This is a genomic window from Chryseobacterium sp. W4I1 (assembly GCF_030816115.1).
In the GTDB taxonomy this organism is placed as follows: Bacteria; Bacteroidota; Bacteroidia; order Flavobacteriales; family Weeksellaceae; genus Chryseobacterium.
The window spans coordinates 115,344-173,014 of the sequence record NZ_JAUSXQ010000001.1 but is presented as its reverse complement, the minus strand read 5'-3'; the positions used below and the strand labels follow the sequence as shown (position 1 = coordinate 173,014).

Genomic DNA, 57,671 nt, shown 5'->3' with positions numbered 1-57,671 from the left:
AATATCGCCAGCCATCAACGACTTGTTCAGGCGAACCTCTACTAATTCCCAATTGTAACCTACCTTCGGAAATCAAATCTGCAGCGCCAGCATTTTCTACCATATATAATGGGTTTTCATACCGCATATCAATTACACCTGTTCCGATTTCAATTTTTTTGGTTTTGGCACCAATAGCCGCCAACAAAGGAAACGGTGAAGCTAACTGACTAGCGAAATGATGCACTCGAAAGTATGCTCCGTCAATCCCTATTTCTTCTGCAGCCACCGCCAAATCTATGGATTGTAATAGAGTATCACTTGCTGTTTTGGTGTCATACGAAGGCTGGTTCCCCCAATGTCCAAACGATAAAAATCCTATCTTTTTCATTTACCTAAGTTACAAAATGGAATCTTTTGGAATATTATCATATGGTAAGTTTGAAATGAAACTAATTCTTGCTAATTGCAAATAAGTATCAAATATAACGCAGACAATGCTTTCATTTTATGAATACATAAATTGTTTGAATATCTGAACTAAAAATCAACAAAGCTGTATTTTTTTAAAGATATCCAATAAAAAACATCAGCAAATTTGCTGATGTTTATATTCTAGTTTACAATTTTCAAGTCGTTTTAGTTCAATTTCGCTGTCAGTTTTTTAAACTGTTTTTCTGCATTCTTGCCTTCGTAAAGAATAGCATAAATTGTATCAATGATCGGCAGTTTAAGGTTTTTCTGCTTCGCTGTTTTATAGATAGAATCGGCAGCATAATATCCTTCTGCTACCATGTTCATCGATTGGATTGCAGATTTTACGGTATAGCCTTTTCCGATAAGGTTTCCTAAGCTTCGGTTCCTTGAGAAAAGAGAATATGCAGTTACCAGAAGGTCACCCAGGTAAGCACTTTCATTCACATCTCTTGGTGCTTCATATACGGCTTCCAGGAAGATTTCCATTTCACGGATTGCATTGGACACAAAAACGGCAGTGAAGTTATCTCCGTAGCCCAATCCGCTTGCTATTCCCGCTCCTATTGCAAAAATATTTTTAAGGATCGCGCTGTATTCATTACCTAAGATATCTTTACTGGAATGTACTTTAATAAAGTCTGAACTGAATATTCCTTCCAGCTTCTCGGCGGTTTCATCTTCTACTGCAGCTACCGTAAGGTAAGAAAGTCTTTCCATCGCTACTTCCTCCGCATGACACGGTCCTGCAATAACAGCCTGATTTCTGAAACCAATTTTAAATTCATCCCTTAAATAATGGGCTACCACATCATTTACTTTAGGAATAATCCCTTTGATAGCGGAAACAAAGATCTTGTCACCGTATTCACAAGTCATTTTATCCATTGTATCGGAAAGATAAATGGAAGGGGTCGCCAGTACGATCACATCGCAGGCACTCACCAGTTCGTTAATATCAGTTGTTAGCTTTAGACTTTTAAGATTAAAATTCACTGCTGTCAGGTAAGACGGATTGTGTCCGCGGAGCTCAATGGCTCCTTTTACGAACTCACTTCTTACACACCAGTGCACAGATTTGCAGTTTTCAACAAGCATTTTTACAATAGCGGTTGCAAAACTTCCGCTTCCTACTACTCCTACAGAAATCTCTTTTTTATTTTTTTTCGGATGAGAAGATTCTGAAATTATTTTCTTTTTCGCCATAATTGAAATGTGAACTGCAAATATATTAAAACAAAGACGGACAGCAGTCTTCATCCCTATGATAAAAGCCATTTTCTGAAAAAATTAACACTCAAACACAATTAAATATCTAATTACACGTTAAATACAGAAAAAACTAAGTTTTATTTAAAAATATCCGTTAAAGTTTATTTTTAATTAAATTTGCACGCTTAAAACCGTTTTGTAAATACTAAGAGAAGAAACATGAAAAAATTTCTAATGAGCAAGAAGAACGTGAATTTTCTCCTCGGGGGACTTTTACTAGTAGTTTTTGTACAGGCTATCCTGATTGCCAAATTATTTTCTGAAAAGGATGACAAAAATTATGAAGTGAATCTTGTGAAAATAAACACTGAAAAAGACAGTGTAGACTATTTAAAAATGAAAACGGATCTTACTTTGGTAGATCAAACCGTATCAGAACTTAACTCATTCCTGAGATCTAAAGACATCGCCAACGAAAAAGTGATGATCCTGAGTAAAGACAGTATTTCAAATTCTGTATATCTTGCCAAGCAGGCCAACCGATACAGCCAGTATTTAATGAATCTCCAGCAAAAACTAATGCAGGTTCCGTTGGGAATGCCAACCGACGGCTATATATCTTCTAATTTTGGCATCCGAAAAAATCCAATTCCTTTTAAAACTGTATTTGCTTCTGTAAAAGCAGGCGCAGCAACAGAATCGAAACCGGTGGTGGCTGCTGCTCCAAAACCGGAAGTAAAGGTAGAACCTGTTGAGAAAATCATTGAATTAACGGACAGCTACGGTAATAAAAGGGAAGTAAAGGTTATGGTAACACCAAAAGCGGCTCCTTCTGCTCCGGCAGCTTCACCTGCTGCTGCATCTACGAAAGCGGTTGCCGGTACTACCACTGCTAAAGTTCCTATGGAAAAGAATAATCCGCCTGCTGAAGCTGACCAGATGCAGTTTCACAAAGGCTTGGACATTGCTGTTGCATTCGGTTCAGATGTGAGAGCTGCCGCCGCGGGAACCGTTATATTCTCCGGCCAGAAAGGAGGTTATGGAAACTGTGTCATTGTTTCTCACGGAAACGGACTGGCTACTCTTTACGGCCACTTATCACAGCTTGTTTCAAAAGTAAATGATAAAGTAAAGGTAGGACAGGTTATCGCCAAATCCGGAAACTCGGGACGTTCTACGGGACCACATCTTCACTACGAAGTACACAAAAACAATACGCCGGTCAATCCGAAATTGTTTATGAATTTATAATAAAAATGGCTGTCTATTTGACAGCCATTTTTATGCTTACTTTGAAAAGAATATCTAATGTTCTAAACCATTAAACTTATTAAATTTTTAAGAATATCAAGGTGATGCTATAAGCTGTCATTGCTTAAAAAGCACATGATTTTCTTAATGGTTCAAATAAAGATCTGTGTCATCAGCTCAATCAGCGAGAGATTTTTTAAGGCAAAGTTTTATTTCTACACTGTAGATTTTAAGGAGGCAAAGATGAAATCAACAAATTGATTTTGATAAAGCAGATGATTCATTCCGTTATACTTTTCATTAAAACTGCCGTCTTGTGACAGCAGTTTTCTATTTATTATTTCAGAATTTTTAAAGTTCCTTTCAGATGGGTGAATGATCCGTTGGTTTCTGCAATATTGGTATAGATTATATTTTTGTTATAATCCTGGATATGGGTAACATTGGAACCCAGTTTAGGTTCATGCCAGTAGACCATAAAGACATTCTTTGCTACTTCTACAGCAGTATATTGTACGGTATCCGTATTGCCTTTTACATTTTCGGAAACCCCTGTGAAGGACATTTCTTTATTGTCTTTGAAATCCAGAATAAATTTCAACGTTCCAAAATCAACTTCTACTTTGTGTCCTATGGCAGGATAAGGTGATTTCAGATCCCACGCCATTTCTCCGAAGAAAACTTTTGCTCCCATTCCCAGCTCATCTTTTCCGTGAAGATCAGGGTATTTTTTAATCATAAAATCTACAACGACAGAAGATGTTTTGTTTTCATTGACTGCTTTTTTATAGTTTTCGAGATAGTTTTTAACGAAATCCAGAGATTGAGGAGACAGGGAAAGCTTTGCAAAGTGTGAAGGAACTACCTGTTCAGGTTTCAATGCTTTCATTGCATCAATTTGTCCTATCCACTGATCAATTGCTTGAATATTCTGGGTATCTGCCATCCAGATATGTGAGTCTACGGAGACAGAAATACCTCCAGCTACTGTCTTTAAAGATGGAATCCAGACAAAACTGTGAGCCGGATCTTCCGGGTTTTGCTTTATTTCGATCTTATTTCCTTCCAGGTCAGGAATAATGTTGGCTGCTTCGGGAACAACGATCTCTGAGGGAGCATCTTCTTTAAGCTGTGGTTTCCATACCGACATTTTATCATCTTTAGAAGCCGATATCAGGTAAGCGGTTTGAGCGGTTGAAATAATTTTTGCATTTGGGAATGCCTTTTTAATCACATCAAGGCCAAAATAAAAATCAGGATCGCTGTGGGAAATAAAAACTGTTTTCAGATTTTTCCCTGTTGCTTTAATTTCCTTTACCAGCTGTTCTGCATATTGCTTTTGAAACTGGGCATCAATCAACACAGCATCTTTATCGCCGTAAATAATGGTGGAGGTAATAGGAAAGATGGCTTTTGAACCTGGATTGTAGACTTTAATCTTTAAGTTTCCCGCCAGCATAATGCTTGTAAAACCAAGCAATATAACGAGTGATAATAATTTCTTTCTTAACATTGTATATTTTTTTAATGGAATTAATAAGCTGCTGTAAAACGTTCACGGATGTGGTTATTCTGCTCCAGTTCGTCTACCAAAAACTGCGGCTACATCTTCTACCGAAAGACGGCTTCTTCCGTTTTCATCAAAAACCGGAGTTTCCAAAGATGTTCTGTATTTTCCTGTTCTTTCTCCTACATTCGCCTGGTTCATTTCAATGGCAGGGCTGAAAAATGTCCAGTCCAGTGTATTGTTTTCTTTGATCTTGTTTAGATAATCTCTGGCTGCTGTTGCTCCCGGTTTGTAAGCTTCAGGGAAATCAGGTGTATCTACAATCTGTACATTATCCGGTGTATAAAGACTTCCGGCTCCCCCCACTACTATCAGTCTTTTTACGCCTGATTTTTCTACTCCTTTTTCAATATTAATGGAACCGTTCAGAAAATCATTATAAAGATTTGGGTTCGTCCATCCTGCGTTGAAAGCACTGATTACGGCATCACTTCCTTTCAGAGCTTCTGCCAGCTCGTCCGTATTGTTTACATCAACACTTCTGGCAGTTACATTTTCTTTTGATTCCACTTTAGACGCATCTCTTACTAAAGCTTCCACAGCGTATCCTCTTCCTGCTAATTCATTTACGATTTGGGTTCCTACAAAACCTGTTGCGCCAATTACTGCTACTTTTTTCATAATATTTTATTTTAAAATTAAATTGTAATAAATATTGTTACATTTAAGGGTAAAAAATTTTACCCGAACTGTTCAGAAAATTCTTTCAGAGATTTATTCCCTAAAAAACTGATAACCAATTCATTTGTTTCTTCAAACAATGTATTTAAATGAACATTGATCTCTTTGCCCACACTACAGGCCGGATTAGGATTTTGATTTTTCTTCCCTAACACTTCTGTATTTTTCACGGCTCTGTAAATTTCGGAGATCGTGATTTGGTCAGCATTTTTTGCAAGCTGGCTTCCACCCTCTTTTCCCTGTCTGCTGGCAATGAGACCTGCTTCTCTTAATACACTCAATTCCTTCCTTACAATCACCGCATTTACATTGATGCTGCCGGCCATCCATTCAGAAGTGAGCCACTCCTGAGGACTTTTTGCCAATAAGGTCATAATATGTATTGCCGTAGCAAATCTTGTATTGTTCATTTTAATTACAGGGCAAAGATATACAAATTTTTAATTGTAACAAATATTATTACAGTTAAATTTTTCTTAAAGGATTAATTTATCCAAATCCAACAACAGGTAATTGATGTTCTGATTGATCGTTCTCGTTGCTGATTGCATCTGATTGAGCATGGCGGCACGGTTATGAAGATCATCCGCCCTGTAAAAGCCTCCATCACTGAAAATAACGGACTGGTCGGCGGCGGCTTTAACATCATCGAACTGGTAATGAAGCCACCTTTCTTTCATACTGCTGATAATGGAATGTTTTTCTTTATTGGAAAACTTTTTCTCTGTATACATATACCAGATGAATGGCGGAAAATTCGGAGATTCCAGCTTTTCTCTCCAGATGTCTCTCAACAGGTTTCTCTGATGAATAAATTCTACTTTTTTTCCTTTTGGATTAAGGGTTGCAAGCCCGAAGCCTGCTCCCAGGACTCCCCCACTGATGTCAACGGCATTGCTCCAGCCTCCGTCACTGATGATTCCTCCGGCCACAGATGCAGCTGCTCCAGTTACAATGGAAAGCAGAATCAGTTTGTTATTTTTTGAATCATTGAGGTTATCCACATAATTGCCGATCTGCGCTACCCTTTCACCCTCACAGTCGAATTCCGCAGCAACGGCATCCAGTTCGGTAAGGGCGATAGTAATCTTACTGTTGATTTTTGTTTTAAGCTGTAATACTTTGACCTGTGCAGCAATGGAAGAATCTTTTTTAAGATCAATAATCTGATGAACCTCATCCAGATTATCCAAAGCATTCAAAATAAGGATGCTCTGATCAGAAAACATTCCCTGCAGTTCTTTATTGGCCGCCAAAATAGAATCAGAATTATAGGATGGGATCCTGTTGCTGTAGTTATATTTAAAAGGTGCTTTACAATAACTGTCTTTCAGGGTCAGGATATTCTGCTTTATGACCTGATTCTTTTTGGAAACACACGAAGCCATCAGGCTGAATACTGCCAAAAGGTAAAAGAGTTTTTTCATTCAGTTTATATTTTCTTTGTGTGATGGGGTTGGTTAATCACAAAGGCGCAAGGATTTTATTTCCGATAAAATTTAACACTGTAAAACTGCGGGCTGTATATTCTTTAAAAACCTTAAACGAAAAACAATATATTTTAAGCTATTTCTTCTGTAATTAATCCATACGAATATAGTACAAATAAAAAAATTTACCCGAATCCAGGTAAATTTTTAAGCTATTTTTAAGCTTGCTTATTTTATATCCAGCAATTCCACTTCAAAAACAAGGGTAGAATTAGGTCCTATTTCTTTGCTGATCTGCTCATTTCCATACGCCAAGTGCGGAGGGATGATCAGTCTCCATTTACTTCCAACAGACATGAGCTGAAGAGCTTCCGTCCATCCTTTAATGACTTTGTTTAAGGGGAATGATGCCGGTGTTCCTCTTTTTACAGAGCTGTCAAAAATTTTTCCTGAAATGGTAGTTCCGTGGTAATGGCATTTCACTGTGGATTTAGGTCCCGGCTGTGCACCATCGCCTTCGGTAATGATCTCATATTGCAAGCCGCTTGGCAGCTGTACAACACTTTCTCTTTTACCATATTCCTCCATGTATTCCTTACCGTCGTTAAGGTTCTTTTCTGCAAGTTCCTTTTTCTTTTTAAATAACATATCTGCTACTCCCATTGTTGATATTTTTTACAAAGATAGGGGTTTTTGAGAAGATGAAGGATGAGACCCGGAGGATGGAAGTTATAGAGGTGGTATCAGTTACGGGATACAAGGTTTTAGTTGCGGGTTTAATGTAAAATTAAGAAAAATATATTTACAGGCCTTTTGGTTAATGGATAAACCAGAAGTTCCTCTATCTTCCAACCAACCTCCTCCATTCTTTCTGCTAATGTACAGACTGACAACAACTTCCTTCTTCCTCTATCACACTATTTTTTCAAACTGCTTTCTCTTTCTCAAAATTCAAATAATTTTAATATTATGTTAACACAGATTCAAAAACTTGGCGTTATAATTGAATTTAAAAACTAAATGCCACAACCACTAAAATATAATAAGAAATTTGATGAGCTTAATGAGGAGGAAAAAGCACTTCTGGAAATCAATAAAAAAACGATTGCAGATTTCGTTGAACAATCATCTTCGATAAGTGATGTCAATTATGCGACCAGAAATGCCCACGCAAAAACCTATGCTGCAGCTACCGGTACATTTTTAATCGACAAAAATATTCCTGAGGAACTTCTGCCGTTTTTTGACAGGGACAAATTTGATCTGACCATCAGACTTTCCAATGCGAACCTGAAAATTAAGAACACAGGAAAAGATATTCCTGCTTACGGATTTGCAGTAAAAGTAAAAGGTGAGAACGGCGGACTGATCGCCAATTTTCCACTGGTGAACTTCCCTTTATTCCCCATGAATTCGGTTTCTCATTTTTTGAAACTATTTACTGCTGTCAATAGATTTTACATTAAAAAATGGAGCAGCTTCTTTTCTCTGGCAGCCCAAGCTGTAAAAACAATTCCGTCTGTTTGCACCTTATCTTTTGCCCGGAATATACTTAAGCTATTGGGTAAAAGGAATGATTTTATTCTGTCATTTGACTATCATTCTGTAGGCGCTTACCGCTTGGGGGATAACATGATTAAGATAAAGTTGACACCGAAATCTGTAGATAAAAATTTCGGCATAAAATCAAAAATGAAAGACAGTGTAAAAAACTATTTTCAGGGGCATGATTATACTGCTGATGTACTTATTCAGTTTTGTTATAATCTCAAAGATCAGCCTATTAATAAGCTTAATGTGGAGTGGAAAGATTCCCCTTACCTAAAGATTGGGGAAGTGAAAATAAATAAAGGCCAACTTCTGGATTCCCGGGACTGCAATATTGAGCTATTGTCATTTAATCCATTTGAAAGCAACGTTTTTTTCCAGCCTGTTGGAAAGATACAGAGGCTGCGAGATGAAGCGTATAAGGTTTCTATGCAGACGAGAAAGAAGATTAATAAACTGCTGCACGGTAAAAATTATGAATGATCAATAATCTGACATTAAGTTAAAAATTAATATTACGAAGCTGGAGTCTGGAAAGGATATAAGTGGACTTAGATAAAAAAGCTCCTGAAGAATAGACTTCAGGAGCTTGTATTTCAATAAAAAATATTTACTATTTTTCTAATGTTTCTTTTTCGTCATCTTCTTTTTCAGGGAAGATAATAGAAGCAAGAACGGAGATTACCAATACCCCTCCTACAATTCCTAATGAAACCGGAGATGAAATATGAATCCACGGTGCGATCAGCATTTTAACCCCAATAAATGACAGGATAATCGCCAGTCCATAAGGAAGTTTGCTGAACATGTGAATGAAATTCGCCAATAGGAAATATAATGATCTTAATCCTAAGATGGCGAAAATGTTCGATGTATAAAGGATGAACGGATCATTAGAGATCGCAAAGATCGCCGGAATTGAGTCTACTGCGAAAAGAACGTCAGTAAATTCAATAACTCCCACTACAACTAAAAGTGGTGTTGCCATCTTGATCCCGTTTTGGATCGTGAAGAATTTATCACCATCATAATTATCGGAAACTTTCCAGAAACTTTTGATTAGTCTTGCTCCTGCCGTATCACTATAGTCTTCGTCATCATCACCATCGCCATCACCCCAGGATTTAATCCCGGCATACACAAGGAAAAGACCAAATAGAGCCATTACTACGTTGATCTGAACTGCTTTTCCAAAGATATTCATTTCAGGAAGGTAGGTCAGGTTAATCAATCCTACTCCGGCAAAGATAAATATTGCTCTGAAGATCAGGGCTCCGATAATTCCCCAGAAGAGAACTTTGTGATGAAGGTATTTCGGAACTTTAAAGAACCCGAAAACAAGGATAAATACGAATAAGTTATCCACAGAAAGGGCCTTTTCAATCCAGTAGGCGGCCTGATACTGCGTAAATTTCTCTACGGCCACGGCATGGCTTTCAGGACTTCCGTCTGTATTGAAAACCCAATACACTACTCCTGAAAATATCATGGATAATGAAATCCATACGATAGACCAGATGGTAGCTTCTTTGGATGATACTTCATGGCTTTTTTTGTTGAATACTCCTAAATCCAGGAGCAGCATGATAACGACCGTTACCGCAAATCCCCACACCAAGCCAGGGTGCAATTCTAAAATACTGTGATGTTCCACTTCAGTTTATGTTATTATATGATAAAAGCAATAGATGTACGATATGCACAAATATTGCTAATTTTTAATGATTTTATTCTGATATCAATTTTATAAATAAGTTTTCGCTCAGTCCTGTAAAACTATTCATTTTTTCTGAATGAACCAAAGCTCATTCTTATTGATTATCTATTGATTATAAATAATTGGCCTGAACGGTCTGAATCGTTTGCTCCAATTTTCTGTCTGAAGTAGGATCTCCAATCGCATTGAACTTCCATTCACCGTTTCTTTTGTAGAAAACACCCATTACCATGGCAACGTGTCCTTTGAAAGAAGCATCGTTGGCAATATCATATTTAGCGAAAACCTCTCTTACATTCGTAGGCGTTCCTTCATAGATACGGATAGAAGCAAAAGGAATGGTTCCGAAATCCTGTCCCTGGTAGCTGTTCAGTACCAATGCAACGTGCTCTACATTCGGTTCCAGCTGACTGAAATCTACTGTGATCACTTCATTGTCTAATCCATCATCTCCATTCACATCTCCGGTAAGGTCATCACCGCTGTGTTTTACAGAACCGTTTCTTGATTTCAGGTTTCCGAAATAGATTACTTCTGTAAGCGTTTTGTTTGAATCAAATAAAATACAGCTTCCATCTAAGTCTACTGCTTCTTTTTTGGTTCCGAAAAGTCCTTTTTTCTCGATTGCTCCCCAATTGATTCCTATACAAGCTTGGGTAAGCTCAGCACCGTTTTCCTTTTTCAGGTTGATTCTTTGACCTTTTTGTAAGTTAATAGCCATCTTTGTATGTTTAGTTTGTTATTTATTTTAGATAAATGTGCTTATCAGCCTATTTACCCATCAAATTCCGTATTAGTTATTATTCAGATTTAAATTAAGCATTGCGCGCAGGATATTTGTTTCTTCGTCAAAATCGAATATCTTACTCATAATATCTATATTTTCAAGGTTTTTAAGATAATCTTTCAGCACGTTTTCTACTTCTGCCGGAATCGTTCTTTTCTTTTCATTCATAGAATTTTCCAGCAGTTCATTTTTATTTTTCAACTGATTGATAATCGAACTCTGGTTAGACTGATTCTCGGAAACATCAAGTTTTTCAAGATCGCCATTAAACAGGTAGAGTTTTTTTTCATCAATGCTGAAAACAAAATGATCATCCAACTGAAATACTTTAAAAAGTTCATACTCATTTGTCCCGATCAGATAACCACAGACAAACCGTACTTTAAAGCTCTGGATATTCAGTCTGCCCAACAGCTTCCTTTCTATCGCATAATCTCTATACTGATAGGCGGGAAAGGGCTGGGATTTCAGCTGTTCCTCATCCACATTGGTTCTATAGAATTCCTGGCCGTATTTTTTATGGAAATACAGCACATTGTTCCAGTCTGCCGTAAAAATATCTTCGGTAAGGTCTTTGTAAAGCATTTTCAGATGCTGGGAAAATATACCGCTGTACATCTTCCGGTCGGTCTGAAAACTGTCTACGCGTCTTTCTTCAAAACCTTCAATATATTTGCTGTTGACCTCAATTTCGTTAATGACAGCCAGCATATCATTTTCCTTCTGCCGCTTTATTTTGGTGAGAAGTTCAATGAGGCTGTCGGTATACTGCAGGTGGAAAAGTTCCAGCTTATTGTAGTCCAGAGTTTTATTTTCCTGAAATAAATTGTGAATAATATCTGTTTTAATGTAAATAGATATAATTGCAATATGTTCAAAGAAATTAGCAAGAAGTTTAAGCTTTGTTAATCTTCTTCTGCTCTGAGACATTATGGTTGCTGCATCATCTCCCACCGTGGAATACTCTTATTTAACCTCTGACGTTTGCTTTTAATTCATGTTCCAGTGTCTGAAGATCCTGATCCAGTTTTCTTCTTCCTTCAGCACCCTGCTTTTGGATCTGTTTCACTTCATTCAAGGTGTTGATCAACATAGAAGTTGTTTCTCTCAATGTTTCTACAGAGACGATGGTCTGTTCGTTCGCTCTGGCTACATTCACAGAATTCTGACCCAAACGTTCTGCATTTTTCTTCAGAATTGCTTCTGTAGTGGAAGATACCTTCTGCTGGATTTCAATATTCTGCTGCTGTCTGTACATCGCAACAGCTAGTGAAAGTTGATTTTTCCAAACCGGAAGTGTTGTGGTAAGGATGGTCTGTGCTTTTTCAGCAATAGAAACGTTATTGTTCTGTACCAGCCTGATCTGTGGAAGCGACTGCATCATGATGATACGTACCACTTTAAGATCAGCCATTCTTCTGTCTAATCTTGCGATGAAATCTCTTTTGTCAGCGATCTGATAATCCTGATAATTCTGCGGATCGGCTTCCATTTGGGCCAATTCTCCGGCAGCTCTTTCCATTCTTACATTTCCTGCAATCACGAGTTCTTCAATTGCTTTGATGGAATTCACATTGCTTTCAAAAATAGTTTGCAGAACCGCATTATCTTTGGTAGAAGTGATGATCCCTGCATTTACTTTATGAGCGATCTGCTCGATATTGTTGATGATCTTATCATATTTTGCGAACAGATTTTCCACCTGCGTCATGACCTTTTTCATGAACGGGATCTTACTCAGAAAGCTTTTGACTTTGTTCTGCTGAAGTTCATCAACATCTACATAGTTCAATTCTACTAAAAGATCATTAATAAGTACTCCCACTTCTCCTGAGTTGGATCTTCTTACATTTCCTAAGAAACTGTCACTCTGGTTGGATAAAGTTTTCTGAAGCTCTGCTCCATAATTCACGATAGAACCAGGATTGGTCTCATCGATAGAATTGGCAAGAGTCTCGTATTTTTTACGTTCTTCTACCTGTAGCTGAGTCAGATTTACATTTCCTTCTTTGTCCACAAGAACTGCCGGTGCTGTATTTTGTACAGGCTGACTTGGTGGCGCCATCGGAGCAGGCTCAAATGTTTTAAGAGGTTCAATGGATCCCATTGGATCTATTGGTTGGTTTTCCTGATTGTCCATAATTACTTTTGATAAATTGATACGAATTTGTCAAGGCCATCTCTCTGTCCTGCCCCAACAGCTTCAAATTTCCATTCTCCATTTCTGTTGTAGATTCTTCCGAATTCCACAGCAGTTTCAATAGAGAAATCCTCGTCTAATTCATATTTCAGGATTTCTTCGTTGGTATCCGTATTGAAAATTCTGATGAAAGAATTTCTTACCTGTCCGAAGTTCTGCTTTCTTGCATCAGCATCGTGGATGGTTACCACTACTGTAATTTCCTGAATTGCTGAATCTATTTTTGTAAGATCAATCTTGATCTGCTCATCATCCCCTGAACCTTCACCCGTAAGATTGTCTCCTGTGTGGATCACAGATTTGTCCGGAGATTCTAAATTATTATAGAAAATAAAGTGATTGTCTGAAACTAATTTTTTGTCATCGCCCAGCAAAAATAAAGATGCATCAAGGTCAAATGCCGTACCTGTAGAAGTATTATTGATATCCCATCCTAAACCTACAGTGAATTTAGGTGCGTTAATGTTTTCTCTCTGTCCTTTTTGTAAGTTAATAGCCATAATATAGTTCCGTTTGCGTTAAAGTATTGATGTTATTTTCGTATTCTTTTATTAAATGATAATTGTTGCTGATTGCCAGCTCCAGAAGCAGGTCCATCTGCTCCTTTTTTACTTTAGACGTAAGATAGTCAAAATTACTTGAATCCAGGCCTAAAATATATTTCACGATCCTTGTATTAAATTCAAAACTGGACTTTCCCATTACCTCTGCGACGTGTTTTACATTTTTCACGGCATAATAATTGAAATGGTTTTCAATCTTCGGATCAATGTCAAAGTTCATCAGTTCCGCATAATAGAGGAACATAAAATCTGCCTCTACTTTATATTCGTTCAAAATTCTGTTCACCGTATATTCATGGCTTCCCGTAATTTTTATATCATCTATAAAAATACAAAGTTTCCCCCGTAAAAAATCCTTATCGATATAATACGTATCATTGGCAATCAGATTTTTACGGTCTTCAAAATTAAGGTTTCCATAATCCGTAATATAAGTATGTTTACGGTTGATCTTTGATAAAATACTGGATCTCATTCCTTTCTGAAAGAGGTACAAATCCAGATGCTTTTTAAAGAAAAAACATAAAAAATTAGAAGCCGTAGGAATGGCCATATACGGGCTTGGAAGAACCACGATCTCTTTTTCAGTGTTTAAAAGATCTGCATGTTCTGCGATAAATCCGCTGAATAATTCTTTAGCAAACTTTTCGGCATACGACTTATCGCCATACTTAAAATAGCTGTATTCTGCAGGTGAGAAACTGAACTCATCTGCAGAATGAATGTGGTGTAAGCTGTATCTTTTATTCATATAAATATTAGTGTTTAAGTAGGTGTGCACTGAAGCCAAAGTCTTTTGCCCCTTTATAATCTGCTACCGGATTATCTCCAACATGCAGGATCCGGTGCATCGGAAGATCCTGGTCTTTAAGGTTGTTTTTTACTTCCTGAAAAATAAGAGGATTTGGTTTGGAAATATTGATTTCATCAGAATAAATGTGGAAATCTATGTATTGATCCAGCTCTTCCTGAATCAGAAATTTCCGCATCGTTCTTCCTTTGATAAATCCTGTATTGCTTAAAACATTCACCGTTTTTCCCTGATTTTTGATATGATCAAAAAACTCTTTTATATTTTCAAAAATGACAACTGGCTTATATTCTAAAAAAAGTTCTTCACTTTTCAAATAAAACCCCTCAAGCTTCTCATTATTTATCTGTCTTATATCAACATCCAATGATCCTAAGATCATTAAATAAATTTCAAAAGTATCAATATTTCCTCCTGTCACTTCATTGATCGTATTGCAGAGATCATCGTAGTATTTTACGGTTTTCGCAATCTTATCAATAGGTTTATCTACATCAAAAAACGAGGTGAACAGCTCAACTCTTTTTTGCTTGAATTCAGGGTGAGATTTTATTAAGGTGAGCCACAAGTCAAAGGAAAAATGACAGTGGTTGTGAATGTCAATATCTGTTTTCAATAGTTTTAAGTTAAAAGTTTTATTTAGCTTCTTGAAAAAGATTTAATTATTAATCATCAACAAGTGTTTAATTTGGCTATTCTTCCCAAAGATAAAATTTTTCTCATAAATGCCTAATGTACTTCTCTGTTTTAAGAAATTTTTATGAATTTTTACTTATTTTTCTACATTTATGTTTGGGCTTAATGCTTTGTTTAAATTCAATTAACCAAAAATAATTTTGATAATTCAAAAATTTATTTAATTTTGCAACCGATTAAAAATCAATAATGTCAACAACAATGATAAATATAATAACTTTAAGTAACCCTGTGAGAGCTGTGTACTCTGGCAGCAATCAATATTTATCTGAATAGTTCCTAGATCTTTTATTACTAAAAATATATTGAAGACCTATCTGTTCAGATGGGTCTTTTTTGCTGCCTTATTTCAGACCTCAAAACGAGGAGAATACCAAACCCGTATTCTCAAAAATCAACAATTTAAATTCAGCAAAATGAAATATAACACAAGAAATATAGGAATCATAGCGCATGTAGATGCAGGAAAAACCACTTTAACGGAAAGGCTTCTTTATTACACAGGCCTCATTCATAAGATCGGAAATGTAGACGATGGAAATACCACAATGGATAAAGATATCCAGGAGAAAAGCAGGGGAATTACCATTTCATCTGCAGCAGTTTCCACACAATGGAAGAAAGAGGAAACGGTTTATAACATTAATATCATTGATACTCCCGGACACATCGATTTCGCAGTGGAAGTCGAGCGGTCTTTAAGGGTTCTGGATAGCGTTGTGGCTGTGTTTTGTGCCTCTTCAGGGGTTCAGCCGCAAACCGAAAATGTTTGGTTCCAGGCTGAAAAACATAGAATTTCAAAGATTTGCTTCATCAATAAAATGGACAGAATTGGAGCCGATTTCTTCGCCGTTCTTAAGGAGATTGAAACGAAGCTTAATGCAGTTCCTATGGCACTTCAAATCCCGATCGGAGCTGAAGACCAGTTTGAAGGAGTGATTGATTTAATCAGACAGAAAGCTTTGTACTGGATGGATGAAAACGGAGAAACCATTATTGAAAAGGAAATTCCTGAGGATCACAAAGCGGATGCCGATGAATACAGGATGAAATTAATGGAAACCCTCGCGGAATACGATGAAACGTTCTTTGAGGTTTACATGAATCCTGAAAACAGCATTCCCGAGGAAATGATCACTGAAGCTTTGCAGAAAGTCTGCAGATCCGGAGCCGCGGTTCCTGTTCTTTGTGGTTCTGCCTTTAAAAACAAAGGGGTACAGCCTCTTTTGGATGCAATAGTTACCTATTTTCCGGCACCGGATCAACTTCCTGCTATCCAGGGTAAAGATCCCGAGACAGAAGAAGCTGTAGAATTGGCAAGAAATGAAACAGAATCTTTTTCAGGTCTTGTTTTTAAAGTCCTAATCGATAAACATGTGGGAAGACTGGCCATGCTCCGTCTGTATTACGGTACGATAAAATCCGGCGATACGGTTCTGAATGTAAGAACAGGAGAAAGTTTCAGAATATCGAGAATTCTGAAGATGCAGTCTGACAAAACGTTATCGATAGAGGAAGGAAAAGCGGGTGATATTGTGGCTTTAACAGGAATTAAGGATGCCAAAACCGGAGATTCTTTATCCGCAGTTGAGAAACCTGTCCTTCTGGAAGCGATTACCATTCCGGCTCCTGTGATCAGAGTTTCGATTGAGCCTAAAACGAATAGTGATGAGAAATCTTTCGGTTTGGTGCTGGCTAAAATTCAGGAAGAGGATCCTTCTTTAGTCGTGGAAAGAGACCGGCAGACCGGAGAAACTTTGTTGAGCGGTCTGGGCGAGCTTCACCTTGAGGTCACTCTGGAAAAGATCCGCCTGAATCATGGTATAGAAGTCAATCAGGGGAAACCTAAAGTGTCTTACCGTGAGATTTTAACGGAAACCAGGACTCACAGGGAAAAACTTTCGAAGCAGAATGGCGGAAGCGGACAGTTTGCCGATATCACTTTTGAAATCGGGCCAAGAGAAAATAATGAACCCGGATTGGAATTCATCAACCTGATCAAAGGAGGCGTGATTCCGGGTGAATTTATTCCTTCCGTAGAAAAAGGTTTTAGAGAAGCTATGGAAAACGGGCCCTTAAAAGGTTATCCTTTGGAAAGTATGAAGATCAGACTTCTGGACGGTTCTTTCCATCCTCAGGATTCTGGCGCATTTGATTTTGAAAATGCTGCGAGAGACGGATTCAGAGCGGCTGCTTTATCATGCAGTCCTAAGCTTTTGGAACCCATCATGCAGGTTGAGATCCAGAGTATTGAAGAATACACAGGTGCTGTAACTGCTGATATTAACCGGAGAAGGGGAATTATTTCATCCATTGATGAAAGATCAGGAAGAAAAATTTTCACGGCTGAAGTTCCTTTGTCCTCAACGTTCGGGTATATTTCCGATCTGAGAACGCTGACGAGTGGAAGAGCTTCAATCAGCATGAAATTATCGCACTATGCTTTGGTGCCTGATTTCATTTTCAATACATTAATAACCTAAAAAACGAGGGCTGTAAATTGATTTACAGTCCTTGTTTGGTTATTATTGGTGAAATATGAATGGTTAATTGTGAATTTTTTGCTGTAGATTTCTTTTTGCGACCGCTTTCTTTTTCTAATATATGAATGCTTTTTTATTTCTCGCTGATTGAGCAGATAACGCTGATTTCTTTCGTGGTGGCTTTCTTCTTGCTTTCTTTGACAAATTAATGTTATTCTTATCTCTCACAGATTTCTCAGATGACAGACTGTAAATCTTTTAATATTTAAATTTTTTAAATCTTTCAATCTTAAATCCCCTACTTCTCCGGCATTACTTTATAGGTAGGATCTTCCTGAATATTGACTTCAATAACTGCTTCTGCGTTTTTGAGCATTTTCCGGCAGTCTTCACTGAGGTGGCGCAGGTATAATTTTTTATTTTGCTGGCTGTATTTCTTAGACAATTTATCTAGGGCATCAATAGCACTCATATCAACGATCCTGCTTTCCCTGAAATCCACAACCACTTCATCAGGATCATTGATGGGGTCAAACTTATCTGTAAAAGCAGTTGCTGAACCAAAAAATAATGGCCCATATATTTCGTAATATTTTATGCCGTTTTCATCGATAGATTTTTTTGCGCGGATTCTTTTGGCATTATCCCATGCAAATACAAGAGCTGCGATAATAACACCCACCACCACCGCAAGCGCAAGATTATGAAGGATAACGGTAATCAGCGCTACTGTAATTCCAACAAAAATATCGGATTTGGGCATTTTGTTAACAATACGGATGGAAACCCACTGAAATGTACTTATAGCGACCATCATCATAACGCCAACTAATGCAGCCATCGGTATTCTTTCAATAAAAGGAGCACCAAACAGGATGATAAGAAGAATCATAAGGGAAGCAATAATTCCTGACAGTCTTGCTCTTGAGCCTGCATTGAGATTAACGAGGGTTTGTGCTACCATAGCGCATCCACCCATTCCTCCGAAAAACCCATTGGTGATATTGGCAATTCCCTGAGCTACAGATTCTTTGTTCGCATTTCCTTTTGAATTAGTGATCTCATCTACCATGGAAAGTGTCAAAAGAGATTCTATAAGACCCACTCCTGCCATTACAATTGCATAAGGAAAAATAATCTGCAATGTTTCTAATGTAAAAGGAATCTGAGGAATATGGAAACTTGGAAGACTTCCGCTGATATGGGCAATGTCAGCCACTGTTTTAGTAGGAATATTAAAACCTAAAACCACAGCAAACACGATAATAATTGCGACTAAAGATGCAGGAACGGCTTTAGTGATTTTTGGAAAAAAGTAAACGATAGCAATGGTAAGTGCCGTGAGCCCAACCATAATATATAAAGGAACTCCTTGGAGCCAGCTGGAAATTCCAGAACTGTCTGTTATTTTAAACTGCTCTACCTGGGCCATGAAAATAATGATCGCGAGACCATTTAAAAAACCATACATGACGGGTTGTGGAATAAGCCTTACAAATTTCCCCAGCTTAAAAATGCCTACCAGCATCTGGAAAATTCCGCCCAAGGCAACAGCCGCAAAAAGATATTCTATCCCGTGAGATTTTATCAGGGCAATCAATACGACAATGGTAGCTCCTGCTCCACCGGAAACCATCCCCGGACGCCCACCTAAAACTGCTGTAACAAGTCCCATCATAAAGGCTGCATACAGCCCGGTGAGTGGGGAAAGACCCGCCAAAATTGCAAAGGAAAGAGATTCGGGAATCATGGTCATGGCAACTGTAAAACCAGCCAGAAGTTCGTTTTTATAATTTATTTTTTTCGAAAAATCGAATAAGCTTATGGTATTTTTCATTGAACTGCAAAGGTATATACTTGAAGAATGCTATACAATTAGTATTTTATGTGTTTTTACGAACCTTAACAAAAAAAATAATTCACACTTTCGAGCATTTAATATGTTAATTTTCATTAAAATTTATTTATATAGATATTTTTTATATGTTTTTTGGGGTAAGATTCCAATTTTTATTTAAATTTGAAAAAAACAAATAGATATTAATTAAAATTCACAGAATATCATGATCTGTGAAAAAAATTAATAATAAGTATCACGAATAAAACTGCATGAAGGAGCTTAAATAGGTTATATTATTTGTACTGGAGAGCAGAAAAGAAGTATGAGACATGAAAGAGGTGCAATTAAGTAGTTGAATAAGAATACTGTGGAATGGTAAATAAGTATCTGCATATTCTTAGAATATCCATAGCCAGAAACCAATTCATTGGTGGACCATCCATAATCCCCGCCGTACAGATACTGAGTATGGCATTCATCTTATCATTCCCTCTCTTACTTTCGCTGGAATCTTCTTAGCGTCTATATTTTCAAACGACTCGTTGCTGACTGTAAGGATGTTTATTGCCTATTTATACAATTCATGATTTAACAAGAAATAGTACCCAATTAATAATGTTATATAAAGAAATTCATATAGGAAAGTTTATCAAGGAGATGGTAGATGAGAATGAGATACCAATGGATAGGATTTGTAATTTTCTAAATAAGGACGAAGGGTTTATTGACAATGTCTACAATAGTAAATCTATAGATACGGAACTGCTTTTGAGATGGAGCAAACTCCTGGAATATGATTTTTTCAGACTTTACAGCTCACATCTTATCCTGTATGCTCCACCTTCTGCAGTCAACAAGAATCAGAAGAAATCAGATAAGATCCCCTATTTCAGAAAGAATATTTATACCCAGGAGATCAAAGATTTTATTATGAAGAGGATTCTGTCGGGTGAAATGACGTATGGCGAAGTTATTAAGGAATATTCCATTCCAAAAAGCACGCTCCACCGATGGATTCAGAAAAATAATGATAATACTAACGGATAACAGAACCTATTATGCGTCCCAATTACAAGAAGATATATTATGATATGCTGAAGCTTGAACATCCGGAAAAACTGAAGGATCCAAAGATCAAAGAACTCCTGGGAAAGCTAAATACGACTGAAGATATCTTGAATTTTAATGAAAAGATTTTTGAGCAATCCAAGGAAAGCCAGATCAATAATCAGAAACTCAAAACTTACGATAAGAAAACAATGCTGAAGCTTTTGCAGTATCAGCAAAAACATGGTTTTTCTACGAGTTATATGTCCAGAAAATATAAGATCAGCAGAACAACGATTATGAACTGGAAGAAGACTTTCGAAGAGGAAATAGAACAAGCAAGCAATGCCGGCGAATAATTCGCCGGCATTTTGTAAAAGGTAATGATCAAAAAAAGTAAGGGGCTGTCGTTTCCGGATTCGAACCGGATAGCCTTGCCGGAATGACCGACTTCACTATTCTTCCCAAAATGTGTGACGATGTAACTTTCCTTTACGACACTTTTATATTAAAACAAGGCAACAGCTGAAAGTGTGTAGTCGTGCTCTAACCAACTGAGCTACTCTTCCTATGACAGACTGTGTTTTTTTAGTGGAAGAGGCAGGACTCGAACCTGCGACCCTGTCGTGATGAACGAAGTAACACTATTCTACGGCACTTGCTTATTTTTTTAATTAAAAAGAGGCAAAAGGCGAAAAGACAGACATGCACCTTTCTCCTTACTGTTATTCAGGTATATTGCATTTTTCTTAGATTTTCAGGTCTAATTTTCCGACTCGAAGTAAGCCTTTTCTACAGCACTCTTTTATTGTAGCCAAGGTTATAATGAAAGAATCTTTTCTGCGTTTTGCTCTACCTGCTGAGCTACAATCCCGTTTACAACAGGGAAGGCAGGGATCGAACCTGCGACCTAAACGTTTAACAATAGAAGTAGGATTCCAAACCGACACTTGGCTTTTTATTTTTAAATCAAGGTAATATTGAAAGGATCTTCCGTGCATTTGCTCTACCAGCTGAGCTACCTCTCCTTTTCGAGGGAAAAGGCAGGATTCGAACCTGCGACCCAATGTTTCTAAATCCCGAAGTATGATCCTAAAACGACACTTGATTATTTGTAATCAGGGCATTTGGCCAAACAGAAACTTACGACAGAGCGATACCCTTACGCCATCTGTTTCCAGAACAGGATTCGAACCTGTATTGCTGTCACCCAACGAAGCAATTCTGTTTTACGGCACCTGCTTTGTATTTTTCCAACGGGTTTTTCTGTATTTTTTCCAGTTTCTCTGGTAATTTTCCTGATATGAATTCACCGTTTCAATACCATGCGGAAAGCAATACGAACAGCCCATTTTATTTCCATACTTTAATCTTGAGATCTGTATTCCGGAAATTTTCTTTGGAAAATCAATGAGTTCGTATTCATTGATCCCGAAAGATTGTTTTAATGTTTTGAATTTTTTCATGTCTATTGAGAATTAACCTCAATACACAGTTCCTTTAAGACAAGGTTTATACATTTTCATGGTTACTTATTTTAAATATTTTATCTTTTCACTTGTACAGCATTGTTCTGTTTTTACCAGGCATCTGGCGAAAAGACGATGTTCAATGAAAAGTCGAAGAAAGTTTTTTCTTTACGGCACTGGATAAATAACAATGCAAAGTTATTTTAGAAGTGCGCATTCTTTTTACGCAGTTTATTTTTATTTGAATTTTTAAATACTAATATATAGTTTTGTTTTTTTCTCATGGCCTCTTCTGCAAATTTTTTAACGAATTAATTTTCTTCAAATCAGATATTTCCAATCTTGTCTTTTCTATTATATCTTCAGTATGTTTTTTCAACTGTTCTTGCAATAAAATTGTTGTTAGAAAATTTTGAAGATTCAAAGTTATTTCTAAGAAACTAACAATCATTAAAGCTGTTTCATTAGCATCAAACTTAATAATCGTATTATAATATAATTCAACATTATCACTGACATGTCCACTTATATTGTTTCTAATAACACTCATTTCACTTTCATATTTATACTTATTTTTGAATTTCTTTATCAGATTATTTACTTCCCTTAATTCCTCTTTTAAAAACGGATAAGTGATTGTAGAAACATCATTAAGAAATTTTCTGTGTTTATCATACGTTTTAAATGTTTCAAAAATCGTTAAATAAGCATTTTTAATCAGAAATATTTTTTCCCAGTTATTTGAAGCACCATATAACATCTTACTTATAACTGTTAAATCAAGATTAGCGATATTAACTAATGAGCTAATATCATTTAATTTTTTTACTAAATCAAACACATCAAAATCAAGGTCATCTTCAATAACTTTAAGATGTGTTTTAATGTATTCAATTAAACTATTCGTCTTTTGAAAAACATCTAATTGATTTGTAAAACTCGTAATTGACTTATTTGCAGACTCATTAAAACTTGTATTCATAATCCTGATATTAATTTAGTTATTTACAAATGACGGTTTATTTTAAAAAAGCAGTGCCTTTTACAGCACCACTTTTTTAATTAATTGTACAGCAGACTTTCTGTCTTCCACGGCATTCAACACATCGAAAACCTTATCTGACCAACCTGCAATAAGATATACGTCATTTTTTCTCACATCCAATGGCTGGTTTCCGTAACCCGCTAAATCAAATATATATAATTTCGCTTCGGGAGCTATTTTTTTATACCGATTCCAGGAATCTTCATATGAATACTTGGCATTTTTGCTGTTCCACAACTGTGTGTCGGTAAACAACATGATCTTATCTATCTTTTCTCGCTTTCCGATCAAATCTTGAATCACCAGATAACCGTTGGTAGAATACCCTACTTCACCTTCACGTTTGTAAAATGCATTGACGTTTCTCAAAATACCGCTTTTAGGCATAGAAACTCTTAGCCAGTGATCGCCGAAGATACCCGTGATCACATTTTTACATTGTGACTGCAAAATCATAGACATCAATAATCCGATATCGTAACGCAATACTTTACTTTTAGGAGAAACAGGCTGTTGCATAGAACCTGAAACATCTGCGGCGATCACCACCGAAGTGTCAAAACCAAAACCTTTGATATTTTTCGCACTCACCATCACCGCATCTTCCAATGCTTCTAAAACAGATGACAGATAAGGTGATTTCATAGCCTTCAATTCTCTGTAAGCCGCTAAAAATCTGAACGGAAGCTGCTTTGAATTGATGACCGCTTTTTCATTAGATAAATAGCTGCAGACTTTAGCCATCACACCAGAGGAAACTTCTGAGTCCAAAATATTTCGCAGGTTTCTCAGCGTCGCCATATACCCCAGCTTATTGCTCAGGATCAATTCTTCCCACTTATTTTTAAAAGCCAGCTTTTTTTCAGCTTCATCTGCAAACTTGGTCTGACCTAATACAGAAAGTTCAACTTCCCACGTGTAGGGAGTTTCCAAAGTATCACCCACAATTTTATTAAAAACAGCCTGTTGATTTCTATCTTTTGCTTTTGGGTGAACCAGAAACAATGCATCCCTAAGTGTTACTTCTGCCTTTCTGTTGTATTTTGCAAACTGATATTCATCAAATTTATTGAAAGACTTCGCAAGACCTTTCTGGATTTGCTTTGAAAGTCTGTTCAGTTTTTTCATTTCTGTTCTTTCATTCGTCGTTTGATAGTACGCCAAAAGTTCAGTGATCTCATCCGCTCTATGGATAACACCATCAACCGTTCTGCTGATTAAGTCTGTACCGGAGGTTTGTTTTGCCAATTCGGCAGTCAATACCAATGGAATGGAACGCAAGTACATATCTTTCCTTGCATACACCGCCAGCTTTGCTACGAATTCCGGATCGTTTTTTTTAATCAGAGACTGAATTCTTACCAACCTATCGCTCCCTTTTTCATAAGAAGTTCTGGATAATCCTGTTGTAACAACAGCACTGTATAATTCTTCAGCAGGTGTCATGGTAAATGCCTTTGCACCTTCGTAGTTCATTACGGTATTCTTTTCTTTGTTTAAAAAATTAAATTTCATGAGTTACTGTTTTTGTTAAACATTTCTTGAGTCGTCTTTCCTCTCTTATTTCTGATGCAAAGTAAAAACAGTATTACGCATTCTTTTTGCGTAGATAATTTTTATCGGATTTTTTATTTTTTTATGTTGAAGAAATATTTATTTTTTTATTTTATCCGTATTGGAAGACTTTGAAGGGTATTTTTTAACCATAGATTTCACAGATGTACACGGATAATTGTGTTATTTTTAGAAAATATTGTGTTGTTTGTGTTTAAGTGTATAGTTTTGGCTAAAGCCTGATCAATGCCATACATCTTGTAAGCGGGCTAAAGCCCGCTCCTATTGATCTTTAACGGTAAGACTTTTATCTTATCTTTTACATAAAAACTTTCTATCATTCATTTCTGTTAAAGGAATCAGTAAATCCACATGATGCAGATGATGTTGCTTAGTTTTGTAACAATTAAGAAATAAATTATGATCAAAGGATTATATGAAACCCATGTTCAGGTAAGCAGTTTAGAAAATTCCATCCGGTTTTATACAGAAGTATTGGGATTGAAACTGGCTCATATGGATGAGAAACGTCCCATTGCATTTTTGTGGATCGGTGAAGGCAAAGATTTTATGCTGGGATTGTGGGAACAAAAAGAAAATCTGCAGCCAAGACATTTTGCTTTCTCCAGCAGCAAAGAAGATATTTTAAATTATTCCGTAGATTTTTTGAAAAACAAAGATCTGAAGCCTTATAACTTCCTGAAAGACGGCATAGATGAGCCTATGGTTTTTGCATGGATGCCTGCTCTGGCTATTTATTTCAATGATCCGGACGGCAATCAACTTGAGTTTATTTCTATCCTTGAAGGTGAAGGAAAACCCGAACTGGGTGTTATTTCTTACGAAGAATGGATGAAACATCAATAAATAAAAAGGACAGACTTATTTTCAAGCTGTCCTTTTTTATTAAGTATGTACTAATTTCTTTACGGCAAGAACATGTTTGCAAGGTCCTCTTTCGCCCTGGTATTTACTGAACCATTCACAGGTACAGCGCTCTTTACCATTATCGATAATTACAGTATGATGTACTCCGGTTCCTTCTACTCTGGCTTCTGTTCTGGCTAAACTTTTATTTAAGATCTCCACCTTTCGTTCTGCAATAAGCTTTTCTGCATTTTTCATCCTTGGATTCAATCCGATAATCCGGTTAAGTTTAAAAGGCAATCTTCGGTAGAAAAATCCATGATCATCAAGATCGTAGCCTAAAAGTCCCATGGCAGCCAGTCTTCCTGTAAGGTTATCTGTTGTTTTAAGACTTATATTTTCCTCCACAGCAAAAGTGAAAGGATTAAAAGACTGATTCGCATAAGCATATTTATCCAGTGCATCAATCCATTCATCGGAAATATCATCGATCAGGCTGTCTAAAACAGCTCCCTCTCCGGAAAAGCCTCTCCAACTTTCCCTTGACAATGAAAAGCTGAATCTTATGTTTCCCATATACAACTGCCACGTGGTAGACTGCATATCAACATGCGAAAATACCTGCATCTGATCAATATAAGGTAAAAGAGATTCCAGAAGTCTCAGTCTGTGAAGCCCTCCAATACATACGGCATCTGCCGATTTTACGGGTGAAAACATCGGTTTATTTCCTCTGATAATCAAATAATAATCTGATTTCACAATGCCTTTCGGTATTCCCCTGAACAGCTGCTGAGTCTGAATTTTATTGAAGCAGAGCCTTTTTTCTGATTCAGAAAGATAAATCTGAACGGTACTAAGTCCTTTGATCCATTTTACAGGCAGCGGAACTTTTCTTTCCACGATTTTTTCTTCTTCTTTGTAAAGTCCTACTTCTTTTTCTCCCACAGAAAGCATTATTTTCTCATTGGACCGAATGCTTCCCAACGCAGTAATCATCGGCTGATTAAAATCTACATTCGTAGTTCCATTTTCCAGGAACTCACCATGAAGTCCGTCAGGTAACACATCTACTCTTGCGTACACTCCTGCACAATGGGAAAACCCCTCAAAACGAAGCCTGTTGTTTCCTGCAGTAGCAATAGGATCTTTAAGCAATGCCAACTGAAACGGAGACATATTGAAACTGGATTTCACAATATTTGAAAGTGTGATGAGGCACCGTGCCAATATAAACGGCTGCCTCACATCGCCCCAGAAAAAACAGGGAGCATCAGCATTCTTCTGAATTTCACTGTACCTGGACAGAAATAATTCTTCAGATGCATCTTTTTTTATCAAAGACGATGGTCTCTGATAATTGTAAATTAGCATATCTTCCATAATTTATTTTTTTAGAAGAAGATTGCAGATTTTTTTCAGACTGGAATTTTCCTTCCAGATGTTCAGTTTTTCTTTTAAGTTTTTATCAGCTTCTGACTGGTTTAGGGCCAAAACTTCATGATAAATATCTAATATCTTTTTAAGATTGGTAACAGGATTTTCCATCTGGAGCAGCATGTGGGTAAGAAGCTGCTCCAGCGCTAAATTATGATCCTTACTGACATTGAGCATCTGATGCTGTACAAGATCTGTAAATCTTTTGACAGGTGCCCACTCCAGCTTCTCATGCAGGCCTATTACCTGTCCCAGACGTGCATTATCCATTACTTTATAAGAAACATGCTCCAGCCATATTTCAGCTGCTGTTCCACGAATAACTTTGTCCCCATCAAGAAGGATGGTTCCCCCAGAAAGAGATATCCCATAGCATCCAGGGGCTTTTTCATCTGATGCAGAGCCTGAGCTGTATTCAGGACAAGGTTTCTTTCATAAACCTCTGCTATTCCGGAGTAGAAGAGACAGTTTTTAACAATCTTTGCCAATATATTTCCCAGGGTATTGGGAAAACTCCAGATGAAGCACGGAATTTCGGAAAAATGTTTTTGTTCTGCTATAAAATATTCTAAAAAGAGGTGATCTTTTCTCTTTTCAAAATGATATACAGGGATGAAAATATTGAGCTCAACAGGATAATAGGAGTTCTTTTTACTGTCAATCGTTTTCCAATCATAAATACCGGTCAAAAATTCTTTTGGAATGGTATTGTAGCCGAAGCTTTTAAATTCTTCAAAGACTCTTTCCGGGGATCGGGTAATTCCAGCTGTCATCCACCATGACGGATGTTCAAATATTCCTTTTGGAGCTGCATTTTTATCAAAAAAGAAAAGAAGAAGATCTTTATATTCGCCTTTTAATTTTTTTTCGGCCAGCTTAAGAATATCTGAAGTTCTTTCCAGGGAACAGCGTTGTAAAGCAAGCTGCACATCAAGATCATCAGGTATTCTGTTTTCGTTCTGGTATATTTCAAATCGTTCAATCAAAACTTCAGGGTTTATCCAGCATGGCTCATGGGTTACTGTAGACAGCAACGGGATTTTATCTCCTGAAATTATTTTATTAAAAACAAGTACAGCAATATGCTTGAACGGCTCCATAGCCAAGCCTCCGGCATAGATATCTTCAGTAGCTTCCAGTTTTTTATGATAATTGAAATAAGATTCCTTTGTAGCTTCATCCTCTCTGGTCTTTTTATATATCTTCTCCACATTCTTAAGCTGAACAGGAAATTTTTCTAACAGTGAAAGCCCATAATTAATGATAAGATTGCACAATAACATATTGAATTGATGCGCTTCCCATTTCATTATGGTTTTACAGGCTTTTTGAAATACAGGTTCAAAAAGTTTAACAGATTCATCATCGGCTTTATCAGCAAAACGGACAAGCCCCGCTAATGCCAGATCGTAATAGTAAGTTCCTGGATTTTCTATGGCCTGTGGAAGGAAAAACATCAGGTCTTCAAAGCTTTCCGGCCCATGCAAGAGACTTTCTTCACTAATAAGCTCTAGTTTTTCAGGCTTAACAATATCAAGTTCCGATTGTTTATCTTCAATATAAGAAGACAGCATAGGTCTGATATTAGTCAGAATATTATCTGAGTAATCAGACAGTGCTTCCTTCATTTCTTCTGAAACAGGAATATACTTCTGAATGATTTTCGCCGCCTTGTTCTGTATACTTTCGTCTTTGCTTACAAATGCCGCACTCAAAGCCATTCCGAGATTTTCTGTGTCTTTTTTCTTTTTCTGAAAGATCTTTTCCGTTACGGCCAGGCTGGCTGCCACAACTGTTTTTACCTCTGAACTCAAGAGATTAGGAAGGAAATGTGAATATTCACTGGTTTTAAAATTGAGGATCAGGAACTATTTTCTTCAGGTGAGCTAGTATTGTATTGACCGCTTTTGACTGTACAGACGCAAGCCCTGCCATCAAGTGATCCTGAAGCATGATAAGTTCTTCATCAGAAGGTTTAAGAACATTGAATGCATCCATAAACCATCCTGTCACATTTTTATTAAAATTTCTATTCGCTGCCAAAAGACATTCTTTCAGGAATCTTTTTCTCTCAATTTTATCATCTGCAATCAGCTTTTGAACCAAAGGCATCCATTCTCTGGTAAAAGGAAGTGATTTTGAAGGAAATTCACACAAGTACCAAAAGTGTGTTTCCAGTGTTTCCGGATATTTTTCGAGATCGGATGGCTGATGGCTTAGGTGATATCCAAGAAGCTCAGGTCTGGGCTGTACATACCCTTTCGCTGTCCAGTCTAAAATGTCGTGATAATCAAAAGCTGTAAATTCCGCATCAATGGAGTCATTGATAAAATCTGAGAACCAGTATGGACATCCCCATTCCAGGATGGTGCTTGCCTGTTCCTTGTCTCTGAAAAGGCTCCAGTAATTTTTACCGTAATGCTTCTGATCCATACAGACAAATGATGCGATATCAATAATAGAATGCTGGTCTGCAGAACCGGCAGTATGATATGAATTTTTAGTCATTACGACCTTACTGATCTCTCTGTCCAGCTTTTTTATGGTAGGAATCAGGGTTTTCTTTTCTTCTGCTGTAAGCTGCTTCAGAAAAGGAATAATTTCATGTTTTCTTTCCTCATTAAGGATCTCATAAAGTCTTTCTTTCATTTGTTTTTAATTTGATACTAATTTTTCAGGTTATTATTGTTTTTCCATTCATTTAACCTCCTGGCTACAGCATGATCAGTTTAGGACTGATTAAGAGCAAGCAGCTCAACATAGATCTTTAGCCTTTTTTAAAATTAAAAACAGGCTGACCTATTGTTAAAAGGATGGATAGTACTAGTTTTTTTAAAGCCCGGTTGTAACTGGTATTCAGACCTATATTGCTTAGCCTTCTTTTGAGTCTTTTGACCGGAAGAATTCCGAAACTGATTTTTTGACGGATCATTATTCCTACTGCCTTAGTGTCAAAATTATCCGGAATTATCTTATGAATTAGCGCTTCAAAAGCTGTACCAGAGATGGTTTTAGGGTCAGTCATACCACTAAACATGGAAATGTAGCCATGGCCACAGTCTTTCTTTAAATATCTCTTTAAAATGACTGCAGACTCTGTCTTTTTTTGGGCCGGCTTTATAGGAAAAGGTATAATTTCCTTGATCTTGTAGTCTAAATAAATCCTCTTCAATTTATCCTCAATAAACATAATTCCAATATTGGGGACTAAAATAATAAAAATCGATTGACTTTCAATTAATTATCCCCCATAAAGCAAATTTTTTAACAAAAAATTATGCTTTCAGGAGCAGTTCTGCAGGTATTTCAGAATAAAAGTTAAAATGCCTTTTCCTCTAAATTATTCTGGAAAAATGATTATTAATATGATCATGAAAATCCTTACTCTCAGACTGTTCTAAATCAGGATTTATTCTGTTTTTATATTCTGCTAATCTTACTCTGATTAATATCTAAATAAATATGGCAGACCTTAATGCCTGCCATGTTATGATCCTTATTCTTTTTTATTTTGTGAAAATCTCTTTCAGCTGGGAAACGATGTTGCTGTTTCCGGAAACGGTAATATCACCAATCTTTTCTGCGATTTTTTCCATATATTCCATTTCTTTCAGCTTCCATAAAACTTCATTTTCTTCCATCAGTTTTGCGGTATTCAGCAAACTTCTTGTGGAAGCCGTTTCTTCACGACGCGTAATGCTGTTGGCCTGAGCTTTTTTCTCAGCGATCAAAACCTGATTCATAATTTCCTTCATTTCACCGGTTAAAATCACATCACGGATACCCGCATCAAAAGCTCTGATTCCTAAATCACCGGCTTTTTCACCCAGATTCTCAAGAATTTCTTTTCCTACGGAATCTTTTTTAAGCAACAGTTCATCCAATGTCAAAGCTCCTACAAACTCACGCAATGCCAGTTGCATCAGAATATATAATTGCTTATCATATTCTTTATTTTCCATCAGTGCTTTTTCGATACTCTGTACCTGAAAACTCACATAAAAATTGATTCTTAGCATCGCTTTATCCTTAGTCAAAAGCTCCTGTCCTGCAATTTCCATTTGCTGCATTCGCATATCAACCGTGTTGACATCGATGGAAATTTCATTATTCCAAAAACTGTAGGTTCCCGCTTCCAGAGTGTTCAACAATCTACCGCCAATGATCAATAGTCCTTTATACTGATTCGGTACGACAAATTTTCTTACATAATGTCTCAGCCTTGCATTTTCCAGGATGGTATTCGGGATATCCTCAGTGATTTCAACTTTCGTTAAATCCACTTTCTGGAAAGCTCTTTCTGTAATATCCATCCAGAATGCATATTGCCCAACGTTCAGAACATCTTTTAAAGTACTGTTTTCATACATCAAAAGGATTTCACCATCTTTTACCTCCACGATTTTCAAAAGGTTTTTCAGGGTTTCATTTTTTAGTAAAGCAGCTACATTTTCATGCGTTCCAAATTGGGATTTTATTTCAAAGTTGGGATCGATTAATTTAACCTCAACTGAAATATCATTGTTCCAGAAGGAATAAATACCACTTTCCAATATATGAGTTAATTTTCCGTCAATTAACAATAAACCTTTATAGTGATGAGGCACAAGAAACTTTCTTACAAAGCTTTTCACCTTTATATTTTCCAGGATTGTTTTAGAAATTTCTTCCGGGATTTCAATCTTTGTTAAGTCGACTTTCTGAAATTTTCTGTTGACCATTCCTTTCCAGAACGCATATTGTCCAACTGTTAAAACATCTTTAAAAGTTCCGTTTTCATGAACTAAAATAATTTCTCCGTCTTTCACTTCTACCGTTTCCAAAAGGTTTTTCAGGATTTCATTTTTCAACAGAATCGGTAAATCTTCACCGGTTTCAAACCTTGATTTCATCTCATAGATCGTGACCGATTTATTTCCGAAGAGATAATGATTACCTTCTTTGAGAACTTCAATTAAGTTTCGGTTTTTGAAGACCAAACCCATTTGGTAGGCTTTAATATGTACATTTTTTATCATTTTATTATATTTTAAGGATTATTATTTCCAATTAAAAAGAGAAACCGAGTTTCTTTCTTCCAAAAAATGGCGGAAGCAAAGGAGTTTCAAAAAGCTCCAATCATTTCAAAATACTGTTTCTTAAACTTCTTTTCCAATCCGTAAGATCTTGGGCGTGTCCCAGGCCACCGCTGAAAGCAACAACCCGGGTCGCTACGTTCACTGCTATCTTTTTTGCGTACAAAAAAGGATATCCGTTACCATCGCTCACGCGGAAAACCGTCCTTACCAGAAAATTCCGTTCAATTGGGGTATTCTTCAACTGAATTTCACTTTCAGAAAAAATCTTTCTTACTGGCTTTTTCAAAAATGTTGATTCAACAACTGAAAAAACTCAGGTTTTCTCTATAGGAATGTTTTTAAAGAAAAACATTAAAAACTCTGTAAAAAATAGATTTTCAGTCTATCTTCAACTACATGGGAAGTGTAGTGCTCTAACCGCCTGAGCTATCTCAATCTAATTGAGAGAAGGAGTCGAACCTTCGCAAAAAAACTATTTACTCTAACCTGACTGAGTTATATTTCCCTGAAGGAAACAGAAGGATTCGAACCTCCGTACAATAGCTAATGGTAGAAGTTTTTTGGTTAACTCCTCAAACCTTCGGACCAAGCTGAACAGAACGAAAACAATGTTTTTCAACAAATTCTTCTGCAATGGTGTTATACAGAAACACACAATCTGCCTTGCCTGATATTTTAACTGAAATCTGTTTTCCAAATTTCAGTGCTGTTTCATTTTGATAATGCAAAGTAAAAGGTATATTACGCAATCATTCTGCGTAGAAAATAAAATTTGATAAAAAATAAAAAAGACAGTTTCAAAATATGAAACCGCCTTGCGTTGTCTGATAAAGTTTATAATAAAACTTCCTTAAGAAAGAGATCCCTCTTATATGTCCTCCTGTAAAATATCCAAAATTCCGGAAACTTGAGAATCTTTATCCGCAAAATATAATTTCAATTCCTGATAAACAAATTCTTTAATTTCAGTTTGAACTTCTGGAGTTCCTAACTTCCATCTTGTTGCGCCTAAATAGGTTAACTCACCTGTTACTGAAGCATAAAGAAAAAGATGTTTTTGAAGTTTTACAGTTTTAATACTTAATTTCAGGCTTCTTTTTGAAGATTCTTCATTTAAAAATTTCTTAAGACCTTGAAAAATTCCATCCAGTAATGAGCCTCCTAAAACTGTTTCTTTATAGTTCGCATATATTTTTAATTTAGGTTTTACCCAATAACTACTTACAAATGCCAGGGCAAGTGAATAGGAAAACTCCGTCTTTTTCTCAAAGTTCAGTTTAAAAACTGATGAATAATAAAAAAAAATTTTCTCCAATTCGTAATCAATTATTTCGGACAAGCCTTTTGGGTAATGGAAAATATTAATTTGTTTTTCATTTTTGGACTGATCGATACTTTTAATTTTTAATTGACTGTTTAAAAATGAAAATCGTCTCAATAAATTATTGAGTAAATCATAATTTAAAATTACATCTTGAAAAATTTCTTTATCTGGTATAAATTCAATTTTTATTCTATTAAAGTCGGCATCCTGAACATCTTCTAAAACTTCGGGATTTCCTTTTTCAGATCTAAAAGCAAGTACACCATTAATCTCAATCCTTGTGTATTTAGATAAAGCAACAATTCCTGCCAGTGATAAATAAAAATTTTCGTTTTTATAATCATGAAGATGTTTCAAAGCATCTAAAAAAGGAAGAAAAGTTTTGATACCAGAAACTTCTATTGTTAATTGATTCTTCTTTTTGAGTAAAAAAGTTATCTCATAGATACCAAAATTTTATAAAATCTTCAATTAAATAACTTAGCAATTCCTGATAACCGTAGTGATTTAAAGCACCGATATACATTCCGGGACGTTTTCTGATGTGCTCTAAAATATTAAGTTTTTCAATCATAATTTAAATTCGAAATAAACTTAAATATACGATTTTAGAGCCGAATTATTCACTTCTAATTATGCTTTTTGAAGGCACCAATGCAAGATCTTCGCAATATTCTTCGCATCATCCACTCCTCTATGATGTGTACCTTCCAGCTTAAGATTTAACTCACCTAAAGCTCTGCTCATGCCTACACTTTTTCTTACCGTAGGATGCAGCTGCCCGAACAATGTTTTCACATTGATATGGTCATCACTCAAAGGATAATCCACATTGAATCTTCTGGCTTGGTTTTGCAACATATTCAGATCATAGTTGCCATAGCTTGCCCATGTCAGGTCCTCAGAATCGTATTCTGCCCTAAGGATATCTAGAGCATCTTCCAGCATGATGCCTTCATCATCCAACATATTTTGTGTAATGGAAGTCAGTTCCGAACAGAAAGGACTCACCTTTGAATACTGTGGTTTCACTAAAATGCCTTCATTTTTGGAGATCTTGCCGGTTGCTGCATTCATGATGCACACACCAATTTCGATGATCTCGCTTTCCTGGCCTCTGGGCGGTCTGTCGTTCCAGCAGGTGGCTTCGAGGTCTATAATTAATATATTTTCTGTTGTTTTCATTTTTTTAATAATTTGTTTGTTTAATTTTTACTACATTTTTTTAACCACGGATTACACGGATTTGCACAGATGATTATGCTTATTTGTGAAGATTATTATTGGTATTTGTGTTTAAGAAAATCAATTCTTTTGTAGTTTAAATTTTTAATTAATTTTCGTGAAGTGCTTTATAAAAAGCAGTTTCAATTTCAATAACATCAGTTTCCGTATATCGTCTTGAAAAATGAATGGGAATAGCTTTCTTCACCTGACATTCTTTCATGATCTGTCCTGATGCAGAAGCAAAGCTGTGATAATTAAGCTTCGCAAACTCCTGATCAGAATCTTTATAAAAACTTTCGATATATACGAGATCTGCCTCACTGAACACCGCTTTCATCTTTTCATAATTTTCCTGATCTGCCGCATGATCCATGATTACCCCAAGCCTGTAACCTTGATTTCTGGTCAGTAAATAAAACAGATCAGATGCTTTGTAAGCGGTTCCCTCAATATCAATTTCCTTATCCTCATCATTATTTTCAAAAGCCATTTTCAGTTCGCTGATCCATTTTCCTTTTCCGAAGCCGGAAGCCTCTTCATGAAAGGTGACTGAATCCTTTTCTTTAAACAGATACGCAATGGAATCTGTTTTATGATCAAGAATGGCAAACTCTACTTTTACCTGATCATCTTCAAAAAGAAAATTCTGCGTCTTGATCAGTTCCAGGTTCCAGTGCGGTGGACGGAGGATATAAACATTAATTTCTTCAGGGGAAACGATTTCGCGGATTTCATATTCAATGGCTTTTTCATCGATCAGGTTCCATGTGTAAGATTTTAATCTCGCTTCAATCTGATGATGGATATTTTTCGGGCCGCAGATGACAACTCTTTCTCCGCCACCAATCTGATGTCTGAAAATTCCGTCAAAATTTGAAAAATGGTCAATGTGTGTATGACTGATGAACACCGCTGAAACGGACTGTATTTCTTTTACGGTAAGCAAGCTTGCCTCACCGCAGTCACACAAATAATGTTTTCCTGTATTTGCAATTTTTATTAATATGCTGATGTCTTCTCTCAAAAGACTTTTTATTTCTGCCTGTATCATTGTATTAGTTTTTAAACATAAAAAAGTTCCGGTAAAAATATACCGAAACTAAACTTTAAGAGTCATCAACTCTTCTTTTATAAAATCAATCACTAAAGTATTCAACTTTTTGTTGATTCTTTTTTGTTCGTCTTTTTCCACTGAAGTGAAAGCATCCGGAAAATCTTTTCCAAAGTCTTCCAAAATATCCTGAGCAAAAAGACCTATGATCTTGCCTATCATTTTGGGTTCAAATTCTCCCACCTTGCTCACCACATTATGCAACCTGTTGACTGTAGCATACCTTTGAATTTCTTCCCAGATATTCTGAGCATTTTCTAAAAAATCTGCCGGTTTTTGGACGTCTTTACGGTCTTTTTTAACCATTTTAGATCTTTCGACCCACTTATCATTCTTGTTTTTAAGAATGACTCTGGCGCCGTTTCCAAAATATCTGGTTTTCAAAGTTTTGACAATCGTTCCTTCGCACATATTGTTCTCCATTTCGGGTAAGCCAAGCCAAGCCGGAATTTTAGAGTCAAATACATTCGGGAATCTCAAAGCATCTTCCAAACTACCCTGGAATAAAACCTTTGCGTAGAAAAATCCGGTTTCCTCAAAAATATGATTCACCACATCAGTGTCCAAATAAGTAGTACCGTTCAACTTAATATCGAATCCATAGAATTCGTTATGAGGCGCGTATTCAATACCTTTTTGTACTTTGATAGCATCTTTTACAGGTTCTACTTCTGTATGTTTGTAGCCACCTCCGAATAGTTCACCGTAGATCACTACTGTTTCTAATTCCGGGTGAATGGTTTTCACTTTTTGGAACAAATCAATTACATTTTTTCTGTAACGTTCTAAAATAAGGTGTGCGTTGTAAAATTTTTCATCCTTTTCAATAAATGCGGTTCTCTTCGCAATTTTAATTTCCTTTCCATCGGTAAAGAAAGAGATTGGCACCGTGAACCTTTTCCTGCACAATGAAAATCTCATCCCCAAAACCCTGCAACCTGATCTGATCGATCACGCAGGTTTGGTAAGCGTTTTCTATAGAGTTATATGTTTTGAAAATCATTTTTTTAGTTTTTAATAGTTTCTGATTTATTTTTTTTCATTTGAGTAAGGTGTCGCTGAGCGTGAAGTGAAAGGAAATAAATGTATTCATACCCATTGATTTTTCCCAGTCCATTCACTGTCATTGTTGTTTCACAGAGGAGACCTTCGCCATTTTTCATCAGGTCTAAATAACTTAAACACTGATCATACTGCTGACTCATTAAATTCCTTATTTCATTCAGACTTAATTCTCCTTTCTGCTCCATATGTTCAGGTCTAATCCATTCAAAAACACCGTGCTCCCCTACTTTTTCAAATATTTCATTATCGAAACTGTAATTTTTTATTTTGGAATTCAGATCAAGCTCAAGATAATTCCGCATTGCTTTTTTTGATCCTTTTTCAATGAGAATGAGCAAATAAAAGTTGGCAAGATAAATATGTTCCAAAATCTGTTGAACCGTCCAGCCCCCATTGGCGGGCAGAGCATTCAATGTTTTTTCATCTTTTTCAAACCACTTGTCCACCTCATCAAAACTGAGTTTCAAATGCGTTTTTATATCCTGAATTAATCTAAAAATATCCATTACAATTTTTATCGTTTTCCAAAAGGCCTGGAATATTTCCCTCCCTTTCAATCAATCATCTTCAGCTTCTTTCTTTCAGTAATCTTTGATATTATGATTATACAAAGTAAAAAAAGTAAGAACACAATCTTTTTGCGCTGATCTAAAAATGTTGATTACAGTTGTTTAAAATTTTCCAAAAGGCTTAGAATATTCTTCTTGCCCACCGGATTCATAGAATGACAATAGAATTTTGGGAGATCCAAATAATTATCCATACAATATTCTATCAGCCATTTGGCACAGTCATAGCCTGTTTTTTCAGTGTAGTCCTCTGAATTAGGTTTCAGATAATGTACATCTGCCAGATCATGGTCAAAAGAAATGAGTTCCGGAAGTCCTTTTTCCATAATCCGGTTGACAAACTGCTCGTAATTGCGAACAATATGCCAGTCTTTTCTGAGGAAAATATCCTGTTTGGTATAATGATACGCCTCAATCGGGTATCTTATATCATCCAGAAATAATAATCTTTTGGTGATTTCCATCCTGTTATTTTTTAAGCCCCGAAAGCCTGTGAATACAATCTTTATTTATTAAACCATCATATCAGCACAATTGGTGCTTGCGAATGCGTAAGGCTTTGCTTTAAATACATAGCCCATTCCCAGAATATAGCCCATCGCATCTTTCAATGCTGTATTTGATTTGAAATCAGGGTCGGTATTAATGTCTGCGTGTACCTCCATTTCCACACCATAGGCATCCAGAATAGCACAGATAGCGTACGCGATTTCTACGGATCTGTTGACTTCATTCAGCATTCGTTCTTTGATACTGATCTTCTGTATTTGTCTTTCTTTTCTGATAAAGGTAAACGCTCCTTTTCCCTCCCGAACAAATACTACTGCTGTTGCATAATTGATAGCGTCGCCATACACGTGAGAGTCTGAGCCTACACATACTTTCAGGCGGTGACCGTTAGCCTGTTCGCGGATGATGGCTTCTTCTACCAGCTGTGTGATAGGTTTCCGGAAAAAAATTCCTTTCATATTCTGCCATACTTCTTGTTGCGTTTCCATTTTTTTACATGTTTTAAAATTCTGTTTAAATATTATTTGTGAATAGTGAATTGTCAATTCGTTTTACTGCCAATTTAATTTACTTACTAAGTAAAATTCACATTGACGATTCACTTTTTTGCACTCTGAACTGGACTCGAACCAATACCATCAGTTTTGGAGACTGAGCTGCTACCATTACACTATCAGAGTAGTTTTGTTGATTCATCAGGACTCGAACCTGAACAACAAGAGTCAAAGTCTTGTGTGCTGACCAATTACACTATGAATCATTTTTTGTGGATCAAAACCGAATTGAACGGTTCCCTTTTGCTTTTCAGACAAATGTGCAGACCTTCTACACCACTGATCCCTTGTTTATGAGTAATTCGTAATGAATAATCCCAAAATAGCCTTATTATCATTTATGTTCTGTACGGGAAAAGGGATTCGAACCCCCAATATCTTGAGCCTAAATCAAGTGCGTCTGCCAGTTCCGCCACTCCCGCAATTTTATTAGTGATGATTAATTGGTAATTAGTAATTTTAAAAACTGACTTACTGACCATTCACCATTGATCTCTCATCATTCCCCACAATTACTCATTACTGATTATTAAAGGTCGGAGAAGGTTTGTACCTATAAAACTATGCCTGTAGTTTGTGTTTTTAAGATCTTCTGCGCTCGACAAACTTTTCTCTTCCCTGTTTTTCCGTGAATGATCAGTGGATCAATTTTACTTCTCAATCTGAACTTTCATGGTATTATAATTCACAATTGACTTTTGACCATTCACGTCTGTACTCTATAAGGGAATCGAACCCTTATCATCTGCTCGAAAGGCAGACGTCCTCACCATTAGACGAATAGAGCATTATAAAACAACTGACCAGGAATCGAACCTGAACAACAAGAGTACTTTTCCTGCATGCTGCCATTACATTACCAGCGGTTTTTGTGGAAGCGGTAGGATTCGAACCTACTCAGCAATAAAGCAACAGATTTACAGTCTGCCCCGGCTCTCCAACTCCGGCGAGCTTCTAAATATGATGAGTAATAATCGATTAGTAATAAGTAATTTCTAATCTCTAATTTCTATTTGAAGAAAAACAAAGCCTGTCTTAATTTTTTGTTTGATATAAGAACTTCTGCGCTCGACAAACTTTTACTTTTTCTCCGGAACTAATCTCATTTTAGTTATTTGAGATGGCTATGGGATTCAAACCCACTCAGTTTTCACAGCGGTTTTGCAGACCGCCCCGACTCTTCCACTTCGGCGAACCATCAGATGTGATATAAATGATAATTGATGATTGATGATTGATAGAGAGTTTACACCTCTAATATCTAGCTTCTAATAAAAAAGAAAAAGGCTGTCGGTATTTTCCATATTTGGCGTAAAGATCTTCTGCTCTTGACACACCTTATTTCTTCTCTTTTGAAACAATTAACATTTTAGTTATCTGCGATTCCGGAAAGACTCGAACTTTCAACTTCCGGTTTAACAGACCGGTGCTCTACCATTGAGCTACGAAATCATTTTTTTATGTGAATGGTGAATGGTCAATCCGTTTTACTGTCAATTTTTAAATTCACCTGCTAAACAGAATTCAGCATTGACTATTCACTTTTTCATCTTTTGTAATTCCGGAAGGACTCGAACCTTCAATCTCCGGCGTATCAGACCGATGCTCTAACCACTTGAGCTACGAAATTGTTTTCTGTTTGTGAATGGTCAATCCGTTGTACTGTCAATTTTTCTTTTAATTCACTTGCGAAGCAAAATTCACTATTCACCATTCACTTTTGCCCTTGGCAAAACTTGTCTGGAAAGCAAGATTCGAACTTGCGACCTCCCGCGTCCAAGACGGGTAAACAACCACCGTTATCTTTCCAGTTTTCAGGTTCAGTTTCCAATTTCTTTCCGGGAGACAGCCGGAACTTAATTTTTCCTGTGAACCTTTGCGGTCTATGCGGGAATCGAACCCGCAGTACCCAAGAGACAGTCGGGCAGGTTAGCCTTTACCTCAATAGACCTTTTTGTAATTCTGAGAGGAATCGAACCTCTAACCTTCGGTTTAGAAAACCAACGCTCTATCCAGTTGAGCTACAGAACTATTTTGTAATCCCAGAAGGAATTGAACCTTCAGCCCACGGTTTAAAAGACCGGTGCTCTGACCAATTGAGCTATGAGATTGTTTTTTTTATGTGAATGGTCAATTGTCAATAGTGAATTTAAAATTGACAAGCAAAGCAAATTGACAATTGACCATTCACAGTAAACACGATTCACCATTCCTATTTACTTTGGGTATCTTCGGGAATCGAACCCTGTTCTCCGGTGCCACAGACCGACGCTTTACCAAATAAGCTAAAGAAACCATAAAAAAAGCACCTCTTTTCGGGAGGTGCTGTATATATTTTGACGTATCAGATCACTGAGACCTACGTATATAAGCACCTTTTATCAATAAATTCACTATCCAGAATACATGCATATCCTTTCGGCCCCTGTCCGTCTAGTCTTGAATACTGATCAGATATGTTATGTAATTGTTTCATTATATTCTTGTTATTTAAAAGTTTTTGAATCCTGAAAACCTGTTGCTTTCAATTTTCGGTTGCAAAGTAAGTATGAAATTTTTTAATCTGCAAATTTATTTTTGAATTAAATATTTGATAATCAACATGTTATATCACATTTTTAGCATAAAGAATAACCATCCGCAATATCCTGCGGATCTCTTAAATACCTAAATGACTGTCTCTCATCGGGTTACTTATCACTCTTATTTATCGTATTAAATGGTCATTGTTAATTAAAAAATTTTTGTTTTTACGGTTATTTTTTTTCATTCTAAATAATTTATGGACTAAAACACAAGAAACGCCTCGAGCTATCGAGGCGTTTCTGCGGTATTTTGTTTAAATTCTTACGGGTTTATTGTAAATAATTTTCAAAGCAAGCACATTTCGCCTCATTCCATATCATCCATTCGTATCCGAATAATCCTTTTATTGAAGGGCTATCGCATAGATTTACATTGATATGTGCTCTTTGTAGTGTCATAATTTTCTGGCGCAAAGATATAAAAAATTGTTTTTTAATGATAGAACTAAGACATTTCTTCACTGAACAGGGGAATAAAAACAGAGCCCACGGTTTTAAGAGAGGTGGCTTCGAATGCCTCAAATCGACACTTTCCCGGATAAGATATTTTGGTACTTTTAATTTCTGAGCATCTTATTTCTTCCCGTTCTATATCTTGAAATATCTTTCAGAATTACACTGTCTTCAGGATTGAAATATTTCAGATCATTAATGATATCGGAACGTGTTGCTACTTTTTCTGCGATAATTTCGTAAGCAATATTGCGGACCACAGGCTGTAGTTTAGGATCTTTTTTAAACTCATGCTTCATAGCTTCCAGGTAGATTGCTTTTTTATAGGAAGGTGTTTTGGCATACAACTTTTGAATTTCTGTCTCCAGTTTTTTAACATCAAAAACGTTGGCAAAATAATTATTCAGACAGTTGAAAGCGTCTTTATCTTCATCCCAGCCTTTCAGCAGGACTCTTTGCGCTTCTTCAGGTTTTTCCATCTTTTTGCTGTAAACCAATGAGGCTTTTACCATTTGATTATTTGCCGTGTAATCATCTGCGACCATCTGATAGTATTCGTGGGCATTATTAAGGTCATTGAGTTCCTTGTAAAGATCTCCTACTTTCTCTTTCTGCTGCATTTCTTTGTACAGATCGATGGCTTTTTTGTACTGTTTTGCTTTTTCGTAGCAGGACGCCGCTTCTGTCTTATTGTTTAATTTTTTAAGATAAATGGCTGCTGCCTCATTGTAAAACCCTCCAGCTTCAAGTGTTCTTGCGCCCCGGAAATTATCCTGAAGAAGGTTCATATACACTTTTGCTGCCCTTTTATAATCTTTTTCGGCAATGTATTTTTCGGCAAGCTCTTCATATTTGCTTCGGATCCTGTCGAATAAAGAAGTTTCGAGATAAAAATTTCCACCGCCAGAGCCTCTTTTTCCGGAATTGTTCCTGTTCTGTTCTTTATCTTTTAAAGCAGTAATGACGATCATGATAATAAAGGCAACAACAAGGAAAATTGCTAAAGTTCCTACAACACTCCAAAAACTTTCATGGAAGAGCTGCGCTGCAATCCCAATGATCTTAAAGACGGCAAGGATCATAAATGCCATCAGGAATTTTTCTATAAATTTCTGCTTATTCATCATCTTCGCTGTTTAAAATAGTTTTGTCTTCGCTGAAAAGACGGTAAAGAACAAGAATTACACCGATCACCAGAACCCAAACGAACCAGTTGTAGCCGAACATTCTGATCAACGGATAAAACAGATATACGAGCATAGCCACTAAAATTGCTGCCAGAAAAATTTTCACCCAAAACGGTACATTATCGCCACCAAGATTCAATGATTTTTTTCTGAATATGAAGGAATAAATCCCAATGGCCCCGAACATAAATATCACCATATAAAGGATGTCTGAAACGGAAGTTTTTTTCTCATATGAACTCGCATTTGTGTCCATAGTTCCTAATTTTGAATCTTTAATCGGTGACGGTGGAAGATCTGTCATATTCAGGGTACCATAAAGCCGGCCCAGAGAATCTGCGATCAGAACCTGCTTTTTCTTTAAAATAAACTTTACCACTTCACCATTAACCGGTTGTCCTTTGGTATATTGTTTCAGGGAGTCTGAAATATTGCGTTTAAGGCTTTCTTCTTGCTGTGCGAGATGTTTTGTAATCTTTTTGGTGTAAATTATTTTCAGGGAATCTTTCGATCGATCAATGTTACCGTTAAGGGAGGAAATATCCTTTTGAATATCATTAATTGGTCTTCCTCTTTTTTTTAAATATTCATTATAGCTGTTTTCATTGTTAGAATTGCGAACGCTGTTTGCTTTCTGGTGTTCAGTGATCAGTTTTCTTCTGTCTCTTCCGTAGATAGAATCAATTTTTATATCAATATCAGTAACCCCGGACTGGTAAGCGAGCATATCTGCAGATGATTTTTCAGTACCGTTCATGATATTTCCGGAGGATACAATAAAATCTTCTTTCTGAGCCTTATCTTTGTCCGAAGGCATAAAGATTTTCAAGAGTATAGCAATCCCAACAACAGCCCAGAATACTCTGCGGAAATTTCTGGCTCCGGCGGTTTCTTTTTTATTTTCTGATCCGCCAAATAATAAACTCAGCCAACTGTCTCCGAAAGTAAAGTTTCCAAAGCCTTCTCCCCGTGAAGTCCCCAACGTATCTAGCGGTACACCGAGCTCTACTGCTCTGTCAGGATATTTCTCTATATATTTTAAATATTTTTCAATTTCTTTTTTATTCCCGGCCATCACCTTTTTAAGATCAAACGGGAGATTTTTCATCCATTCTTCTTCGCTTTGTGGCTGTTGGAGAGCTTGCAGAATCTTTTCATCGTCCATATCAACAATGAAGCTTTCAATATGCTGAGGAATTTTTACTCCGTTTGAGGGTTTTCTGACAGATTCTGAGCTTATTTCAGGTTCCTGAACCACAGAAAGCCAGTCTATTTCCTCCGACAACCTCACCAGTCCGAATTCCGGGTGCATAATCACAAACCTGGAATCTATAGGCTTCCAATCCTCCGGATTGATCTTGGGATAAAACAGGGTGTTTTCAGGAATAAAAAACTTATCATCAATACATTGAAAATAAGCATTTCTTCCAATTTCTTTTGGAGCTTCATCGTAGAATACAAGCAGGCAGCCGTAGAGTATGTTGGGCTCATTTGCCGGAACAGCATAGGATTTTACTTTGTTAAGATCTATCCCCAATATTTCCATTTCATGGAGCCATACCGCTGGTGAAGGATCTTTGATTAAAAGGCCTTTTTTGGGATAAGTATTTTTCGGAAAAGGTTTAATTCTAAGCTCCATAATCCAGGATCTGATCTATAAATGCTGTTAAATACTGTGAATACATTTCCTCCATGGTTTTCACCCTCAATAAATTCTGTTTGGGAAGGTAATATTCCGAGCCGCCATATTCCGAGCCGGTAGATAATGCCAGAAAACCATATTCTGTGGAAGGAATATAAAAGGTGGGAATGCTGGTACTGCTGCTTTTAAAGGTAAGCATTCCGCGGGAATCCGTAATGATTTCACTTCCGTCCTGGAATGTAAATTTATTTTTGTTCTGCTCTGCAAGGATTTTAACCTCAACCCTATTTCTATAGAGGTTTAATGTGTTCTCGTACAGGCTGCAGAGTTCATTCCCGGAAATAACGAGGTTATTATTTTCATTAATTCCGATCCTGTTGAAATTACTGATTATTTTCATCCCACTGCGATTCAGTTTAGCAACTTCCGTCTCTGCTTTTACAACGTTTTTATCAATTTCAAGATCATCATTAAAAACGGATTCTACAGATACATTCCCCTCTAAATTGATTTTATAAAGGGAAGAATTCGTAGGCTGATGCAGATAAAAACTTCTGCCAAAATAAATCAGATGATAAGAGTTGGGAATATTGAGTCCGGTAACATTTTGCTCGGAGTATTCTTTTGTATTGAGATTAAGCTTTGAAATTAATTTTTTATCGGGCTGATACTGACATAAAATAAAATGCTGCTGCTTATTTCTAGCCAAGGCAAACTGTCCTCTGGGTTTTACAGAAATATCTTCTATCAGAGCTTCACAGCCATGATAGGTTTTATAATAATCATAAGAATTCCTGTCGTAATAATTATCTGAAAGATAGGTTTTCAGCAATTGTTTTTTTGAACTTAAAATGTAGAACTCACCTTCATATAAAAACTGGGCAATCGTGTTGGATGGTGTGGGGAACAGGATGGGATAGTTCTGTGGAAGATCTGTCTTTTTGCCATTGATATTCTCAGCCTTTTGCTTACGCTGTGGCGGATTGGCCCACAATTCCTGTAGTGGAAGCCTTATCTTCTGAATATGTTTTCTTGTTCCTTTATGATGCTTGTAAAAATTCAGTTCGCCATCAGATGAAGTGGTGATCAGGAATTTCAGTCGATCCCTGTTTTCATGGATCACTTTTCTGATCTTTTCATCAGTAAGGTTTTCCTGATGGGTGATGAAGAACACTTCAAGATCCTTTTCCGTATGTTCTTCGTTAAAAAATTTCACTAAAGCTTCTGAAACCTCTAAAACCGGACTTACCTGGTTCAGATTTTCAATAATATCTTCCGGTTTGTCAAGAGATATGGGTATTCCAGCCTGTCCCAAAGCAAAAACTTTACATTCGGAATGGGCTTTCGGGTGCCTGATCACTGCTAAAGCGGATGCAAAGGCCATTACTTTAGGCGTTCCCCAGTTCCTCAGAGAAGTATCTATTAAGATGATCCGTTCAAAAATATTTTCCTCCGGTGGTATTTCCCTTTGAATGTACAATGCTTCATTATTGGCCACACGATTCATGAAAACTTCATCTTCATTGGCAAATTCTGAAAGGAGCATTCTGTGGAGGTCCCCTTTATTCGCCATATCAGAAATCCCTCCGATGGGCTGTTCTCCTGGAGAAAGATGTCGCATGGGAATTCTCAGTCCACTCCAGATTCTTTTGATAAGGCTTCCTACCTGAAACGTTTTCGGTTCTTCAATCAGCTGCTGGATAAAGTCCTTATCAGTTTCCACGGTTGTTTCTTCTTCCATCATTTCATCATCCAGTTCCGGCTCATCTATGTGATCTTTCATTGCATCAATAATAGACTGGACGGTCGGAAATTTTTCATTCAGAAGGGTAAGGGTGCTCAGATCCCTGTTGATGGCAGAAGGTCCTGCATATTTTTTTTCAGCACTTGAGGCAAGCGTCTGGGGTCTTTTGTAGTAAACGGTTAGAATCAGTTCTGCCCTATTGGCGGCTATTCTGTTATGTATATCTTTAAAAAGGGTCTGTAACAGTATGATCCTGTTTTGCCCCTGTTTATATAGTTTATTTAATGATTTAATTTTTTCAAGAAACTCAATGCTCTTTTCAGCGGTAAAATCAAAATTACCAATGCTGTGAAAGCTTGCGGCATGTTTCAGAGAGCCTGAAAAATCTGTATAGCCTTCCTGCATGGCATACAAAACCATCAGCAATGCTCCAAATGGAGGCCATCCCTGTGGCTGAAGCTCTTTGAGGATCTCCATCACATAAGGCCTGTAGGCTATAGCCCCAACACCCGGAATGGAGATGAGATTATGATCGTGGTACCCGGAATCGCCGGCAATATCCTCATCGGTCTGCCATTCCCAAAAGTAATTTTCATAGGACTGGAAATATTCGTTTAAATCCATTCTCTTGTTTTTTCAGTGAGCCGGAATGAGCTTACAGACAGTTCCCGGAAGTCTTCTTTTCTGATAGGAAGATAAGTTCCGTGTTCGTTCCATAACAGCCATTGATCCAATTTCCCGTTATATTTCTGCTGCAAAATGGAGCTTAAATTTTTAAATTCAAAATCAAAACCTGCAGGCAGAAGATGTCCGTTTTTTGTCCAATAGGTTTTTCCGGGTAAACTTAACAGCGGTGTTCCCAGAAACAGAGCTTTATCACTTATAACCGCCCATTCAATCTTTTCAAGCTTAAATTTTGGCTGTATCGGAATACTGTTTTTAATTTCTTTCATTGCACTCAACAATGCTACTACCGGATATTCTTCACTTCCAGGTTGTAATCTTACCTGAACTTTTTCACTGATCCCAAAATAGTTTTGATTGGAGGCTGGAAAAGTAAGAGGTAAAGCTTTATCGATGGAAGACCAAAGTAAGGCCGTTCTCATTTTTTTGCTCGGCACCAATGCTTCTTTTCTGAACAAAAGTCCATCACGCAATTCGTATAGTATAAAATTAGGGAGCTGCTGGATATCTGCAGATACCGCTTGTTCCTCAGTGATGCCTTTCAGCCACACCGTATCATCATCCACTGCGATCTGTACATTTTTCCAGTCCCGGATAGCACCCAGAAAATCTTCATCAGCCCGGGGAAGTTCTGCCCAGAATTCTTTTACACTGTTTGAAGGATTTTCTGCCATAAGCTTTCAATTTCTTGCTGAATATACTGTTTCTGCTCGGGATTTCTGATCCAGTCGCAACGGGTTTGCAGGTATCTCAATTTATCTTTGATCACATTCTGTTCTTCAAAACTCAGCATTCCGCTGTTCCATTTCTCTACAAGAATTTTTACATCTTTCATCACTTCCTCCGGGTTCGGAGTTTTGTTCTGCATCGCCTGTGGATGTGATTTCGGGTGATCATCTTTCTCAATGGTTCTGTTGATGATGCCTTCCAGGATCTCAATCTGCTCTTCGGTATCCCAGATGTGTTTCAGTACCCAAAGATCGGAAAGTACGGCTTCATTTCTTCCGCAGATCAGGGCACTTGCGGCAATCAGGTTCTGAAGCTTTACGGCTCTACGGTCTGAAATAGCAATTCCTGTATTTCTTAAACTGATAATGGTATTTAAATACACCTCGTAAATGGGTCTCAAATCTACTGTTTTACATAGATTCTGAAGTTCTCTTATCTCTTCTGCATGAATTTCGGGAATATTTGTTGTCATTTCATTTTCCAGCTTCCTTCCGGCAATAAGCACTTGCTGAAGCAGCTCAGGATTTACATAATCAACATTGATCCTAACCAAAAAACGATCGAATAATGCATTAAGAGCCTCATCTTCGGGAAGGACATTACTGGCTCCAACAAACATCAAGGCCGGTAAATGTTTTGTTTCTTTTCCTCTTTTGAAAATCTTTTCGTTGAGAGCTGTCAGAAGTGAATTCAGAATGGCAGAATTGGCATTGAAAATCTCGTCCAGGAAAACCAGTGAAGCTTCGGGCATCATACCTTCGGTATTGGTGAGAAGTTCCCCTTCTTTTAGCTTTCTTATATCAAAAGGACCAAATATCTCATTCGGTTCTGTGAAACGGGTTAATAAATATTCAAAGTTTCTACCATCTTTCATCGTTTTAGAAAGGGTTCTCACGATAGCGGATTTTGCCGTTCCGGGAGGTCCGTATAAAAATGCATTTTCTCTTGCAAGGAGGCATATTCCCAGCAGATCTACTACATTATTTTTTCCAACGAATGTATCTTTTACGTAATTAAGAACGGTGTTAAGTTTTGTAATATTTTGAGTCATTGGTTATTATTATTTTTAGTTCTTTCCAAAATGCATTCTTGTGAAGTCCAAATTCTGCAATAAGCAGTTGATTAATATAAGGAATTTCTGCCAGTTCATAGGCTTTCTTTTCTACAATCCTTTCGAGATACAGTTTTCGGTAGGTCCTGTCTTTCAAGTCTTTTTCCCAGTTGACCTTTTCCAGATCAAGCTGATACCCGATCCCGGAATAATGAAACTGTGAAAGAATCTCTTCCAATATTTTAACCAAAGGATCTTCCGGATCTGCAGTTTGCAGTAATGGGATGATCTGCGGCAGGAATCTTAATGAAAGATCCGCAGACAAAATGGAAGAAATATCAGGAGTTGTTTTAAGTTTAGGAATAAGTTTATCCAGATCTTTGGCTGTATTTTTCCTGATCAGATAGAGTTGCGTGCTGAAATAAAGGACTTTTGCCGCCCAAACTGCAGCTTCTTTGTTACAATGGATATCTCCGGACAAGAACTCCAGTCTCTCTTTTTCAAATTCTGTTTCAAAATAATCTCCGGCTTCCTGTTCTTCTTTTTTTGATATCTCATGTAGATTTGAAAAAACAGTGACCGTTCCGCTTTTCCGAAGCAGAAACAGGGTATCTAAAAATGGTGACCTGGTTTCCATAGTCTAACAAAAATAAAACTATTTCTGTGAGAATAAAATTTTTCTACAGGTGTTTGATTGTTTTAAATAACATTTGTTGTGAATAATTCACAAATGGGTTGATTAGCTTAATTGGAAACTATTGAATTATTTTTTTGCACTCGAATATCGGTCAATGCTGCAGATGATTGTATAATGGATGTTTAAGGTTCCTGTTTTCAGCGCGCGTCTTCGACGCGCGCTGAAAACAGGAAAAGAATCTTTACTCATTAAGATCAATCTGTAATTTCTATAATATTGTTTTCGGGATCCAAAATGACACTTTCGTAATAGCCATCGCCTGTTGTACGTGGTTCTGCGGCAATTGTGTAACCTTCTTTTCTTAGAGTTTCCGTGAGTCTGTCTACTTTTTCTTTACTTTCTGTGGAAAAAGCAAGATGAATGATCCCGTACCGCTGTGAATCATAAGTATTTCCACTTTCCTTAATATCAGGTTTAGTCATGATTTCCAGACGGCATCCGTTATCAAAACTTAAAAAATAGGACTGAAAATGTTTTAAGGGATTATGGTATTTCTCATTGGAAACGGCTCCAAAATATTTCTGGTAAAATTCTTTCATCTTTTCCAGATCTTTTACCCAAAAAGCGATATGTTCAATTTTCATTACAATTAATATCTTTAATTTTTGCTAAAGTAAGAAGGAGATACTGCCTGTACTTCTTCTGTGTTATTCTATTTTGAAACTGTATTGGCAATCATAAGCAGGATTTGCTTGTGTTCTACTGAGAATTCAAGATGATTGTGTATGTTTTTTATGTTGGGATTTTTTGACCACCCGTCAAATCTCTGATCTGCCATACCTCCGGAGGATGGGAATTTGTGTGCGGAAAACTTATGGCATTGAATAATAAATCCTTGGGCTATTTCAATCTAAAAGTTGCTATCTTTGTCCCTTCAAAATAACATTATGAGTATTCACATCAGTGCAAAAAAAGGAGAAATTGCTAAAGTAGTATTGCAGCCGGGGGATCCACTTCGTGCACAATATATTGCTGAAAACTATTTGGAAAATGCTAAACTGGTAAGCAAAACAAGAGGAATCTTTTATTATACGGGTCTTTACAAAGGAAAAGAGATCACTGTAGGAGCCAGTGGAATGGGCTTTCCGAGCATCGGGATCTATTCTTTTGAATTATTTACGGAGTATGACGTAGATACTATCATCAGAATTGGGACGTGCGGAGCTTATACCACAGACCTTAAGCTTTTTGATATTTTAAATATTGAAAACGCAGCCAGCGAAAGTACATATGCAAAATATGCATGGGAAATTGAAGATGAAATTCTTCCTCACCAGGGAAATATTTTTGGAACGATCAATGAAACTGCTCAGGAGCTTTCTTTAGCGACTAAAGCGATCAATGTACACAGTAGCGATATTTTCTACAGAAAAGATCCTAATGTTCCAGCAATTGCGACGAAATACAACTGCCCTGCTGTAGAAATGGAAGCGTTCGGGTTATTTGCTAATGCACAGCATTTAGGGAAAAATGCAGCGACGATTCTTACGGTAACTGATATTATTCCTACCCACGAAAAAATTTCTGCTGACGAAAGAGAAAAAGCCCTTAAACCTATGATGGAACTGGCTTTGGAATCAGCAATAAAAAGTCTTTAATCAAAAAGAAGTTAAGCTGCAGTTTTTGCAGTTTCACCATAAAAAAAGAGCTTTACTTTATGAGTAGAGCTCTTTTTATAGTTTGAAAAAATTTCTGGCGGTTTTCGTGGTTTTATCCACCACTTCGGAAATACTTATTTTTTTCCAGTGAGCAATCGTTTGTGCAACATACGGAAGGAAAGACGGTTCGTTCCGGCGATTCTGCTCAGTACGCAATATTTTTACGCAGTGAAAATTATATTCTAGTCGTTGATAAATTTTTCAAGAAAACCGATCAGCTGTTTCCCGCCGTGACTCCACCGGATCCCATGACCTTCTTTTTCCCTGACTTCAAAAACAAGTTCATGTTTGTAATGATAGAAAACATTCCACCAGGATCTGTTATCCAGGATGTAAAAAATCTTTTCCATTACTTTTTCCTGTTTCTGCATATTGTTTCCCTTGATCTCACCCCAAAATTCATCATCCATTCTTCCGATATGTTTTTCCCAGGCTCTTTGAGCAATGGTAATTTCGTTGTTAAAAGGTTTCATGCAAGCTTCGATTAATGTCCCTTTTAAAGGCGGAACAGCATTTTCATCCCGGACGCTGGCAGAAGTCAGACGCTGCCCCAGAATATTCAGCCAATGCTCAAACGGAATATTTTCAAGTTGTGATGCTTTTATCTCATCGGAGTCATTGTTTTGGAGCACATCGATGAACAGTTTAAAACTTGTCGTCCGGTCTGGCTTTATTTCTTCATTAAAATAGGGAAGCTCCCATTCCAGCATATTATTCTGAAATTTTCTGATATTGTTTTCCATAGCCCGCAGATGTTCTTCAGTAAGAATAGTCTGGTATTTTTCTTTCCAGAGGTTTGAAATAAACGGAATACAGAACGTAAATAAATTCATTTTAAGCCATTTTGATGAGATTAACTTCCAGGTTTTCTTCTCTGATCAGATACGCAATGAGATTGAACCATTTTGGGCAGTGATCCAGAATCAAGGCATCTGAAGACACTGCAATTTCAGAATTTTCTGCTAAAAACTTATCCGGATTGAACTCCAGCTCTGCTTCCCAGTTCAGTTTGTTTTCCTCTGCAAAATCAAGGACAATCTTTTTAATCCGTCCGCTGTTGGAGACCGGCTTATCGAAAATCCAGATCAATTTCTGTACCTCAGCTTTTTGAAAAAATGCTGCAACAAGTCCTATCGCTGTCTGGGTTTGGTTGACTCTTTTATAGGTTCCGTGAACACCCGAAAGATCCCGGAAACATCCGTCCGCTCCTTCAAAAATATAAGCACCGGAAAGTAAGCTTTCCATTAAAATCAATACATTAAAACCATCCAGATACAGGATTTTGTTTTTCAGATCCGAAACTTCCAGCTGTTTATCTTTTCTATGCTGTATCTGCTGTTCAGATGCGGAAACTCCGCGCAATGCCTGAATCTGACGTGTTTTAAGCTTGTATCTGTTTCCCACGAGTTCAGAAGAAGCTTTCTCTGCGTAACCTCTGCTCAATAAATACATCATGTCCTGAACCGCCATTTTAAGCTTATCAACCTGTTTCTGTGAACCGAAAATCACATCATCACCGGTGTTTTTTCCACGGTTTCTGTTATTCATACTCAAAAATAGTTTTTTAAGCGGATATAATGACAGGAATCTGCTTCTGAACTCCCTGTGATTTTAAATTTAACTTGAGGTTTTCTACAAGAGCGGGAAGCTGGAAGAGGGAGGCTGGAAGTACTTTTAAACACTAATTTTTAATAATTACTATAAAATTTAATGAAGTTGTTTAAAAAAATGGGTAGAGCCAGGTTACAGTTCTGCTTTTGATCTTCAAAAACTTCCATCTTCCATCTTCAGACTTCCTTACCTCATTATGACCACATACCCATCTTATCCCGAATTCATATTAATTTATCAACATCTGAAATGTGGAGTTATACATTCTACAACAAAAGAGATATTTCGTACAACGTTTTGATTTTCATAAGAGATATGTTTGCAGTGAATAAAAATATTGATTATGAATACATTGAAAAAATTATGTTACCTGTTTACAGTAATGCTTTTGCCAACTGCTTTTATATCATGTTCCGATAATGATGATGACATTGTTGTGGAGCAGGTCACTCCCTCACAAATTCTCTCTTCTACTCCCTGGGAAACTACAGCCGCAAAAGATAAGGACGGCCAGGCTGTAAACCTCAACGATGCCAGCGTAAACGGGTTTGTAGGCTTTGCTTATTTTAAAGCTGACGGAACTTTTGTTATTTATGGACTGAATGAAGTTTTACGATCAAGAGGAACCTGGTCTGTAGATCCTCAGGGGAAAACCAGAACCATTACGGCATTGAATCCTGATGGAACCACTATATTTACACGGGCTGTAGATATTCTTGTTCTCAACAGTAATGAATTCACTTACAGGATTTACACCAATCCAAGTGATTCTTCCGTTTATTACGATATTGTCCATACCAAAACGGCTCATGCCGAATCTGCTAATGGCCAGCTTACTTTAGCTTCTAGCCCATGGGAAACGACAGGTGCTAAAAACAGCAGTGGAAATCCGGTAGCCTTAACGGATCCAAGTGTTTCCGGTTTTGTTGGATATTCTTATTTTAAAGCGAATGGTACTTTTACAATTTACGGACTGAACAATGTACTAAGATCTCAGGGAACATGGTCGATTTCTCCGGACGGAAAAAAGAGAACAATCACTGCTCTGGACGCGAACGGAAATGTACTTTTCACCAGAACCGTTGATATTCTTACGCTGAACAGTTCTGAATTTACCTACAGAATCATCCCCGATGCTGGAAATCCTTCAGTGTATTATGATATTATCCATACCCAAGTGGATCACAAAGAACCATAAAATATTTTTAAGTAGATGATCTTAGATGTAAAAGCCTGCCCGGATTTGGCAGGCTCTTTAATTTATTGGGATACTTATTTCAACTTTTTCTTTACATCAGCTCTTGCCACCATTTTTTCCATGTTACTTTGCCCAACCGGTCAAGATCTACTTTTTCCCCAATCATCGGATGGGTAACGGGTATATTGTTCTCTTCTGCATATTTTGAAACAAGTTCCAGAGGTTCAAACCACGGATGCTGGGCTAATTTAAATTTTGAATGATGAACAGGAATAAAGTTTTGAGCTCTTAGTTCCTTTACTTCCTGAATGATCTGTTCGGGAAGACTGTGGATGTAAGGCCATTTTTCATTGTACTGCCCGCATTCCATTACGGCAAGATCAAAAGGGCCGTATTTCTCTCCGATCTCAGTAAAATGGTTTCCATAACCGCTGTCGCCGCCAAGAAACAGTTTTTTGGAGGGTGTTTGAAGGACAAAGGAAGTCCAAAGTGAGATATTTCTATTCAGGAGTCTTCCTGAAAAATGCCTTGCGGGCGTTAGTGTGATGTTAAAACCATCTGACAAGTCAATGCTTTCCCACCAGTTTTTTTCAATTACTTTCTCCGGATTCCAACCCCAGTATTCAAAATGTTGTCCAGTTCCCAATCCACATATTACTTTTCCTACTTTGGTTTGCAGATTCTGAACAGTTTTGTAATCCAAATGATCCCAATGATCATGGGAAATCAAAAGAAAGTCTATGTCCGGCATATCTTCTGGCTTATAGTGATCTGAGCCAGGAAAAGCTTTTATGAAGCCGGGCATTGGTGAAGCATTACCACTAAAGACAGGATCTACCAGAAATCTTTTACCATCAATTTGAATGAAATAAGAACTGTGACCAAACCATACAAGAGCATTTTCTTCGGGCTTGAGATTTTTAAGATCAGTTATCACAAACGGAACAGGAGATTTTGGAGTTGCATTTTGTACTTTACATAAAGCCTGCAGAAGCAATTTGGTCATGCTCTCGCCCTCCAGCAATGCCGGAGTTGGAAGTATATTTTGAAATTTTCCATCGGTATAGTTGAAGAGTGTATGGAAATAGGTTTTTCTTTTCTCATTGGGAAACTGTCCCATTTGCTTCTTTAAATTCATTCCGTTTTTTTTAAGTTCTGAATCTTTAATTAAAAGAGGTATCAGAATAATAAATATAAGAATTAGGTTTCTTATTTATATCAATGGACGAATAAATGATGCATTTTACTTTATATGCCCCACAGATGTATCTTTAAAGCTAATTCAATTAATAAAATACTTATTTAAGGGCAAAAAAAATGAAAATAAATTATAATAGGAGCAGAAGATAAATTTTTAAATAGTACAATCACTTCTTTAAAATATTTTCTTTTTTTTCAAAAAAGGATGTAACAAAGATGCTGCAATAACTGTCTTATTGGTGAAATATCACTTTGAATGAAAAAAATTATATCTTCAGCGGTTTTACTAATAGGAACTTTAAGTTTTGCACAAGTAAAAACTGACACGATCAAGCAGAAGGAAAACCAGATTGAAGGTGTGACTTTAACGGCTAGAAAACCGACAGTAGAGTCTAAAGTGGACCGGACGGTATTTAATGTAGCCAACAGTGCTATTCTTGCCGGGAATACGACTTGGGATGTTCTTAGAATGACTCCTCTGGTAAGTATTGATAATAATGATGCGATAAAAGCTGAAGGAGAATCGGTGACGGTTTACATCAATGATAGAAAATCGGTATTTACCGGTAAGGAATTAAAGGAGTACCTGAAAACCATTCCTGCCGACAACCTGATGAAAATTGAGGTAATCACAAGTCCCTCATCACGCTATGAAACAGCAGGATCAGTGATTAATATTGTCCTGAAAAAGAGGGACGACGAAGGAATGAAAGGCAGCGTAACTTTTAACAACAGGCAGAATACGAAGAATTCACAGTATACGAATCTTAACCTGAATTATCATAAGAAAAATTTCACACAAACCCTGGTCGGAAGTTACAGCGACAATACATGGGCACAGAAAAGCTTTTATATCAATTCATTATACAAAGATAATGACGTGACCCAAACCAAGAATGATAATATAAGCAGAAATCTAAGCCCTTCTTTTTCTTCTACTTCCGAATATGAACTGAATGATAAAAACAACATAGGACTTATTCTGGAATATTACCAAAGTAAAAGTACCACAACGTCTGATTCTGATTTCCTCAGATCGAAGAATGATGTGCTTTTCGATTCTTATCACCAGGACCAGGATGCCACAGGACATTACCGTACGTTGGGAACCAATGTATTTTATAAGTATTATGATAAGGAAAAAAACAGGATATTGGATGTGAATTTAGGTACCAATTACAATTCTCAGGAAAATATCAATGAATTTTTAAAGACATCCAACATTTCTCCGGACTTAAGACTGCTTGGCGTGAATTCTCACGAACAGACCCGTAACTATTATATAAAAGTAGATTATACCCAACCGCTTGGAAAAGGCGGAAATTTTGAAGTGGGTGGGAAAATGGATTTCAATAATAATGTGATTCCTAATAATCTGTCAGGAAATAATGCTGATAACCTCCGTACGAATGATGTTTTCCATTACGAGGATAATATCAATTCATTGTATGTGAACTACAGTAAAACATTTTTTGAGAAGCTGGAAACAAGAGTTGGAGTCCGTTATGAACATATTGATTTTAAAATGAGGCAGGATGTAGCGGGTACGGAAAGAAAGGATTCTTACAGTACACTGCTTCCTAATTTGTTGGTAAAATATTCTTTTTCGGATAAATATGATCTGAGTTTGACCTACAACCGTAACCTTTGGCGTCCGTGGTATTCGGAATTCAATCCTTTTCTGGTGCCCACGAATGATGGAACGTATTCACGCGGAAATATGGATCTGGAGCCGAATCCAAGCCACAGGCTTTATATGAAGTTCGGAATTCTGAAAAAGTATTTTATTTCAGCGAGATATATGTATACGGACAAGGATTACTGGACTTCTTTTGCAGAGGAAGACGGCAGAAATGTTACTTTACCTGCTAACTTAAACGGGAAAGTACAGAAGTATTATCTTTTTGCCAATACAAACCAGACTTTTCTCAAAAATAAATTGAATGTGAATGTTGGAGCCGGATGGTACTATATTGATAATAGTGATTTTAATGCAGTAAACAAACTAGAAGGTAAAGATTACATCAGCTATATGGGTGCTTCAGCCAATCTTTCCTATACCAATCTTTTTAACAAAAATATTAATCTGAGTGCGTGGGTGGAACTTTCTAACCAAAATAATGGAAATTCCTATGCAAATAAAACGAATGTTTTCCACAATATCTCCGCAACCAAAATATTCCCTAAAACACAGATGGAAGTAAGCCTTCAGCTGATGAATATTTTCAGCAGACCTACTTTTGACAATACCACCTTCAGCCAGGGAGGAACGATCAGAAGTTCTACGAGATCGGATTGGTACGGATTTTCACTTTCTTTCGTGAAGCGTTTTGGAAACCAGAAAGTAAAAGACAACACAAAAACTGATGTAGAAAAGAATAGCGGTGGAGGAAAATAGTAATTATTTTTTTGGTTAATATATGATTATGAATTACTTATGTAAATATTTCAGAATCCATTTATAATTTTTTATTAACTTCACTCAACCAACCAAAACAATATTCATTATGAAAGATTTAAAGAAAATCGGAAGACACCATTTAAAGGAAGTTTACGGAGCTGGGCCCATTCCGGCTTATCCATGCAATTGTTTCTGTTACATTAACAGTACCAAAATATGGAATGCATGTAATCAGTATTGCCCGGGTGGCGAAGTGATTCCGGGTGTTGAAATCGGCAATGATCCAAAATGTGATTATACACTGCCTTTATAAGAATGCCTTAAAAATGAAAAGCCACTTACATGACTGTGAGTGGCTTTTATATTGATATTAATCTTAATTTTAGTTCAGAATTTCATTCATCTGAGTCAAAATAATTGGTTTTCCGTCTGTTACTACAATGGTATGTTCGTGTTGTGCCATATAACCGCCTTTGTTTCCAACCATCGTCCAGCCATCATTTAATTCCACTGCAATATCTGATGTTGTGGAAATGAATGTTTCAATGGCCACTACAGAATTTTTTTTGAAGCGTCTGGAATCATAACGGTTTCTGTAATTCATTAATTCATCCGGCTGCTCATGCAGGCTTCTACCAATCCCGTGACCGGCAAGGTTTTTAATGACTTTAAAGCCTCTTTTTTTAGCTTCGGTTTCCATAAGAAATCCGATATCGGCTATTTTAACGCCTCCTT

The 57,671-nt window shown here is 36.9% G+C and carries 53 protein-coding genes, 13 tRNA genes and 1 pseudogene (2 of these 67 cut by a window edge); 10 read left to right on the top strand and 57 right to left on the bottom strand.

Going from position 1 to position 57,671, the window contains the following annotated elements; all coding sequences use genetic code 11:
• Together QF044_RS00885 and QF044_RS00880 are read right to left on the bottom strand one after the other, a co-directional pair.
• On the bottom strand, positions 1 to 370 hold the beginning of the coding sequence (locus QF044_RS00885) for an LLM class flavin-dependent oxidoreductase (RefSeq protein ID WP_307262554.1). Its footprint begins 653 nt before the window's first position; only the first 370 of its 1,023 coding nucleotides appear in the window; it begins with the start codon at positions 368 to 370; its stop codon lies beyond the left edge, outside the window.
• A 248-nt stretch (positions 371 to 618) separates the two neighbouring features.
• A complete protein-coding gene (locus tag QF044_RS00880) occupies positions 619 to 1,659 on the bottom strand; it encodes an NAD(P)H-dependent glycerol-3-phosphate dehydrogenase (protein ID WP_307271895.1) in 1,041 nt (346 codons plus the stop codon).
• A 240-nt stretch (positions 1,660 to 1,899) separates the two neighbouring features.
• Between QF044_RS00880 and QF044_RS00875 the strand changes: the two genes are divergently transcribed.
• Positions 1,900 to 2,916 carry a M23 family metallopeptidase gene (locus tag QF044_RS00875; RefSeq protein WP_307262553.1) on the top strand — a complete coding sequence of 339 codons (1,017 nt, stop codon included), beginning with the start codon at positions 1,900 to 1,902 and terminating at the stop codon, positions 2,914 to 2,916.
• Between the two features lie 337 nt (positions 2,917 to 3,253).
• Here the strand turns inward: QF044_RS00875 and QF044_RS00870 are convergent, their stop codons facing one another.
• From QF044_RS00870 to QF044_RS00850, 5 genes and pseudogenes are all read right to left on the bottom strand, one after another.
• Positions 3,254 to 4,429, bottom strand: coding sequence for an MBL fold metallo-hydrolase (locus tag QF044_RS00870; RefSeq protein WP_307262551.1), 1,176 nt, complete (start codon positions 4,427 to 4,429; stop codon positions 3,254 to 3,256).
• Positions 4,430 to 4,449: 20 nt separating this feature from the next.
• Positions 4,450 to 5,104, bottom strand: a pseudogene (locus QF044_RS00865) (NAD(P)-dependent oxidoreductase).
• A gap of 59 nt (positions 5,105 to 5,163) precedes the next feature.
• Positions 5,164 to 5,574, bottom strand: coding sequence for an Rrf2 family transcriptional regulator (locus QF044_RS00860; RefSeq protein WP_307262549.1), 411 nt, complete (start codon positions 5,572 to 5,574; stop codon positions 5,164 to 5,166).
• Positions 5,575 to 5,640: 66 nt separating this feature from the next.
• Entirely contained in the window at positions 5,641 to 6,591 is a 951-nt protein-coding gene (locus tag QF044_RS00855; RefSeq protein WP_307262547.1) for a hypothetical protein, read from the bottom strand.
• A gap of 231 nt (positions 6,592 to 6,822) precedes the next feature.
• Entirely contained in the window at positions 6,823 to 7,257 is a 435-nt protein-coding gene (locus QF044_RS00850; protein WP_307262545.1) for an FKBP-type peptidyl-prolyl cis-trans isomerase, read from the bottom strand.
• A 357-nt stretch (positions 7,258 to 7,614) separates the two neighbouring features.
• Here QF044_RS00850 and QF044_RS00845 point away from each other — a divergent pair, with 357 nt between their 5' ends.
• Entirely contained in the window at positions 7,615 to 8,625 is a 1,011-nt protein-coding gene (locus QF044_RS00845; protein ID WP_307262542.1) for a catalase, read from the top strand.
• Positions 8,626 to 8,755: 130 nt separating this feature from the next.
• Here the strand turns inward: QF044_RS00845 and QF044_RS00840 are convergent, their stop codons facing one another.
• From QF044_RS00840 to QF044_RS00810, 7 genes are all read right to left on the bottom strand, one after another.
• Positions 8,756 to 9,796: a TerC/Alx family metal homeostasis membrane protein gene (locus QF044_RS00840; protein WP_307262540.1), complete on the bottom strand. Its 1,041-nt coding sequence runs from the start codon at positions 9,794 to 9,796 to the stop codon at positions 8,756 to 8,758.
• A gap of 175 nt (positions 9,797 to 9,971) precedes the next feature.
• Positions 9,972 to 10,580, bottom strand: a complete 609-nt coding sequence (locus QF044_RS00835; protein ID WP_307262538.1) for a TerD family protein — start codon at positions 10,578 to 10,580, stop codon at positions 9,972 to 9,974.
• 72 nt (positions 10,581 to 10,652) lie between these two features.
• Positions 10,653 to 11,600, bottom strand: a complete 948-nt coding sequence (locus QF044_RS00830) for a hypothetical protein (protein WP_307262536.1) — start codon at positions 11,598 to 11,600, stop codon at positions 10,653 to 10,655.
• Positions 11,601 to 11,616: 16 nt separating this feature from the next.
• Positions 11,617 to 12,786 (bottom strand): toxic anion resistance protein, encoded by a 1,170-nt coding sequence (locus QF044_RS00825; protein ID WP_307262534.1) that lies wholly within the window; start codon positions 12,784 to 12,786, stop codon positions 11,617 to 11,619.
• A gap of 2 nt (positions 12,787 to 12,788) precedes the next feature.
• Complete coding sequence (locus QF044_RS00820; RefSeq protein ID WP_307262531.1) at positions 12,789 to 13,346, bottom strand: TerD family protein; 558 nt, start codon at positions 13,344 to 13,346, stop codon at positions 12,789 to 12,791.
• Positions 13,336 to 14,160 carry a phosphoribosyltransferase family protein gene (locus QF044_RS00815; protein WP_307262528.1) on the bottom strand — a complete coding sequence of 275 codons (825 nt, stop codon included), beginning with the start codon at positions 14,158 to 14,160 and terminating at the stop codon, positions 13,336 to 13,338. The genes QF044_RS00820 and QF044_RS00815 overlap by 11 nt, the downstream gene beginning before the upstream one ends.
• A gap of 7 nt (positions 14,161 to 14,167) precedes the next feature.
• Positions 14,168 to 14,836: an HAD family hydrolase gene (locus QF044_RS00810; RefSeq protein WP_307262526.1), complete on the bottom strand. Its 669-nt coding sequence runs from the start codon at positions 14,834 to 14,836 to the stop codon at positions 14,168 to 14,170.
• 496 nt (positions 14,837 to 15,332) lie between these two features.
• Here QF044_RS00810 and fusA point away from each other — a divergent pair, with 496 nt between their 5' ends.
• The gene (gene fusA, locus QF044_RS00805) at positions 15,333 to 17,399 is read left to right on the top strand and encodes an elongation factor G (RefSeq protein WP_307262523.1); all 2,067 of its coding nucleotides are present in this window, start codon (positions 15,333 to 15,335) and stop codon (positions 17,397 to 17,399) included.
• A 298-nt stretch (positions 17,400 to 17,697) separates the two neighbouring features.
• Here fusA and QF044_RS00800 read toward each other — a convergent pair whose 3' ends face one another.
• Positions 17,698 to 19,236 (bottom strand): SulP family inorganic anion transporter, encoded by a 1,539-nt coding sequence (locus QF044_RS00800; protein WP_307262521.1) that lies wholly within the window; start codon positions 19,234 to 19,236, stop codon positions 17,698 to 17,700.
• Positions 19,237 to 19,854: 618 nt separating this feature from the next.
• Between QF044_RS00800 and QF044_RS00795 the strand changes: the two genes are divergently transcribed.
• A complete protein-coding gene (locus tag QF044_RS00795) occupies positions 19,855 to 20,286 on the top strand; it encodes a transposase (RefSeq protein ID WP_307262518.1) in 432 nt (143 codons plus the stop codon).
• Between the two features lie 11 nt (positions 20,287 to 20,297).
• The gene (locus tag QF044_RS00790) at positions 20,298 to 20,645 is read left to right on the top strand and encodes a helix-turn-helix domain-containing protein (RefSeq protein ID WP_307262516.1); all 348 of its coding nucleotides are present in this window, start codon (positions 20,298 to 20,300) and stop codon (positions 20,643 to 20,645) included.
• Positions 20,646 to 21,515: 870 nt separating this feature from the next.
• Here QF044_RS00790 and QF044_RS00785 read toward each other — a convergent pair.
• From QF044_RS00785 to QF044_RS00775, 3 genes are all read right to left on the bottom strand, one after another.
• On the bottom strand, positions 21,516 to 21,752 hold the full coding sequence (locus tag QF044_RS00785) for a phosphate ABC transporter substrate-binding protein (protein WP_307262514.1): 237 nt from the start codon (positions 21,750 to 21,752) through the stop codon (positions 21,516 to 21,518).
• A 283-nt stretch (positions 21,753 to 22,035) separates the two neighbouring features.
• Entirely contained in the window at positions 22,036 to 22,737 is a 702-nt protein-coding gene (locus tag QF044_RS00780; protein WP_307262512.1) for a hypothetical protein, read from the bottom strand.
• A gap of 60 nt (positions 22,738 to 22,797) precedes the next feature.
• Positions 22,798 to 24,315: a TROVE domain-containing protein gene (locus tag QF044_RS00775; RefSeq protein ID WP_307262509.1), complete on the bottom strand. Its 1,518-nt coding sequence runs from the start codon at positions 24,313 to 24,315 to the stop codon at positions 22,798 to 22,800.
• A gap of 459 nt (positions 24,316 to 24,774) precedes the next feature.
• Between QF044_RS00775 and QF044_RS00770 the strand changes: the two genes are divergently transcribed.
• Entirely contained in the window at positions 24,775 to 25,221 is a 447-nt protein-coding gene (locus QF044_RS00770; protein WP_307262507.1) for a VOC family protein, read from the top strand.
• 39 nt (positions 25,222 to 25,260) lie between these two features.
• Here QF044_RS00770 and QF044_RS00765 read toward each other — a convergent pair whose 3' ends face one another.
• From QF044_RS00765 to QF044_RS00595, 35 genes are all read right to left on the bottom strand, one after another.
• On the bottom strand, positions 25,261 to 26,604 hold the full coding sequence (locus QF044_RS00765) for an SWIM zinc finger family protein (protein ID WP_307262504.1): 1,344 nt from the start codon (positions 26,602 to 26,604) through the stop codon (positions 25,261 to 25,263).
• 3 nt (positions 26,605 to 26,607) lie between these two features.
• The gene (locus QF044_RS00760; protein ID WP_307271892.1) at positions 26,608 to 26,952 is read right to left on the bottom strand and encodes a DUF6493 family protein; all 345 of its coding nucleotides are present in this window, start codon (positions 26,950 to 26,952) and stop codon (positions 26,608 to 26,610) included.
• Positions 26,928 to 28,472 (bottom strand): DUF6493 family protein, encoded by a 1,545-nt coding sequence (locus tag QF044_RS00755; RefSeq protein ID WP_307262501.1) that lies wholly within the window; start codon positions 28,470 to 28,472, stop codon positions 26,928 to 26,930. Before QF044_RS00755 ends, QF044_RS00760 begins: the two co-directional genes overlap by 25 nt.
• 34 nt (positions 28,473 to 28,506) lie before the next feature.
• Positions 28,507 to 29,307 carry a DUF6493 family protein gene (locus tag QF044_RS00750; RefSeq protein ID WP_307262499.1) on the bottom strand — a complete coding sequence of 267 codons (801 nt, stop codon included), beginning with the start codon at positions 29,305 to 29,307 and terminating at the stop codon, positions 28,507 to 28,509.
• Between the two features lie 118 nt (positions 29,308 to 29,425).
• On the bottom strand, positions 29,426 to 29,848 hold the full coding sequence (locus tag QF044_RS00745; protein WP_307262497.1) for a hypothetical protein: 423 nt from the start codon (positions 29,846 to 29,848) through the stop codon (positions 29,426 to 29,428).
• 316 nt (positions 29,849 to 30,164) lie between these two features.
• Positions 30,165 to 31,676 carry a slipin family protein gene (locus QF044_RS00740; protein ID WP_307262495.1) on the bottom strand — a complete coding sequence of 504 codons (1,512 nt, stop codon included), beginning with the start codon at positions 31,674 to 31,676 and terminating at the stop codon, positions 30,165 to 30,167.
• A 100-nt stretch (positions 31,677 to 31,776) separates the two neighbouring features.
• Positions 31,777 to 32,022: a hypothetical protein gene (locus QF044_RS00735; RefSeq protein WP_307262493.1), complete on the bottom strand. Its 246-nt coding sequence runs from the start codon at positions 32,020 to 32,022 to the stop codon at positions 31,777 to 31,779.
• A gap of 582 nt (positions 32,023 to 32,604) precedes the next feature.
• Positions 32,605 to 33,417, bottom strand: coding sequence for a hypothetical protein (locus QF044_RS00730; RefSeq protein WP_307262491.1), 813 nt, complete (start codon positions 33,415 to 33,417; stop codon positions 32,605 to 32,607).
• Positions 33,418 to 33,693: 276 nt separating this feature from the next.
• Positions 33,694 to 34,245, bottom strand: coding sequence for a 3'-5' exonuclease (locus tag QF044_RS00725; RefSeq protein WP_307262489.1), 552 nt, complete (start codon positions 34,243 to 34,245; stop codon positions 33,694 to 33,696).
• Positions 34,246 to 34,393: 148 nt separating this feature from the next.
• On the bottom strand, positions 34,394 to 35,338 hold the full coding sequence (locus tag QF044_RS00720; protein WP_307262486.1) for a peptidase: 945 nt from the start codon (positions 35,336 to 35,338) through the stop codon (positions 34,394 to 34,396).
• Positions 35,339 to 35,386: 48 nt separating this feature from the next.
• Positions 35,387 to 36,286, bottom strand: a complete 900-nt coding sequence (locus tag QF044_RS00715; RefSeq protein WP_307262484.1) for an RNA ligase family protein — start codon at positions 36,284 to 36,286, stop codon at positions 35,387 to 35,389.
• A complete protein-coding gene (locus tag QF044_RS00710; RefSeq protein ID WP_307262482.1) occupies positions 36,249 to 36,401 on the bottom strand; it encodes a hypothetical protein in 153 nt (50 codons plus the stop codon). The genes QF044_RS00715 and QF044_RS00710 overlap by 38 nt, the downstream gene beginning before the upstream one ends.
• Before the next feature lie 4 nt (positions 36,402 to 36,405).
• Positions 36,406 to 36,969 (bottom strand): DinB family protein, encoded by a 564-nt coding sequence (locus tag QF044_RS00705; protein ID WP_307262480.1) that lies wholly within the window; start codon positions 36,967 to 36,969, stop codon positions 36,406 to 36,408.
• Positions 36,970 to 37,124: 155 nt separating this feature from the next.
• On the bottom strand, positions 37,125 to 37,496 hold the full coding sequence (locus tag QF044_RS00700) for a cyclic-phosphate processing receiver domain-containing protein (RefSeq protein WP_307262477.1): 372 nt from the start codon (positions 37,494 to 37,496) through the stop codon (positions 37,125 to 37,127).
• Positions 37,497 to 37,544: 48 nt separating this feature from the next.
• Entirely contained in the window at positions 37,545 to 38,030 is a 486-nt protein-coding gene (locus QF044_RS00695; RefSeq protein WP_307262475.1) for a ribonuclease H-like YkuK family protein, read from the bottom strand.
• Between the two features lie 121 nt (positions 38,031 to 38,151).
• Positions 38,152 to 38,222: transfer RNA gene (locus QF044_RS00690), tRNA-Trp, on the bottom strand.
• 7 nt (positions 38,223 to 38,229) lie between these two features.
• A tRNA-Gln gene (locus tag QF044_RS00685) sits at positions 38,230 to 38,302 on the bottom strand.
• A gap of 7 nt (positions 38,303 to 38,309) precedes the next feature.
• Positions 38,310 to 38,382 (bottom strand) — tRNA-Phe (locus tag QF044_RS00680).
• A 62-nt stretch (positions 38,383 to 38,444) separates the two neighbouring features.
• Positions 38,445 to 38,518, bottom strand: a tRNA-Leu gene (locus QF044_RS00675).
• A gap of 293 nt (positions 38,519 to 38,811) precedes the next feature.
• A tRNA-Glu gene (locus tag QF044_RS00670) sits at positions 38,812 to 38,883 on the bottom strand.
• 85 nt (positions 38,884 to 38,968) lie between these two features.
• Positions 38,969 to 39,051, bottom strand: a tRNA-Tyr gene (locus tag QF044_RS00665).
• Positions 39,052 to 39,476: 425 nt separating this feature from the next.
• Positions 39,477 to 39,548: transfer RNA gene (locus QF044_RS00660), tRNA-Asn, on the bottom strand.
• A gap of 104 nt (positions 39,549 to 39,652) precedes the next feature.
• Positions 39,653 to 39,726: transfer RNA gene (locus tag QF044_RS00655), tRNA-Ile, on the bottom strand.
• Positions 39,727 to 39,835: 109 nt separating this feature from the next.
• Positions 39,836 to 39,907: transfer RNA gene (locus QF044_RS00650), tRNA-Pro, on the bottom strand.
• 68 nt (positions 39,908 to 39,975) lie between these two features.
• Positions 39,976 to 40,047, bottom strand: a tRNA-Asp gene (locus QF044_RS00645).
• A gap of 6 nt (positions 40,048 to 40,053) precedes the next feature.
• Positions 40,054 to 40,127 (bottom strand) — tRNA-Arg (locus tag QF044_RS00640).
• Positions 40,128 to 40,133: 6 nt separating this feature from the next.
• Positions 40,134 to 40,207, bottom strand: a tRNA-Lys gene (locus QF044_RS00635).
• A 112-nt stretch (positions 40,208 to 40,319) separates the two neighbouring features.
• Positions 40,320 to 40,392 (bottom strand) — tRNA-His (locus tag QF044_RS00630).
• 846 nt (positions 40,393 to 41,238) lie between these two features.
• Positions 41,239 to 42,261 carry a hypothetical protein gene (locus tag QF044_RS00625; protein WP_307262472.1) on the bottom strand — a complete coding sequence of 341 codons (1,023 nt, stop codon included), beginning with the start codon at positions 42,259 to 42,261 and terminating at the stop codon, positions 41,239 to 41,241.
• The gene (locus tag QF044_RS00620) at positions 42,251 to 43,960 is read right to left on the bottom strand and encodes an APC family permease (RefSeq protein WP_307262469.1); all 1,710 of its coding nucleotides are present in this window, start codon (positions 43,958 to 43,960) and stop codon (positions 42,251 to 42,253) included. The genes QF044_RS00625 and QF044_RS00620 overlap by 11 nt, the downstream gene beginning before the upstream one ends.
• Positions 43,950 to 46,331, bottom strand: coding sequence for a hypothetical protein (locus QF044_RS00615; protein WP_307262466.1), 2,382 nt, complete (start codon positions 46,329 to 46,331; stop codon positions 43,950 to 43,952). The genes QF044_RS00620 and QF044_RS00615 overlap by 11 nt, the downstream gene beginning before the upstream one ends.
• Complete coding sequence (locus QF044_RS00610; protein WP_307262463.1) at positions 46,322 to 47,065, bottom strand: hypothetical protein; 744 nt, start codon at positions 47,063 to 47,065, stop codon at positions 46,322 to 46,324. Before QF044_RS00610 ends, QF044_RS00615 begins: the two co-directional genes overlap by 10 nt.
• On the bottom strand, positions 47,038 to 48,171 hold the full coding sequence (locus tag QF044_RS00605; RefSeq protein ID WP_307262461.1) for an AAA family ATPase: 1,134 nt from the start codon (positions 48,169 to 48,171) through the stop codon (positions 47,038 to 47,040). Before QF044_RS00605 ends, QF044_RS00610 begins: the two co-directional genes overlap by 28 nt.
• On the bottom strand, positions 48,146 to 48,808 hold the full coding sequence (locus QF044_RS00600) for a hypothetical protein (protein ID WP_307262458.1): 663 nt from the start codon (positions 48,806 to 48,808) through the stop codon (positions 48,146 to 48,148). Before QF044_RS00600 ends, QF044_RS00605 begins: the two co-directional genes overlap by 26 nt.
• A 254-nt stretch (positions 48,809 to 49,062) precedes the next feature.
• Positions 49,063 to 49,452, bottom strand: a complete 390-nt coding sequence (locus tag QF044_RS00595) for a VOC family protein (protein WP_307262455.1) — start codon at positions 49,450 to 49,452, stop codon at positions 49,063 to 49,065.
• A 303-nt stretch (positions 49,453 to 49,755) separates the two neighbouring features.
• On the opposite strand from QF044_RS00595, the gene deoD reads away from it, so the two are divergent.
• On the top strand, positions 49,756 to 50,466 hold the full coding sequence (gene deoD / locus QF044_RS00590; RefSeq protein WP_307262451.1) for a purine-nucleoside phosphorylase: 711 nt from the start codon (positions 49,756 to 49,758) through the stop codon (positions 50,464 to 50,466).
• 242 nt (positions 50,467 to 50,708) lie between these two features.
• Here deoD and QF044_RS00585 read toward each other — a convergent pair whose 3' ends face one another.
• A complete protein-coding gene (locus QF044_RS00585) occupies positions 50,709 to 51,359 on the bottom strand; it encodes a hypothetical protein (RefSeq protein ID WP_307262449.1) in 651 nt (216 codons plus the stop codon).
• Between the two features lies 1 nt (position 51,360).
• Positions 51,361 to 52,074, bottom strand: coding sequence for a DUF434 domain-containing protein (locus QF044_RS00580; protein ID WP_307262446.1), 714 nt, complete (start codon positions 52,072 to 52,074; stop codon positions 51,361 to 51,363).
• Between the two features lie 406 nt (positions 52,075 to 52,480).
• Between QF044_RS00580 and QF044_RS00575 the strand changes: the two genes are divergently transcribed.
• A complete protein-coding gene (locus QF044_RS00575) occupies positions 52,481 to 53,335 on the top strand; it encodes a DUF4822 domain-containing protein (RefSeq protein WP_307262443.1) in 855 nt (284 codons plus the stop codon).
• Positions 53,336 to 53,426: 91 nt separating this feature from the next.
• Here QF044_RS00575 and QF044_RS00570 read toward each other — a convergent pair whose 3' ends face one another.
• Positions 53,427 to 54,473 carry an MBL fold metallo-hydrolase gene (locus tag QF044_RS00570; RefSeq protein WP_307262440.1) on the bottom strand — a complete coding sequence of 349 codons (1,047 nt, stop codon included), beginning with the start codon at positions 54,471 to 54,473 and terminating at the stop codon, positions 53,427 to 53,429.
• 318 nt (positions 54,474 to 54,791) lie between these two features.
• Here QF044_RS00570 and QF044_RS00565 point away from each other — a divergent pair, with 318 nt between their 5' ends.
• A complete protein-coding gene (locus tag QF044_RS00565) occupies positions 54,792 to 56,933 on the top strand; it encodes an outer membrane beta-barrel protein (RefSeq protein ID WP_307262438.1) in 2,142 nt (713 codons plus the stop codon).
• 109 nt (positions 56,934 to 57,042) lie between these two features.
• Positions 57,043 to 57,249 (top strand): hypothetical protein, encoded by a 207-nt coding sequence (locus QF044_RS00560; protein ID WP_307262435.1) that lies wholly within the window; start codon positions 57,043 to 57,045, stop codon positions 57,247 to 57,249.
• A gap of 69 nt (positions 57,250 to 57,318) precedes the next feature.
• Here QF044_RS00560 and map read toward each other — a convergent pair whose 3' ends face one another.
• A protein-coding gene (gene map / locus QF044_RS00555) for a type I methionyl aminopeptidase (protein ID WP_307262432.1) crosses the window boundary here: on the bottom strand, positions 57,319 to 57,671 show its end. The gene runs 412 nt beyond the window's last position; 353 of the gene's 765 nt are visible here — the last part of the coding sequence; its start codon lies off the right edge, out of view; it ends in the stop codon at positions 57,319 to 57,321.

Excerpts from the sequence above, each read along its gene's own strand:
- QF044_RS00880 (WP_307271895.1), bottom strand. The coding sequence starts at position 1,659 with ATGGCGAAAAAGAAAATAATTTCAGAATCTTCTCATCCGAAAAAAAAT.
- QF044_RS00875 (WP_307262553.1), top strand. The coding sequence starts at position 1,900 with ATGAGCAAGAAGAACGTGAATTTTCTCCTCGGGGGACTTTTACTAGTA.
- QF044_RS00870 (WP_307262551.1), bottom strand. The coding sequence starts at position 4,429 with ATGTTAAGAAAGAAATTATTATCACTCGTTATATTGCTTGGTTTTACA.
- QF044_RS00860 (WP_307262549.1), bottom strand. The coding sequence starts at position 5,574 with ATGAACAATACAAGATTTGCTACGGCAATACATATTATGACCTTATTG.
- QF044_RS00855 (WP_307262547.1), bottom strand. The coding sequence starts at position 6,591 with ATGAAAAAACTCTTTTACCTTTTGGCAGTATTCAGCCTGATGGCTTCG.
- QF044_RS00850 (WP_307262545.1), bottom strand. The coding sequence starts at position 7,257 with ATGGGAGTAGCAGATATGTTATTTAAAAAGAAAAAGGAACTTGCAGAA.
- QF044_RS00845 (WP_307262542.1), top strand. The coding sequence starts at position 7,615 with ATGCCACAACCACTAAAATATAATAAGAAATTTGATGAGCTTAATGAG.
- QF044_RS00835 (WP_307262538.1), bottom strand. The coding sequence starts at position 10,580 with ATGGCTATTAACTTACAAAAAGGTCAAAGAATCAACCTGAAAAAGGAA.
- QF044_RS00825 (WP_307262534.1), bottom strand. The coding sequence starts at position 12,786 with ATGGACAATCAGGAAAACCAACCAATAGATCCAATGGGATCCATTGAA.
- QF044_RS00820 (WP_307262531.1), bottom strand. The coding sequence starts at position 13,346 with ATGGCTATTAACTTACAAAAAGGACAGAGAGAAAACATTAACGCACCT.
- QF044_RS00815 (WP_307262528.1), bottom strand. The coding sequence starts at position 14,160 with ATGAATAAAAGATACAGCTTACACCACATTCATTCTGCAGATGAGTTC.
- fusA (WP_307262523.1), top strand. The coding sequence starts at position 15,333 with ATGAAATATAACACAAGAAATATAGGAATCATAGCGCATGTAGATGCA.
- QF044_RS00800 (WP_307262521.1), bottom strand. The coding sequence starts at position 19,236 with ATGAAAAATACCATAAGCTTATTCGATTTTTCGAAAAAAATAAATTAT.
- QF044_RS00795 (WP_307262518.1), top strand. The coding sequence starts at position 19,855 with ATGTTATATAAAGAAATTCATATAGGAAAGTTTATCAAGGAGATGGTA.
- QF044_RS00790 (WP_307262516.1), top strand. The coding sequence starts at position 20,298 with ATGCGTCCCAATTACAAGAAGATATATTATGATATGCTGAAGCTTGAA.
- QF044_RS00785 (WP_307262514.1), bottom strand. The coding sequence starts at position 21,752 with ATGAAAAAATTCAAAACATTAAAACAATCTTTCGGGATCAATGAATAC.
- QF044_RS00780 (WP_307262512.1), bottom strand. The coding sequence starts at position 22,737 with ATGAATACAAGTTTTAATGAGTCTGCAAATAAGTCAATTACGAGTTTT.
- QF044_RS00775 (WP_307262509.1), bottom strand. The coding sequence starts at position 24,315 with ATGAAATTTAATTTTTTAAACAAAGAAAAGAATACCGTAATGAACTAC.
- QF044_RS00770 (WP_307262507.1), top strand. The coding sequence starts at position 24,775 with ATGATCAAAGGATTATATGAAACCCATGTTCAGGTAAGCAGTTTAGAA.
- QF044_RS00765 (WP_307262504.1), bottom strand. The coding sequence starts at position 26,604 with ATGGAAGATATGCTAATTTACAATTATCAGAGACCATCGTCTTTGATA.
- QF044_RS00750 (WP_307262499.1), bottom strand. The coding sequence starts at position 29,307 with ATGAAAGAAAGACTTTATGAGATCCTTAATGAGGAAAGAAAACATGAA.
- QF044_RS00745 (WP_307262497.1), bottom strand. The coding sequence starts at position 29,848 with ATGTTTATTGAGGATAAATTGAAGAGGATTTATTTAGACTACAAGATC.
- QF044_RS00740 (WP_307262495.1), bottom strand. The coding sequence starts at position 31,676 with ATGATAAAAAATGTACATATTAAAGCCTACCAAATGGGTTTGGTCTTC.
- QF044_RS00725 (WP_307262489.1), bottom strand. The coding sequence starts at position 34,245 with ATGAAAACAACAGAAAATATATTAATTATAGACCTCGAAGCCACCTGC.
- QF044_RS00720 (WP_307262486.1), bottom strand. The coding sequence starts at position 35,338 with ATGATACAGGCAGAAATAAAAAGTCTTTTGAGAGAAGACATCAGCATA.
- QF044_RS00710 (WP_307262482.1), bottom strand. The coding sequence starts at position 36,401 with ATGATTTTCAAAACATATAACTCTATAGAAAACGCTTACCAAACCTGC.
- QF044_RS00705 (WP_307262480.1), bottom strand. The coding sequence starts at position 36,969 with ATGGATATTTTTAGATTAATTCAGGATATAAAAACGCATTTGAAACTC.
- QF044_RS00700 (WP_307262477.1), bottom strand. The coding sequence starts at position 37,496 with ATGGAAATCACCAAAAGATTATTATTTCTGGATGATATAAGATACCCG.
- QF044_RS00695 (WP_307262475.1), bottom strand. The coding sequence starts at position 38,030 with ATGGAAACGCAACAAGAAGTATGGCAGAATATGAAAGGAATTTTTTTC.
- QF044_RS00625 (WP_307262472.1), bottom strand. The coding sequence starts at position 42,261 with ATGATGAATAAGCAGAAATTTATAGAAAAATTCCTGATGGCATTTATG.
- QF044_RS00620 (WP_307262469.1), bottom strand. The coding sequence starts at position 43,960 with ATGGAGCTTAGAATTAAACCTTTTCCGAAAAATACTTATCCCAAAAAA.
- QF044_RS00615 (WP_307262466.1), bottom strand. The coding sequence starts at position 46,331 with ATGGATTTAAACGAATATTTCCAGTCCTATGAAAATTACTTTTGGGAA.
- QF044_RS00610 (WP_307262463.1), bottom strand. The coding sequence starts at position 47,065 with ATGGCAGAAAATCCTTCAAACAGTGTAAAAGAATTCTGGGCAGAACTT.
- QF044_RS00605 (WP_307262461.1), bottom strand. The coding sequence starts at position 48,171 with ATGACTCAAAATATTACAAAACTTAACACCGTTCTTAATTACGTAAAA.
- QF044_RS00600 (WP_307262458.1), bottom strand. The coding sequence starts at position 48,808 with ATGGAAACCAGGTCACCATTTTTAGATACCCTGTTTCTGCTTCGGAAA.
- QF044_RS00595 (WP_307262455.1), bottom strand. The coding sequence starts at position 49,452 with ATGAAAATTGAACATATCGCTTTTTGGGTAAAAGATCTGGAAAAGATG.
- deoD (WP_307262451.1), top strand. The coding sequence starts at position 49,756 with ATGAGTATTCACATCAGTGCAAAAAAAGGAGAAATTGCTAAAGTAGTA.
- QF044_RS00585 (WP_307262449.1), bottom strand. The coding sequence starts at position 51,359 with ATGAATTTATTTACGTTCTGTATTCCGTTTATTTCAAACCTCTGGAAA.
- QF044_RS00580 (WP_307262446.1), bottom strand. The coding sequence starts at position 52,074 with ATGAATAACAGAAACCGTGGAAAAAACACCGGTGATGATGTGATTTTC.
- QF044_RS00575 (WP_307262443.1), top strand. The coding sequence starts at position 52,481 with ATGAATACATTGAAAAAATTATGTTACCTGTTTACAGTAATGCTTTTG.
- QF044_RS00570 (WP_307262440.1), bottom strand. The coding sequence starts at position 54,473 with ATGAATTTAAAGAAGCAAATGGGACAGTTTCCCAATGAGAAAAGAAAA.
- QF044_RS00565 (WP_307262438.1), top strand. The coding sequence starts at position 54,792 with ATGAAAAAAATTATATCTTCAGCGGTTTTACTAATAGGAACTTTAAGT.
- QF044_RS00560 (WP_307262435.1), top strand. The coding sequence starts at position 57,043 with ATGAAAGATTTAAAGAAAATCGGAAGACACCATTTAAAGGAAGTTTAC.